The organism is Neorhizobium sp. T6_25 (assembly GCF_002968555.1).
Lineage (GTDB): Bacteria > Pseudomonadota > Alphaproteobacteria > Rhizobiales > Rhizobiaceae > Neorhizobium.
Genome location: NZ_PVBL01000008.1, coordinates 228,361 through 277,696, shown reverse-complemented (window position 1 = coordinate 277,696; position 49,336 = coordinate 228,361). Strand labels below are relative to the sequence as shown.

General features: G+C 61.3%; 51 protein-coding genes and 1 pseudogene (1 of these 52 cut by a window edge). 24 read left to right on the top strand and 28 right to left on the bottom strand.

Annotation, left to right across the window (positions count from 1 at the left end; all coding sequences use genetic code 11):
• Nucleotides 1-589 (bottom strand): DUF1236 domain-containing protein (locus C5L10_RS13990; RefSeq protein WP_105430148.1); only part of this gene is annotated, 589 nt, incomplete at its 3' end.
• Nucleotides 590-757: 168 nt separating this feature from the next.
• Between C5L10_RS13990 and C5L10_RS13985 the strand changes: the two genes are divergently transcribed.
• Together C5L10_RS13985 and C5L10_RS13980 are read left to right on the top strand one after the other, a co-directional pair.
• Complete coding sequence (locus tag C5L10_RS13985; protein WP_105430147.1) at nucleotides 758-964, top strand: hypothetical protein; 207 nt, start codon at nucleotides 758-760, stop codon at nucleotides 962-964.
• 70 nt (nucleotides 965-1,034) lie between these two features.
• Nucleotides 1,035-1,712: an MBL fold metallo-hydrolase gene (locus C5L10_RS13980; RefSeq protein ID WP_105430146.1), complete on the top strand. Its 678-nt coding sequence runs from the start codon at nucleotides 1,035-1,037 to the stop codon at nucleotides 1,710-1,712.
• A gap of 55 nt (nucleotides 1,713-1,767) precedes the next feature.
• Here the strand turns inward: C5L10_RS13980 and C5L10_RS13975 are convergent, their stop codons facing one another.
• Nucleotides 1,768-1,983, bottom strand: a complete 216-nt coding sequence (locus C5L10_RS13975) for a cold-shock protein (RefSeq protein ID WP_046633016.1) — start codon at nucleotides 1,981-1,983, stop codon at nucleotides 1,768-1,770.
• A 532-nt stretch (nucleotides 1,984-2,515) separates the two neighbouring features.
• Entirely contained in the window at nucleotides 2,516-3,466 is a 951-nt protein-coding gene (locus C5L10_RS13970) for an EAL domain-containing protein (RefSeq protein WP_105430145.1), read from the bottom strand.
• A gap of 217 nt (nucleotides 3,467-3,683) precedes the next feature.
• On the opposite strand from C5L10_RS13970, the gene C5L10_RS13965 reads away from it, so the two are divergent.
• The 3 genes and pseudogenes from C5L10_RS13965 to C5L10_RS13955 all read left to right on the top strand — a co-directional run.
• Nucleotides 3,684-4,886, top strand: coding sequence for a pyridoxal phosphate-dependent aminotransferase (locus tag C5L10_RS13965; protein WP_046631068.1), 1,203 nt, complete (start codon nucleotides 3,684-3,686; stop codon nucleotides 4,884-4,886).
• A gap of 99 nt (nucleotides 4,887-4,985) precedes the next feature.
• The gene (locus C5L10_RS13960; protein WP_105430173.1) at nucleotides 4,986-5,273 is read left to right on the top strand and encodes a type II toxin-antitoxin system Phd/YefM family antitoxin; all 288 of its coding nucleotides are present in this window, start codon (nucleotides 4,986-4,988) and stop codon (nucleotides 5,271-5,273) included.
• Between the two features lie 35 nt (nucleotides 5,274-5,308).
• A pseudogene (locus C5L10_RS13955) lies at nucleotides 5,309-5,649 on the top strand (type II toxin-antitoxin system VapC family toxin); the annotation flags it as partial.
• 47 nt (nucleotides 5,650-5,696) lie between these two features.
• Here the strand turns inward: C5L10_RS13955 and C5L10_RS13950 are convergent.
• From C5L10_RS13950 to C5L10_RS13940, 3 genes are all read right to left on the bottom strand, one after another.
• Nucleotides 5,697-6,923 (bottom strand): PQQ-dependent sugar dehydrogenase, encoded by a 1,227-nt coding sequence (locus C5L10_RS13950; protein WP_105430172.1) that lies wholly within the window; start codon nucleotides 6,921-6,923, stop codon nucleotides 5,697-5,699.
• A gap of 209 nt (nucleotides 6,924-7,132) precedes the next feature.
• Nucleotides 7,133-7,555 carry a DUF3597 domain-containing protein gene (locus tag C5L10_RS13945; RefSeq protein ID WP_105430144.1) on the bottom strand — a complete coding sequence of 141 codons (423 nt, stop codon included), beginning with the start codon at nucleotides 7,553-7,555 and terminating at the stop codon, nucleotides 7,133-7,135.
• A 106-nt stretch (nucleotides 7,556-7,661) separates the two neighbouring features.
• Entirely contained in the window at nucleotides 7,662-8,780 is a 1,119-nt protein-coding gene (locus C5L10_RS13940) for a 5-methyltetrahydropteroyltriglutamate--homocysteine S-methyltransferase (protein WP_105430143.1), read from the bottom strand.
• Between the two features lie 14 nt (nucleotides 8,781-8,794).
• Here C5L10_RS13940 and C5L10_RS33640 point away from each other — a divergent pair, with 14 nt between their 5' ends.
• Nucleotides 8,795-8,932 (top strand): hypothetical protein, encoded by a 138-nt coding sequence (locus C5L10_RS33640; protein ID WP_172717025.1) that lies wholly within the window; start codon nucleotides 8,795-8,797, stop codon nucleotides 8,930-8,932.
• A 17-nt stretch (nucleotides 8,933-8,949) separates the two neighbouring features.
• On the opposite strand, the gene C5L10_RS13935 is transcribed toward C5L10_RS33640, so the two are convergent.
• A complete protein-coding gene (locus tag C5L10_RS13935; protein WP_105430142.1) occupies nucleotides 8,950-10,053 on the bottom strand; it encodes a calcium:proton antiporter in 1,104 nt (367 codons plus the stop codon).
• Between the two features lie 233 nt (nucleotides 10,054-10,286).
• Here C5L10_RS13935 and C5L10_RS13930 point away from each other — a divergent pair, with 233 nt between their 5' ends.
• Nucleotides 10,287-10,550, top strand: coding sequence for a DUF2188 domain-containing protein (locus C5L10_RS13930; RefSeq protein WP_046633029.1), 264 nt, complete (start codon nucleotides 10,287-10,289; stop codon nucleotides 10,548-10,550).
• Between the two features lie 5 nt (nucleotides 10,551-10,555).
• On the opposite strand, the gene C5L10_RS13925 is transcribed toward C5L10_RS13930, so the two are convergent.
• Nucleotides 10,556-11,464: a LysR family transcriptional regulator gene (locus C5L10_RS13925; RefSeq protein ID WP_046668727.1), complete on the bottom strand. Its 909-nt coding sequence runs from the start codon at nucleotides 11,462-11,464 to the stop codon at nucleotides 10,556-10,558.
• A gap of 99 nt (nucleotides 11,465-11,563) precedes the next feature.
• On the opposite strand from C5L10_RS13925, the gene C5L10_RS13920 reads away from it, so the two are divergent.
• Nucleotides 11,564-12,586 (top strand): NAD-dependent epimerase/dehydratase family protein, encoded by a 1,023-nt coding sequence (locus tag C5L10_RS13920; RefSeq protein WP_105430141.1) that lies wholly within the window; start codon nucleotides 11,564-11,566, stop codon nucleotides 12,584-12,586.
• A 52-nt stretch (nucleotides 12,587-12,638) separates the two neighbouring features.
• Here the strand turns inward: C5L10_RS13920 and C5L10_RS13915 are convergent, their stop codons facing one another.
• The 4 genes from C5L10_RS13915 to trxB form a co-directional block, all read right to left on the bottom strand.
• Nucleotides 12,639-13,760, bottom strand: coding sequence for an alkene reductase (locus tag C5L10_RS13915; protein WP_105430140.1), 1,122 nt, complete (start codon nucleotides 13,758-13,760; stop codon nucleotides 12,639-12,641).
• A 40-nt stretch (nucleotides 13,761-13,800) separates the two neighbouring features.
• Entirely contained in the window at nucleotides 13,801-14,097 is a 297-nt protein-coding gene (locus tag C5L10_RS13910) for a helix-turn-helix transcriptional regulator (protein ID WP_046633033.1), read from the bottom strand.
• A 630-nt stretch (nucleotides 14,098-14,727) separates the two neighbouring features.
• On the bottom strand, nucleotides 14,728-15,624 hold the full coding sequence (locus C5L10_RS13905) for a LysR family transcriptional regulator VtlR (RefSeq protein WP_046633779.1): 897 nt from the start codon (nucleotides 15,622-15,624) through the stop codon (nucleotides 14,728-14,730).
• A 15-nt stretch (nucleotides 15,625-15,639) separates the two neighbouring features.
• The gene (gene trxB / locus C5L10_RS13900) at nucleotides 15,640-16,614 is read right to left on the bottom strand and encodes a thioredoxin-disulfide reductase (protein ID WP_105430139.1); all 975 of its coding nucleotides are present in this window, start codon (nucleotides 16,612-16,614) and stop codon (nucleotides 15,640-15,642) included.
• A 236-nt stretch (nucleotides 16,615-16,850) separates the two neighbouring features.
• On the opposite strand from trxB, the gene C5L10_RS13895 reads away from it, so the two are divergent.
• Nucleotides 16,851-17,318 (top strand): Lrp/AsnC family transcriptional regulator, encoded by a 468-nt coding sequence (locus C5L10_RS13895; protein ID WP_046633781.1) that lies wholly within the window; start codon nucleotides 16,851-16,853, stop codon nucleotides 17,316-17,318.
• A gap of 9 nt (nucleotides 17,319-17,327) precedes the next feature.
• Here the strand turns inward: C5L10_RS13895 and C5L10_RS13890 are convergent, their stop codons facing one another.
• Entirely contained in the window at nucleotides 17,328-18,152 is an 825-nt protein-coding gene (locus C5L10_RS13890) for a glycosyltransferase family 25 protein (RefSeq protein ID WP_172717024.1), read from the bottom strand.
• A 299-nt stretch (nucleotides 18,153-18,451) separates the two neighbouring features.
• Between C5L10_RS13890 and C5L10_RS13885 the strand changes: the two genes are divergently transcribed.
• A complete protein-coding gene (locus C5L10_RS13885; RefSeq protein ID WP_046633039.1) occupies nucleotides 18,452-19,477 on the top strand; it encodes a glycosyltransferase in 1,026 nt (341 codons plus the stop codon).
• Here C5L10_RS13885 and C5L10_RS13880 read toward each other — a convergent pair.
• Nucleotides 19,461-20,519: a glycosyltransferase family 4 protein gene (locus C5L10_RS13880; RefSeq protein ID WP_105430171.1), complete on the bottom strand. Its 1,059-nt coding sequence runs from the start codon at nucleotides 20,517-20,519 to the stop codon at nucleotides 19,461-19,463. The two genes, C5L10_RS13885 and C5L10_RS13880, sit on opposite strands and share 17 nt — an antisense overlap.
• Before the next feature lie 30 nt (nucleotides 20,520-20,549).
• A complete protein-coding gene (gene greA, locus C5L10_RS13875; protein WP_046633785.1) occupies nucleotides 20,550-21,026 on the bottom strand; it encodes a transcription elongation factor GreA in 477 nt (158 codons plus the stop codon).
• Between the two features lie 239 nt (nucleotides 21,027-21,265).
• Between greA and C5L10_RS13870 the strand changes: the two genes are divergently transcribed.
• Both C5L10_RS13870 and C5L10_RS13865 read left to right on the top strand, forming a co-directional pair.
• Nucleotides 21,266-22,498 carry a putative DNA modification/repair radical SAM protein gene (locus tag C5L10_RS13870; protein WP_046668732.1) on the top strand — a complete coding sequence of 411 codons (1,233 nt, stop codon included), beginning with the start codon at nucleotides 21,266-21,268 and terminating at the stop codon, nucleotides 22,496-22,498.
• Complete coding sequence (locus C5L10_RS13865; RefSeq protein ID WP_105430137.1) at nucleotides 22,495-23,964, top strand: UdgX family uracil-DNA binding protein; 1,470 nt, start codon at nucleotides 22,495-22,497, stop codon at nucleotides 23,962-23,964. The genes C5L10_RS13870 and C5L10_RS13865 overlap by 4 nt, the downstream gene beginning before the upstream one ends.
• A 23-nt stretch (nucleotides 23,965-23,987) precedes the next feature.
• On the opposite strand, the gene C5L10_RS13860 is transcribed toward C5L10_RS13865, so the two are convergent.
• Both C5L10_RS13860 and carB read right to left on the bottom strand, forming a co-directional pair.
• Nucleotides 23,988-25,175 carry a DUF2235 domain-containing protein gene (locus C5L10_RS13860; RefSeq protein WP_105430136.1) on the bottom strand — a complete coding sequence of 396 codons (1,188 nt, stop codon included), beginning with the start codon at nucleotides 25,173-25,175 and terminating at the stop codon, nucleotides 23,988-23,990.
• 101 nt (nucleotides 25,176-25,276) lie between these two features.
• The gene (gene carB, locus C5L10_RS13855; protein ID WP_105430135.1) at nucleotides 25,277-28,762 is read right to left on the bottom strand and encodes a carbamoyl-phosphate synthase large subunit; all 3,486 of its coding nucleotides are present in this window, start codon (nucleotides 28,760-28,762) and stop codon (nucleotides 25,277-25,279) included.
• 161 nt (nucleotides 28,763-28,923) lie between these two features.
• Here carB and C5L10_RS13850 point away from each other — a divergent pair, with 161 nt between their 5' ends.
• On the top strand, nucleotides 28,924-29,943 hold the full coding sequence (locus tag C5L10_RS13850) for a phosphatase PAP2 family protein (RefSeq protein ID WP_105430134.1): 1,020 nt from the start codon (nucleotides 28,924-28,926) through the stop codon (nucleotides 29,941-29,943).
• On the opposite strand, the gene C5L10_RS13845 is transcribed toward C5L10_RS13850, so the two are convergent.
• Nucleotides 29,940-30,767 (bottom strand): LytTR family DNA-binding domain-containing protein, encoded by an 828-nt coding sequence (locus C5L10_RS13845; RefSeq protein WP_105430133.1) that lies wholly within the window; start codon nucleotides 30,765-30,767, stop codon nucleotides 29,940-29,942. The two genes, C5L10_RS13850 and C5L10_RS13845, sit on opposite strands and share 4 nt — an antisense overlap.
• Nucleotides 30,768-30,870: 103 nt before the next feature.
• Here C5L10_RS13845 and C5L10_RS13840 point away from each other — a divergent pair, with 103 nt between their 5' ends.
• From C5L10_RS13840 to C5L10_RS13830, 3 genes are all read left to right on the top strand, one after another.
• Complete coding sequence (locus tag C5L10_RS13840) at nucleotides 30,871-31,350, top strand: DUF2306 domain-containing protein (RefSeq protein WP_105430132.1); 480 nt, start codon at nucleotides 30,871-30,873, stop codon at nucleotides 31,348-31,350.
• 145 nt (nucleotides 31,351-31,495) lie between these two features.
• A complete protein-coding gene (locus C5L10_RS13835) occupies nucleotides 31,496-32,707 on the top strand; it encodes an MFS transporter (protein ID WP_105430131.1) in 1,212 nt (403 codons plus the stop codon).
• Nucleotides 32,708-32,808: 101 nt separating this feature from the next.
• The gene (locus C5L10_RS13830; protein WP_046633057.1) at nucleotides 32,809-33,717 is read left to right on the top strand and encodes a neutral zinc metallopeptidase; all 909 of its coding nucleotides are present in this window, start codon (nucleotides 32,809-32,811) and stop codon (nucleotides 33,715-33,717) included.
• Between the two features lie 105 nt (nucleotides 33,718-33,822).
• On the opposite strand, the gene C5L10_RS13825 is transcribed toward C5L10_RS13830, so the two are convergent.
• The gene (locus tag C5L10_RS13825; RefSeq protein WP_105430130.1) at nucleotides 33,823-34,305 is read right to left on the bottom strand and encodes an SRPBCC family protein; all 483 of its coding nucleotides are present in this window, start codon (nucleotides 34,303-34,305) and stop codon (nucleotides 33,823-33,825) included.
• 47 nt (nucleotides 34,306-34,352) lie between these two features.
• Here C5L10_RS13825 and C5L10_RS13820 point away from each other — a divergent pair, with 47 nt between their 5' ends.
• Nucleotides 34,353-34,676, top strand: coding sequence for a helix-turn-helix transcriptional regulator (locus tag C5L10_RS13820; protein WP_105430129.1), 324 nt, complete (start codon nucleotides 34,353-34,355; stop codon nucleotides 34,674-34,676).
• Here C5L10_RS13820 and C5L10_RS13815 read toward each other — a convergent pair.
• Nucleotides 34,673-35,152, bottom strand: coding sequence for a DUF2938 domain-containing protein (locus C5L10_RS13815; protein ID WP_105430128.1), 480 nt, complete (start codon nucleotides 35,150-35,152; stop codon nucleotides 34,673-34,675). The two genes, C5L10_RS13820 and C5L10_RS13815, sit on opposite strands and share 4 nt — an antisense overlap.
• Before the next feature lie 279 nt (nucleotides 35,153-35,431).
• Here C5L10_RS13815 and C5L10_RS13810 point away from each other — a divergent pair, with 279 nt between their 5' ends.
• Nucleotides 35,432-36,691 (top strand): TCR/Tet family MFS transporter, encoded by a 1,260-nt coding sequence (locus tag C5L10_RS13810; protein ID WP_105427801.1) that lies wholly within the window; start codon nucleotides 35,432-35,434, stop codon nucleotides 36,689-36,691.
• A 128-nt stretch (nucleotides 36,692-36,819) separates the two neighbouring features.
• Nucleotides 36,820-38,217, top strand: a complete 1,398-nt coding sequence (locus tag C5L10_RS13805) for an MATE family efflux transporter (protein WP_105430127.1) — start codon at nucleotides 36,820-36,822, stop codon at nucleotides 38,215-38,217.
• Nucleotides 38,218-38,242: 25 nt separating this feature from the next.
• Here the strand turns inward: C5L10_RS13805 and C5L10_RS13800 are convergent, their stop codons facing one another.
• Nucleotides 38,243-38,593: an antibiotic biosynthesis monooxygenase gene (locus tag C5L10_RS13800; protein WP_105430126.1), complete on the bottom strand. Its 351-nt coding sequence runs from the start codon at nucleotides 38,591-38,593 to the stop codon at nucleotides 38,243-38,245.
• A gap of 97 nt (nucleotides 38,594-38,690) precedes the next feature.
• Nucleotides 38,691-39,896 carry a glutamine-hydrolyzing carbamoyl-phosphate synthase small subunit gene (gene carA / locus C5L10_RS13795; protein WP_105430170.1) on the bottom strand — a complete coding sequence of 402 codons (1,206 nt, stop codon included), beginning with the start codon at nucleotides 39,894-39,896 and terminating at the stop codon, nucleotides 38,691-38,693.
• 326 nt (nucleotides 39,897-40,222) lie between these two features.
• On the opposite strand from carA, the gene C5L10_RS13790 reads away from it, so the two are divergent.
• On the top strand, nucleotides 40,223-40,675 hold the full coding sequence (locus tag C5L10_RS13790; RefSeq protein ID WP_046633072.1) for a GatB/YqeY domain-containing protein: 453 nt from the start codon (nucleotides 40,223-40,225) through the stop codon (nucleotides 40,673-40,675).
• 121 nt (nucleotides 40,676-40,796) lie between these two features.
• On the opposite strand, the gene C5L10_RS13785 is transcribed toward C5L10_RS13790, so the two are convergent.
• A complete protein-coding gene (locus tag C5L10_RS13785; RefSeq protein WP_105430125.1) occupies nucleotides 40,797-41,126 on the bottom strand; it encodes a BrnA antitoxin family protein in 330 nt (109 codons plus the stop codon).
• Nucleotides 41,092-41,382 (bottom strand): BrnT family toxin, encoded by a 291-nt coding sequence (locus C5L10_RS13780; RefSeq protein ID WP_105430124.1) that lies wholly within the window; start codon nucleotides 41,380-41,382, stop codon nucleotides 41,092-41,094. Before C5L10_RS13780 ends, C5L10_RS13785 begins: the two co-directional genes overlap by 35 nt.
• Nucleotides 41,383-41,578: 196 nt before the next feature.
• Here C5L10_RS13780 and dnaG point away from each other — a divergent pair, with 196 nt between their 5' ends.
• The 3 genes from dnaG (at nucleotide 41,579) to rpoD (ending at nucleotide 46,498) form a co-directional block, all read left to right on the top strand.
• Entirely contained in the window at nucleotides 41,579-43,582 is a 2,004-nt protein-coding gene (gene dnaG, locus C5L10_RS13775; RefSeq protein ID WP_105430123.1) for a DNA primase, read from the top strand.
• A gap of 88 nt (nucleotides 43,583-43,670) precedes the next feature.
• Nucleotides 43,671-44,018: a GFA family protein gene (locus tag C5L10_RS13770; RefSeq protein WP_105430122.1), complete on the top strand. Its 348-nt coding sequence runs from the start codon at nucleotides 43,671-43,673 to the stop codon at nucleotides 44,016-44,018.
• 416 nt (nucleotides 44,019-44,434) lie between these two features.
• Entirely contained in the window at nucleotides 44,435-46,498 is a 2,064-nt protein-coding gene (rpoD, locus tag C5L10_RS13765) for an RNA polymerase sigma factor RpoD (protein WP_037076197.1), read from the top strand.
• A 62-nt stretch (nucleotides 46,499-46,560) separates the two neighbouring features.
• Here the strand turns inward: rpoD and C5L10_RS13760 are convergent, their stop codons facing one another.
• The 4 genes from C5L10_RS13760 to C5L10_RS13745 are packed head-to-tail and all read right to left on the bottom strand — an operon-like array spanning nucleotide 46,561 to nucleotide 48,153.
• Nucleotides 46,561-46,983 carry a type II toxin-antitoxin system VapC family toxin gene (locus tag C5L10_RS13760; RefSeq protein ID WP_105430121.1) on the bottom strand — a complete coding sequence of 141 codons (423 nt, stop codon included), beginning with the start codon at nucleotides 46,981-46,983 and terminating at the stop codon, nucleotides 46,561-46,563.
• Nucleotides 46,983-47,225 carry a type II toxin-antitoxin system Phd/YefM family antitoxin gene (locus C5L10_RS13755; protein ID WP_105430120.1) on the bottom strand — a complete coding sequence of 81 codons (243 nt, stop codon included), beginning with the start codon at nucleotides 47,223-47,225 and terminating at the stop codon, nucleotides 46,983-46,985. Before C5L10_RS13755 ends, C5L10_RS13760 begins: the two co-directional genes overlap by 1 nt.
• 54 nt (nucleotides 47,226-47,279) lie before the next feature.
• On the bottom strand, nucleotides 47,280-47,612 hold the full coding sequence (locus tag C5L10_RS13750; RefSeq protein ID WP_371411940.1) for a multidrug efflux SMR transporter: 333 nt from the start codon (nucleotides 47,610-47,612) through the stop codon (nucleotides 47,280-47,282).
• Nucleotides 47,613-47,628: 16 nt separating this feature from the next.
• On the bottom strand, nucleotides 47,629-48,153 hold the full coding sequence (locus C5L10_RS13745; RefSeq protein WP_245447997.1) for a TetR/AcrR family transcriptional regulator: 525 nt from the start codon (nucleotides 48,151-48,153) through the stop codon (nucleotides 47,629-47,631).
• 202 nt (nucleotides 48,154-48,355) lie between these two features.
• Between C5L10_RS13745 and C5L10_RS13740 the strand changes: the two genes are divergently transcribed.
• A protein-coding gene (locus tag C5L10_RS13740) for a DUF930 domain-containing protein (RefSeq protein ID WP_105430117.1) crosses the window boundary here: on the top strand, nucleotides 48,356-49,336 show its 5' portion. It continues 150 nt past the right edge of the window; 981 of the gene's 1,131 nt are visible here — the first part of the coding sequence; it begins with the start codon at nucleotides 48,356-48,358; its stop codon lies beyond the right edge, outside the window.

The window sequence follows — 49,336 nt, the reverse complement described above, 5'->3', positions numbered from 1 at the left end:
GAACCGGGCGGTCGTTGACGACGACGTAATCATAATTGTAGTCCGGCACCTGCTGGACGACGACCTCCGGCGGCAGCGTCGCGCCGATCGCCACTTCGTTGCGGACGTAGACCGGCCGGACCGGGTGCTCTTCGATGTAGCTGATGACGGTTTCCGGCGGTTCGACGGCCTCGACCGCACCGACCGGGCCAAGCAGTATATCGCCCGGACCCGGAACGGCAGCCGGCGGGGTGACGCTTGCGGTCGTCTCATAGGTGACGGACGGTACTTCGTACCGGGTGCGGTATTCCTCCACTGCCACCGCCGAGCCGTTGTGGCGGATGGTGAGGTATTCCGCATAGACCCAGCCGCGCATGCCGTTGACGTCGATGCGGCACCATTTGCTGCCCTGGAGGCAGCCGTCCATCATGGCCGGGCTGCCGCGGGTGGCCATCCCGATTTCCGGATAGTTCTGGCCGGGACCGGAGCGGACGATGATGTCCGAGGCGGTGGTGGTGGTCATCTGCGCCTGGGCGGGCAGGGCGAGCGCCGAAAGGACGGCACCGAGGCCAAGCCACTTCAATTCCGGGCATTTCAACCAAGTCGTCATGGATTCTCTCCTCATGTTGACTGGCGGGGTAACACCCGCATGTCCCGGTGGTTCCGCCGAATGCCGGTGGATTCTGCAATCTGTGGCGGGGGTGCCACAGCTAGAATGAGGAACGGAACCTTTATGCCGCCAGTCCATTGATCCCGCCAGAAGCATCGGAGAGACCTCATGACCACCCAGACGATGACAGCCCAGACCTTTGCCGACCTGCCGCCGATCAGGATGGAAACAACCACCGCGGCCAATCCGCTCAAAAGCGTGCTGGTGACCGTTTTCGTGCTGAAGATCGCGATTGCCGCCTTCCTGATCGCCACCGTATCGCTCGCACCGCCGGTTTCCGCCAACGCCCATTCCACGACCCTTGCCTCGAACTGATCTTTTCGGCTGAAATGCCCTGCGTTTATCGGTATATCCCGGCAAGCATCATCGTTCAGGCCGAGGCATCATGGGCAAGTTACAGGCCGGTATCATTCCGGTTACGCCATTCCAGCAGAACTGCACCATCCTCTTCGACGAGGAGACCAAGCAGGGCGTTGTCGTCGATCCGGGCGGCGACGTGCCGACGATCCTTCAGGTCATCAAGGAAAATGGCGTCACCCTCAAGGAAATCTGGCTGACGCACGGGCACATCGACCACGCGGGCGGCGCCGACGAATTGCGCGAGGCGCTGAGCATCCCGGTGATCGGTCCCCACGAGGCGGACCTGCCGCTGCTGCAGCGCCTGGAGACGCAGGCGGAAAAATTCGGGGTCAAGATGGAGGTGCGCAACGTTTTGCCGGACCGCTGGCTCAACGAAGGAGACAAGGTTTCGTTCGGCGAGCATGTCTTCGAGATCTTCCATTGCCCCGGACATGCGCCGGGACACGTGATCTACTACAACCGTGCCCAGGGTTTCGCGCATCTCGGCGACGTGCTGTTCAACGGCTCGATCGGGCGCACGGATCTGCCGGGCGGAGATCACGATACGCTGCTCGCTTCGATCCGCGACAAGGTTCTGCCGCTCGGCGACGAGGTCGGGTTCATCTGCGGCCACGGGCCGGGCAGCCGGATCGGCGACGAACGGCGCACAAATCCATTCCTGCGCGGCCTCGGCGGACCGAAGCCGCAACATACCCCGGTTTAAAAAAAACCCGGCATCTCTGCCGGGCTTCAACTCGAAATGGCAAGCCTCTGGAGGCTTAGCCGGAGATCTGCAGATTGACGGCCTTGGGGCCTTTGCCGCGACGATCCGGTTCCGTGTCGAAGCTTACTTTCTGGTTTTCAGACAGTCCGGACAGGCCGGAAGCCTGTACGGCAGAGATATGGACAAAGATATCGGCGCCACCATTGTCAGGCTTGATAAAGCCGAAGCCCTTGTCGGTATTGAAGAATTTTACAGTGCCAGTCTCGGCCATGCAGCAGGTCCTTTTCTCTCTGTCCGTGTTCAGCGGCGGACAGCATCACAGTGTAGCCCCGAAGGGCGGCGGCAGGCAGCTTTAAGAAAGGGTCCCTGTCTTTACCGCGATGACCGGCAGGAATTGCTTTGAAATCTCCGCCCCCGGCCTACCGCCCGAAGTCTTAGCGCCTTCGGAGCGCGTCATTATAGGTCTTCCCATGCTCGTAAATTGCCCGAACTTGCACAGAGTGCTGTGTTTATTGAAAATTGGCAAGAAAAAGTTTTTTGAATTGTCGCCACAATGGCAAATTGCAAATCGCGGGAACCCCCGGAAAATGCGGGCTTTGAGCCTTCCCTGATGGTGCGGCAAGACGATTCCATCGCCCGCAATGCTTTCCTAACCTTCATCTGTGCCGTTTTGGGGCAAATGGCGCGAAAAGAAAAATTTTTGCCGCTCATGTCTCTGAACGGAGGGTCGGAGCGGGTTCCGGGCCGATATTGCGGTCGATAGCGGTCACGCATTCCCAGCGCAAAATCTGCGGTTTCTGGTACTACTCGCCGCTGGATTGCCGGCGGCCAAAAGCGCGGGCAGGCCTTGCGAATACCGGTTTGGCCAGGGTCGGAGGAGGTATGGTTGCGGCGGCCCGGTTGACGCCGAGCGTGATTTCGTTGCCGGTCGTCTGGAGCGGCGCGAAGTCGGCCAGGCTTTCCGGGAAGCTTTCGTTGAATGTCGTCGGGGCGAGTTCGGGCCGCGCCAGGGCATAACCCTGCATCAGCGGCACGCCGAGTTCTTCGCAAAGATCCACCTGCCAAAGCTCCTCGAGCCCTTCGAAGATCGGTTCGATGCCATCGTCGAGCATCTGCCGGACGATGACGCGCAGCAGCGCGTACCCGGCGGAATTATCCAGGAAGTCGCGCACCCAGGCGGCTTCGAATTTCACGTAGTCCGGCTTGATGCGCTTCAGACGGTCGAGATCGGAATCGCGGGCGCCGTAGTCGTCGATCGCAATGCGGAAGCCGACCGCCTGCATGTGCTCGGTGAAGGCGACGACAATGTCGTCGGACGCGCCGGATCTTTCGGAGATTTCGCAGACGATCCGATCGGGCGCCAGGCCGGCCTCGTGGCTGGCGACCTTGATGCGATCGACTTCCTGGCGCATTTCCTGGGACGTGCGGAAGAGGCCGGGATGGAACTTGACGAAGATCCCGGCGCGGGACCGGTTCAGCCGGCCGGTGTTCAAGATGTGAATGGTGCGCAGGATGCTGTCGACATCGGCCATATCGACCGGGGACACGAGCGGAAAGAACTCGGCCGGCGACACCGGTTCGCCATCGCGGGAGGCGCGCAGGAGGCCCTCGAAAGCTTCGATTTCAAGGCCGGTTTCCGGGCCTGAGCGAAGGATCGGCTGCAGCGCGGATTGCAGCAGGAAAGGACCGTAGACGGTGGAGAACGACCCATTGTCGCTGCGAACCAGATTGGCGAAGATGCTTCTCGGCGTCATGCCCGTGCCCGTCGATTTCCGTTATCCCATCCCTCCTGGTTGTAGCAGCCAAGGGTTACGCGGTTGTAAACAAGGTTTCGAAGGTTTTAATCAGCTTCTTTCATCGCTCACATTCAAGCTTTGTGCTTGAAACGGCGTCATAGTTTAGACATAGAGCGTACGGGCGGTTTTCGGCGCGCGATGCCGCCGTGTTCAACAGCTCTTCAGGACGAAGATTATGGCCTTTCTTGCCGACGCACTTTCCCGCGTAAAGCCCTCTGCCACCATCGCCGTTTCCCAGAAAGCCCGCGACCTGAAAGCAAAGGGCCGCGACGTGATCGGGCTCGGTGCAGGCGAGCCGGACTTCGATACGCCGGAAAACATCAAGAAAGCCGCCATCGACGCGATCAATCGCGGCGAGACCAAATATCCGCCGGTCTCCGGCATTCCGCAGCTTCGCGAGGCGATCGCCAAGAAGTTCAAGCGCGAGAACAATCTCGACTACACGCCGGCCCAGACGATCGTCGGCACCGGCGGAAAGCAGATTCTTTTCAACGCCTTCATGGCGACCTTGAATCCCGGCGATGAAGTCATCATCACCGCGCCCTACTGGGTTTCCTATCCGGAGATGGTCGCCATCTGCGGCGGCACCTCGGTGATCATCAAGGCGAGCCAGGAAAACAACTTCAAGGTGACCGCCGCCGATCTCGAAAAGGCGATCACGCCGAAGACCAAGTGGTTCCTGTTCAACTCGCCGTCCAACCCGTCGGGCGCCGCCTATACCCATGACGAGTTGAAGGCGCTGACCGACGTGCTCGTCAAGCATGAGCATGTCTGGGTGCTGACCGACGACATGTACGAGCACCTGACCTATGGCGACTTCAAGTTCGTCTCGCCGGCGGAAGTGGAGCCGAAGCTCTACAACCGGACGCTGACGATGAACGGCGTTTCCAAGGCCTATGCGATGACCGGCTGGCGTATCGGCTATGCGGCCGGCCCGCTCGAACTGATCAAGGCGATGGACATGATCCAGGGCCAGCAGACGTCAGGTGCCTGCACGATCGCCCAATGGGCTTCGGTCGAGGCGCTCAACGGTCCGCAGGATTTCATTCCGCAGAACAAGAAGATCTTCGAAGGCCGCCGCGACCTGGTCGTGTCAATGCTGAACCAGGCGAAGGGCATCGTCTGCCCGTCTCCGGAGGGTGCCTTCTACGTCTACCCGTCCTGCGCCGGCCTGATCGGCAAGACCGCGCCGTCGGGCAAGGTCATGGAGACCGACGAGGATTTCGTCACCGAGCTTCTGGAAACCGAAGGCGTGGCCGTCGTCCACGGTTCGGCCTTCGGTCTCGGCCCGAACTTCCGCATTTCCTATGCGGCTTCGGAAGAACAGCTCGAAGAAGCCTGCAAGCGGATCCAGCGCTTCTGCGCAAACTGCAAGTAAGCCTTGGCTATTTTCTGCACGAAGCCCGCCGGTGACGGCGGGCTTTTCTGTTTTCAGGCATCCGTTGACCATGACAGCGGCCGGACATACATTTCGGTTATGAAAACCGTTTCTCTCCGCGAAGCTCAGGACCGTCTTGACGAACTTGCCCAGGATGTGGAGCAGGGCGAGACCGTGACCGTGACGCGGGACGGCAAGCCGGTGTTCGATATCGTGCCGCATACGGAGGTGGCGGAACCGGCTGAGAAGAAGGGCGGCATCGACTGGGAAGCAGGTCAGGCCTATCTGCGGTCGAAGGGCATTTTCAACCCGGTGCCGTATATCGCTGAGGATTTCGACGATCCTTTGCCGGAAGATTTCCTGATCACCCCTCTGCCTAAATCGTGAAACTTCTGCTCGATACTCATATCGTGCTGGCATTCCTGCGACGGGAATTCGACAGCCAGTTTCCGGCATTTCATAAATTCTTTTCCGGTGAGACGATATTGGGGTTTGTCAACGTGGCGAGCCTCTGGGAAATCGCCATCAAGTCGAGACTGGGCAAGCTCGATCCGGGCATGCCTTTGGATCAGATGCCGGTGATGTTGCAGGCTTCCGATCTCAAAAACTCCCTATAGACATAGCGCATGTCATCACTGCTGCGGAACCGGAGCCCGAGACACGTGATCCCTTTGACCGACTTCTGTTGGCTCAGTGCCAGGCGGAAGGGCTATTGCTGGTGACGGTCGATCGGGCGCTCGTGCACCATCCACTGGCCCTGAAATTCTTGGCAAGCGGGCGTCTTAGAGCGCCGCTTGCCCGAAATCACCATCAGCCCTTGGTCAGCTTCACGATCGTCGATTCCCCGCCGCCGCGTTGTTCGGTGACGGCATAGACAGCGCCGTCGGGGCCGACCTTGACATCGCGGATGCGGGCGCCGAGCGGCACGCGCTCTTCATAGGCGACCTTGTCGCCGTCCATGTGGACGACCACGATACCCTGGGCGACGAGGCCGCCGATCAGGAAGGAATTCTTCCATTCCGGGATGGCGTCGCCGTCGTAATAGGCCATGCCGGACGGGGCGATGACCGGGTCCCAGAAATAGACCGGCTGTTCCGTCTCCTTCATGGCAGTGATGCCCTTGCCGACTGGTTTGCCGCTGTATTCGATGCCGTAGGTGACTTCCGGCCAGCCGTAATTCTTGCCGGCTTCCGGGCGGTTCAGTTCGTCGCCGCCGCGCGGTCCGTGCTCGACGGTCCAGAGACGGCCCTGGCCGTCGAGAGTGGCGGACTGCAGGTTGCGGTGGCCGAGCGACCAGATTTCCGGCCGGGCGCCCTGCCGATTGACGAACGGATTGTCGGGCAGGGCCTTGCCGTTCACGTCGATGCGAAAGATCTTGCCGAGGCCGCTCGCGATATCCTGGGCCTGGACGCGCGGCTGCGGGTCGGAGCGTTCGCCGACCGTCACGTAGAGCTCGTTGCTCGGGCCGAAGACGAGGCGCGAGCCGAAATGATTGTTGCCGTCATAGCTCGGCATCTGGCGGAAGATCACCTTGACGTTCTCGAGCTTGCCACCGCCGCGGTTGTCCCGGACGAGTTTTGCGGAGGCGACCGATGTGCCGTTTCCGTCTTGGCGTTGTTCGGAGAAGGAAAAGAAGATCATTCCGGATGAGGCGAAATCCGGGGCGAGCGCGACGTCGAGCAAGCCGCCCTGACCTCTGGAAAGCACTGTCGGAACACCTTCGATCTTCGGTCCAGCTTCGCCTTCCTCGGAGATGATGTGCATGGCACCCTGCTTGGCCGTCACCAGCATCCGGCCGTCGGGCAGAAACTCCATGGCCCAGAGATGCGGCAGGCCGTCTGCGACCACCTCCTGCGCGATCTTGGGCATCCGGGCAGGCTGCGGAGCACGCGTCTGGTTGGCGAAGGCTGGTTTCTGGTCGCGGGCGTTCGGCGCTTTGGTCTCCGCGGGCTGGCCGGCGTTCTGAGCAGGAACGGGGCCGGCCAACAGGGCAAGCGAGAGGGCCGAACCGGTCACGAGAAGACTGAGGCGTTTCATCATGGACTCCCTTCAATAGGGCGGCATCGACCGCCAAGGCCTGCAACGACACTCCGGCACGCGGCGAAGGAGTATCTGGCAATAGCCTTCATCTAGGGCGTTCATCGGCAAGCGCCGTACACAGTTCGTTCAAGATTATTTTATTGCCGGGTCGCGAACAAAAGCCCGCCGGTGAGAGCGGGCTTCGCGCGTTCGGACGAGGTTGGGGATCAGTCGGCGAGGTCGGCCGGAACCTTGCCGCCGTTTTCGGCGAGCTTCTTCATCAGCGCCTTGTGGAGCCAGACGTTCATTGTCGCGGAGTCGTTGGTATCGCCGGTATAGTGCAGCTCGGCGGCCAGTTCCTTGCGGGCGGTGAGGCTCGAGTCGAGATCGAGCGCCTTCATCAGGTCGACGATCGACTTGCGCCAATCGAGCTTCTGGCCGCTCTTCTTGACCGCGGCGTCGAGTATCGGGGTGATGTCGACGGGACCCGACGAGGAAGGGGCCGACGACGTTGCCGAAGGGATGGGCGTCGGATTGGTCGCCGGGGCGGCGGAGGCGGAAACCGGAGCGGCCGGTTTCAGAGGTTCGGCGGCCGGTGCTGTTTCATCCGCGCCCCAAATCGCATTCTTTATCTTGTCGAATATACCCATTGTTGCAATCTCCCTCGGGTTAAATCCGAATAGGAACCTAAGCTAGAACAATGATTTCTCAAGTGGCGGCCGCGGGTTATTCGACCCGCGGCGCACGAATATCAGATCAGGCCGTGCCCCAGATGGCTTCGGCGGTCTTGACGACGAGTTCCAGCTTCCGCCTCTGGTCGTCCTCGGTGATCGAATTGCCTTCCTCGGTCGAGGCGAAACCGCATTGCGGGGCAATGCCGAGCTGGTCGATATCGACGAACTTGGAGGCTTCGTCGAAGTGTCGGCGCAGCGAATCGAGCGTCTCCAGTTCACCGGTCTTGGTGGTGATGAAGCCCGGATAGACGCGCTGCTTCGAACCCTTCTGGAGAAGGCTCAGCGGCTGCAGACCGCCGGCACGCTCGGTGTCGTATTCCATGAAGAACATGTCGACACCGGTCTTGTTGAAGATCGCGTCGGCCGCCGCATCGTAACCGCCTTCGGCAGCCCAGGTGGAGCGGAAGTTGCCACGGCACATATGCATGCCGATCAGCATGTCCTTCGGGCGGTCCTTGATCGCTTCATGCATGGTCAATGCGTATTTCTCGATCAGCCAGTCCGGATCGTAGCCTTCCTCGCGCTTCATGGCGCGCTGCTTCTCGTCGCCGAGATAGGCAAAGTAGATGTCGTCCATCTGCAGATAACGGCAGCCGGCTTCGTAGAACTTCTGCACGGCCTTGGCATAGGTGCGGGCGAGAGCTGCGAAGAGCGCTTCCTGGTCCTGGTATTCCGGATAGGTCACGTCGGCGCGGGCGGTGCGGTAATGGGCGACGCTCGGGCCGGGGATGGAAATCTTCGGTGTTACCTTGGTGTTGGCGGCGAGAAACTTGAAGTGCTCCAGATGCGGATGATCGCCCGGAAAGTCGAGCTTGCCGTTGATGGTCGGGAAGGTCGGCGGCAGTTTGACGCCGTGGAAGGTGACGCCCTTATGGGCCTCGCGGGTGACGAATTCCATGCCGTCGAGCAGGCCGAGGAAGTCGTAGTGCCAGAAGTGGCGACGGGCTTCGCCGTCGGTCACGACCTTCAGGCCGACGCTTTCCTGCAGCTTGACGAGTTCCCGGATGCCTTCGTCTTCGACGGCCTTCAACTCGTCTGCGGAAATGCTCTTGTCTTCATAGAACTTCTTGCGGGCTTCCTTGACGGAAGCGGGACGCAGCAGCGAACCGACATGGTCGGCTCTGTAGGGAGGTGTAGACATTTGAAATCTCCTTCATGCGCAACACGGTGATCGCGCCCATTGCTGGACGACCGGCTGGCAAACCGGCCTTCGCCGCGGCGGACACGACCATATTTCAGACATTGATTCAACCTCTTCCCGATCCGATTCCGTTCCTGCGCGCAAGCCTTTGATGCGGAATCTCTTTTGCCTAGAGGCCCAGCGCCGTCAGCATCACGAAGGTGGCGAAAAGAACGAAATGGGTCATGCCTTCGATGGCGTTGGTCTGCCCGTCGTTGAGGTTGATCGCGGCGGCGATCAGGGTGACGGCGACCATGACGGTCTGAACCGGCGTCATCGCCATGACAAAGGGCTGGCCGCTGTAGAGCGCGATGCTCTCCATCACCGGCACGGTGAGGATGACGGTCGAGAGCGAGGCGCCCATGGCGATGTTGACGACGGACTGCATGCGGTTGCGCAGTGCCGCGCGCAGGGCGGTCAGGATTTCGGGCGCTGCGGAGATCGCCGCAACCACGACAGCCATCAGTGTCAGCGGAGCGCCGCTGCCCTCCAGCCCGGCATTCATGAAGGTGGACATGAATTCGGCGAGGAAGCCGATGATCAAGACGCCGACAAGGATGAGGCTGATCGAGATCGCCGAGGATTCGTGTTCGGCCTCCTCTTTCGGCGTCTGGCCGCCGGTTGCCACCTTGGCGCGCGGATAGGTGTAGCTGAAGAAATAGCTGTGCGGACCGACCTGCATCTTCAGGAAGACCGCATAGAGCGCGACCATCGCGCAGATCGTGAAGGCGGAATAATAGTGCCAACGGTCGCCGGGAATGAACTCCGGGACGATCATGGAAATGCCCATGGCCGTCAGGATCATGACGCTGTAGGTGCGGCTGGAATCGTCGTTATAGGGCTGCTCGCCATGGCGAAGGCCGCCGAGCAGGGCGGCGAGGCCAAGGATGCCGTTGATGTCCAGCATCACCGCCGCATAGATCGTGTCGCGCACCAGGGTGGGCGAGTTGGTATTGCCCATCATGATGGCGAGGATCAGCACCTCGACCGCCACTGCCGACAGCGTCAGGATCATCGTCCCGTAGGGATCGCCGACCTTGTGGGCGAGCAGTTCGGCATGGTGGGCGACGCGGGTCGAGGCGAGAATGATGATGCCGATCAGGACGACGGCGGCGATCAGCGAAGCCGTTTTCCCGGCATCGAGCAGGGAATGTTCGACGGAATAGGCAACGAAGCCTGCGGCCAGCGCGACGATGAGAAATCTTTCCTGCTTCAGCAGGGACAACAAACCCACATTCCACTCCTGACCTTGACCGATGACAATCTAAGGCGGCAACCTGCGGCATCAAGCAAGGTTCCGCTTTCGCGTCGAGGATTTGCGGTCGGCGGCCTTTGATGCCATAATTTATGACGTGATTTGCGATGTGGCTTGGAACTTCGCGGTACCCTTCTCAATTTCTCACCCCGGTGCCGCGAAAGGACAAGGATCCGAATGGATCGAGGCAGCCGTAAAAGACAGGAGGGAGTATGACCAAGGTTACCTATAAAGTCGTTCCGCATGACGGCGGCTGGGCCTATCGCCAGGGCGACGTTTATTCGGAAACTTTTCCCAGCCATTCCGACGCCTTGCAGGCGGCTCGCATCGTTGCGGCCGAGCAGCAGGTGGGCGGGGACCCGGAGGAGATCAGCTGGCAGGATGAAAAGGGCATCTGGCACACCGAATACAGCGAGGGTGGCGACCGGCCCGAGGCCGAGGTCATGGATGGCGACGAGGGGTCGACCACCCACTGAAAACGTCAGCCGCGGACATAGTCCAGCAGACCTTTGACGAGTGCGTCGAAGGTGACGCGCCAGCGCGGGGACGATTTCAGGTTTTCATGCATCGCAACCCAGGTGTCGAGCGGCAGTTCGAAAACATCGGGCAGCACCCGGACCAGATCCGGATCGCGACGGGCAATGCCGATCTGGCAGATGCCGATGCCGACAGCGCCGCGGATCGCGGCCAGTTGGGCGAGATTGTTGTCCGCCTTGTAGCTCCAGCGGATATTTTCGATATCGGGAAAGGCCGGGGAGGTGGCCCGTATACGGTCCGCAGCGGCGCGAACGAAGGCGGTGCGACGGTCGAAGCCGATCAGCCGATGGGCGGCGAGATCGTCCGGGCTTTGCGGAACTCCATGCCGGTCCAGATAACGTCGATGGGCAAAAAGCCCGAGCGGGATGTCGCCGATATGACGGGTGACGAGCGCATCCTGGACGGGACTGGTCATGCGCACCGCAATATCCGACTCGCGCCTTAAAAGATCCTCCAGCGAATCCGACAGTGACAGTTCCAGTTCCAGCCCCGGGTGCTGGTCCTGGAGGCTGGCGAGGATCGGCGGCAGGATTTCGACGCCGATCACCTCGCTGGCGCTGATCCTCACCGTTCCCTTGACCGCGCCGATCTCGCCCGAGGCCAGCCGCAGCATGGCGGCGGTCGTGATGGCGAGGTTCTCCGCATAGGGTTTCATCGCGAGCGCCGGCTCGGTCGGCAGCAAGCCTTGTTGCGAGCGGGTGAAGAGCTGGTAGCCCAAGGCCTGCTCGAGAGCGTCGATATGACGACCGACGGTCGGCTGCGTCAGGCCGAGATCGCGCGCCGCAGCCGACAACGAGCCGAGCCGCAGGACGGCAAGGAAGGTTCGGTAGAAGTCCCAGCTGATGTCATTCATTTTTGTATGGACGCCAAAAATATTCTGTCAATTCCGTATAGGAACGAATGGCGCGATAGTCCAGCCAACTAAACGCCTGCAGCTGGAAGGATTATCGCCATGTCTGGACTATCGAACTCCAACCCCGGTCTAAAGCCCATCGCCCTTGTTCTCGGCGCCACCGGCGGGATAGGCGGCCATGTGGCGCGGGGCCTTGCCGCACGTGGCTGGACCGTCCGCGCCCTCAACCGCAAGGCGGGGGAAGCGGCAACGCGGGAACCTCGCTTTCACTGGCTCCAGGGCGACGCGATGAATGCAGCCGATGTCCGCCGTGCCGCCCAGGATGCCAGGCTGATCGTCCATGCGGTCAATCCGCCGGGCTATAAGGACTGGGAAAAGCTGGTCCTGCCGATGCTCGACAACACGATCGCGGCGGCCCGCGCCGTCGGCGCCCGCATCCTCCTGCCGGGCACGGTCTATAATTACGGGCCGGATGCCTTTCCCGAGATCACCGAGGAAAGCCCGCAGAACCCAGTGACACGCAAGGGCGCGATCCGGGTCGAGCTGGAACGACGGCTGGAGGCCGCGTCGAGCGAGGGCGTGCCGGTACTGATCGTGCGGGCCGGCGATTATTTCGGTCCCGGCGCGGCGAACAGCTGGTTCGCCCAAGGCCTGGTGAAGCCCGGCAAGCCGGTTCGGTCGGTCAGCCGACCCAGTGCCGCGGGCGTCGGCCACCAATGGGCCTATCTGCCGGACGTGGCCGAGACCATGTTGCGACTGATCGACCGCGAGGGTGAACTGCCGCGTTTCGCCCGCTTCCAGATGCGCGGCTTCTGGGACCGGGACGGAAGCGAGATGATCGCGGCGATCGGCCGGGTCGTCGGGCAAAAACCGAAGGTTAAGGCGTTTCCGTGGTGGCTGCTGAAGCTTGGATCGCCCTTCGTGCCGATATTCCGGGAGCTGGGTGAGATACGCTACCTCTGGAACGTGCCGGTGCGGATGAGCAATGACAAACTGCGGGCCTTCCTGGGCGAGGAGCCTTCGACGCCGACCGACGAAGCAATTCGGGCGGCGCTTGCCGATCTCCACTGTATCGAGCCGAAGCCAGCCAAGGCTGCAAAGCAGGTGGCGCTTCTGACCTGAGTGGTATTCTCAAAAGAAAAGGGCCGCGTTGGGCGGCCCCTTCCGAAATGCATCAGGCGACCGCTTCGAGCACCGGGTAGTCGGTATAGCCCTTGGCACCGCCGCCGTAGAAGGTGGACTTGTCGGCCTCGTTGAGCGGGGCATTGTCCTTGAGGCGCTGGACGAGATCCGGGTTGGCGAGGAAGAGCTTGCCGAAGGCGACCGCGTCGGCATAACCGTTTTCAACGGCCTTGGAGGCGCTTTGGCCGTCATAACCGTTGTTGACGAGCCAGCCGCCCTTGCCGCCGGCCTTGCGGTAGATATCCTTGAGTTCCTGGTAATCGAAGGGCTTGTCGCCCTGGAAGAAGGCGCGGTCGCCGCCGGTGGCACCTTCGATCAGGTGGATGAAGGAGAGGCCGCGGGGTCCGAGCTGCTCGACCACATGGTTGAAGACGGCCTGCGGATCGGGATCGCTGACGCCATTGGCCGGTGTCACCGGCGACAGGCGGATGCCGACGCGGCCGGCGCCGATTTCCTTGGTCACCGCATCGACGACTTCCACCAGGAACCGTGCGCGGTTCTCGATCGAGCCGCCGTATTCGTCCGTGCGCTGGTTGGCGCCCGACTTCAGGAACTGGTCGATCAGGTAGCCGTTGGCGCCGTGGATTTCGATGCCGTCGAAACCGGCGTCGATCGCGGCGCGGGCTCCCTTGGCGAAATCAGCAACGATGCCGGCGATTTCCGAATGTTCCAGCGCGCGGGGAGCGGACGTATCGACGAACGCGCCGCTGCCATCCGGATTGGTGATATAAGTCTTGCCGCCCGCCGGAATGGCCGAGGGTGCAACGGGAGCGCCGCCGTTCGGCTGCAGGGAGGTGTGCGAGACGCGGCCGACATGCCAGATCTGGGTGACGATCTTGCCGCCCTTGCGGTGGACGGCATCCGTCACCTTCTTCCAGCCCTCGATCGCCTGCGGCAGATAAAGGCCCGGCACGTCCGCATAACCCTGGCCCTGGTGGCTGACCGGCGTGCCCTCGGTGACGATCAGCCCGGCGGTGGCGCGCTGTTCGTAATAGGTGACGTTGAGGTTGTTGGGGATCGCTTTCGGCGAGCGGTTGCGCGTCAGGGGAGCCATGACGACGCGGTTAGCGAGTTCGATATCGCCGAACGTGGTCGGATCAAAAATGCTGGCCATTGGAAAATTCCTTATGCTGTTGGGAGGAGAGGCGGGGGGATCAGAGGGTCGATCTGAGATCGTCGAGGAAGGCCGCGATGGTTTTTTCGTCGCGGTGGTAGAATGCCCATTGGCCGACCCGGTCGATTTTCACCAGGCGGGCCTTCTCGAGCGTCGAAAGATGCGCCGAGACCGTGGATTGGGAGAGGCCGCAGCGTTTTTCGAACTGGCTGGCGCAGATGCCCATTTCGAGCGGATGCGCCTGATCGCAAAAGTGACGTTCCGGCTCCTTCATCCATTCCAGGAATTCGACCCGGATCGGATGCGCCAGCGCCTTCAGAATTTCCGTCTTGTCCATGATCAGGATCCAACATCGGAGTTTCCCGATATATAGATCGCCGGAAGACGATTTAAAGGGAGCGGTTTGCGGAGAAGCGGGGGATTGTAAAAAAAATGGGCCGCCGGATCGCTCCGAGGCCCAATAATTGTGAAGGTCAAAACCTCCAGAGGGGAACAGCCGGCACAGACGACAGGGACGTCGCCGAAGCGCGCCAGCTGAACTGAATATGGGGAGCCGGGTTTCGCTCGACAAGGGTCTGGATGGGATATTGAACGGAAGTTTTGACGCGGATTATGACGGGTGAAAACTAGCCGAATGAGCCAATGCCGGTTCGGGCAGATCCGGGGCAAAAAAAGAGGGCCACTGGATCGCTCCAGGGCCCTATAAGTGTGAAGGTCAAAAAAACCTCCAGAGGGGAACAGCTGCTGCGGCGGAACTGGGAGGAAAAGCCGCCATGTGCATCAGCTGTGAGCGATATGGTGGTTTTTTGTGCAGTGAACAATACTCTTTTGTGCAGGACAGCCATGCGTGAGGTGCAACGCTTTCGTTTAATGCGCTCAGTGGTTACATATCAGGCCGCCGCAGAAGTCGCGAAATCCCCAGCGTTCTAGGGTTTTCGGGGGCATATCCGGTCCGGACCGGCGCCGGTCAGAAGCTCCAGTTGCGGGCCTTGCCGACCACGAAATCGCGGAAGACTTTCAGCTTGGCAGCGTTCTTCATTTCATCCGGATAGCAGAAATAGGTATCGAAGGACGGGATATCGGCATTGATGGCCAGCTGAATCAGCCCCGGATCGCGGCCGACAATATAATCCGGCAGGCAGGCGATGCCGATTCCCAGCAGGCAGGCGCGCTTGATCGAGGTCTGGCTGTTGATCTGCAGATGCGGTGTGCGGGTATTGTCCGACGACCGGCCCGCGTATTCCAGCCAGTTGACGTCGAGCAGGTAGTTCGGCGCCGGCTCCCCGAAGGTGATGATGCGATGTTGGTCGAGATCCTCGACGGATTGCGGCTCGCCGTAACGGTTGATGTAGGAGGGGGCCGCATAGACGTGCATGTGCACGGTGAAGAGCTTGCGCTGGATGAGGTCGGACTGCACCGGCTGACGAAGCCGGATAGCGCAATCCGCATGGCGCATGTTGACGTCCACTTCCTCGTTGTCGAGGATCAACTGGATCGACATTTCCGGATAGAGCTGCAGGAATTCCTGCACCTTGTCGGTGAGCCAGCCCTGGCCGAGGCCGACGGTCGTCGTCACGCGCAGCTTGCCGGACGGCTTTTCCGTCGTCTCGGTGAGCTGCATCTTCACCGTTTCGAGCTTCAGCAGTACGTCGTGGGCGGTGCGATAGAGAAGCTCGCCCTGTTCGGTGAGGATCAGGCCGCGCGCGTGGCGATGGAAGAGTTTTACCCCGACATCCTGCTCCAGCGCGCTGACCTGACGGCTGATCGCCGACTGGGAAAGATGCAGCTTGTCAGCCGCATGGGTGAAGGATCCCGCCTCCGCCGCCGCGTGGAAAATGCGCAGTTTATCCCAGTCGAGCGGCACACCCATCGTTCAACGTCACTCCGCGGCTATGGCAACCGGCTGGATGCCGGAGAGGTAACGTTCGGCCTCGAGCGCTGCCATACAGCCCATGCCGGCGGCGGTGATCGCCTGGCGGAAAGTGTCATCCGTCACGTCGCCGGCGGCAAACACGCCGGGCACGTCGGTGGCGGTCGAATCCGGCGCCGTCCAGAGATATCCATTCGGCTTCATCTTCAATTTACCCTGGAACAGTTCTGTCGCCGGCGCATGGCCGATCGCCACGAAGACGCCATGGATCGGGAAGTCGGTGACCGTGCCGGTCTGGGTGTTGCGCAGCTTGACGCCCTCGACGGACGGCGGCATCGGCGCCTTGGCCGGCTTGCCGGTGATCTCGGCGATTTCGGTATTCCACAGCACGTTGACATTGGGGCGCTGGAAAAGGCGTTCCTGCAGGATCTTTTCGGAACGGAAACTATCGCGGCGATGCACCACGGTGACCGACTTGGCGATATTCGACAGGTAGAGCGCTTCCTCGACCGCGGAATTGCCGCCGCCGACCACGATCACGTCCTTGTTGCGATAGAAGAAGCCGTCGCAGGTGGCGCAGGCGGAGACGCCAAAGCCCTGGAACTGCTGCTCGGTTTCGATGCCGAGCCATTTTGCCTTGGCGCCGGTCGAGATGATGATCGTCTCGGCGGTCCAGACAGCGCCAGAATCGGTGCGCACGGTGAAGGGGCGATGGTGGAGCTCGACCTCGGTGACGAGGTCGTTGACGATCTCGGCGCCCACATGGGTAGCCTGTTTCAGCATCTGCTCCATGAGCCAGGGACCCTGGATCGGATCGCCGAAGCCCGGATAGTTTTCGACATCCGTGGTGATCATCAGCTGGCCGCCCTGTTCCATGCCGGCGATCAAAACCGGTTTCAGCATGGCGCGCGCCGCATAGATGGCGGCCGTATAACCGGCCGGGCCGGAGCCGATGATCAGGACCTCGGTATGACGGGAGGACATGGGTTATTTCCTTTCAAAGACCGGTCGACGTTTCGTTGCCCCTCATATAGGTGGTCGATGTCCGGTCTGCCGCTTTAGAAGCGCCATGTAAGATCGATCCATGCAGCAATGCAAGGGCAGCCTTGCACTAACAACAGATCAGTTGGCATGGAAACCGAAGCCTAAGCGGCCCAAGACATATTCTTGCGTAAAATTCCTCTTGCGATAAAAGCACTGCAGAATTGAAGGGGACCTATGTGCTTCGCGCCGATCTTGATGCCATCGACCTAAAAATCCTGCGGGAATTGCAACGTGACGGGCGCATGACCAATGTCGAGCTCGCAGAACGCGTCGGCATTTCCGCCCCGCCCTGCCTGCGCCGGGTGCGCAAGCTCGAGGAAGCCGGTATCATCGAAGGCTATCACGCGCTTCTCAACGCCCCGAAACTGGGCGTGGATCTCGTCGCCTTCTGCATGGTCGGGCTGAAGCGCCAGTCGGACGCGGACTTGAAGGCCTTCGGGGCGAAGGTCCAGCAATGGCCGATGGTACGGGAGGCCTGGATGGTCAACGGCGACAGCGATTTCCTGCTGCGCTGCGCAGCCCAGAACCTCACCGTCTTCCAGGACTTCGTCATCGAGGTACTGACCGCCGACCAGCATGTTGATACCGTTCGCACCATGCTGACCATCCGCCAGGTGAAGCATCTGGGGCTGGTCGAGATCTGAAACGCCTCGTCACTTGCTTCCGGCAGGGCGGAACCGCTTCTTGTGGATGAAGGCGATCAGCTTGTCTTCCATCAGGCGCCGCTGCTTGGCGAGCGCGTAGAACCATTTCCGCTTGTTGGTCTTTCTGGCGCGGCCGGAGCTTGCCAGGATTTCGCTTGCGGCATCCGTGGTGGTGACGGGCGAGGGCCAGAAGGAGTAGCCGTGGCCGGTGCGGGTCAGCCAGTGGCGGAAATAATTGTCAACCGGGGCAAACATCTTGCGGTGTTCCTCGATGAACAGCCGCGCGCCTTCGCGCGACCAGACGATGGCGCTCGTCGTCATCGGGAAGTAATGGGCCGCCACCAGTTCGCAGTCGTGTCCGCCGATGCCGTAACGGGCGAGCGGCGTGGCGATCTTCAGCTTGTTGTTGCCTATGTTGATCAGCCGCCACACGGGATCGACCTTTTCGAGATCCGGCAGGGCCGCTTCGAGCAGTTCGACCGGGTTGCAGAGCGGCAGCGCGTCGTCTTCCAGCACCAGTGCATAACGGGCGTCGGATTTCAGGAAATGTTCGGCGACTTTCAGGTGGCTGCGGTAGCAGCCGATTTCGCCGCCGACGAGGGTGCGGCCCATATAGCTCTGGGCGCGCTCGGCATCGTAGTCCGGGATCGTCGCGAGATCGAACTTGCGGCCATCGACGGCGGAGATCCGCTCGAAGGCGATGCCGAAGGCTGAAAGACGGTCGCTGATGGTCTGCAGGCGGTCATTGCTGCCATCCAGATTGATGACATAGGTCTCAAGCGATTGCATTTTACCCTTTTCGGCGAGGAGGCGCAGCGGCTTTTCGTCCGCCATGGCCGCTTCCGTTGCCGGTAGACTTGTGATGGTGCGTCGACGTGGTCGAAGCCGTTTGAGCTTTGCTATATCGTGGCCGGGCCCTTTTGGGAACAAGCGGGGCTTTCTTCCCGATAACATCGGCCGAACCGGTGCGGAAGGGTCACTGCAGCCGCATCCTGCCCAGCCCCAACATTTCAGCGACAACCATTCCCATACCCCTTGCGCAGGTTTTTCAACCGTAACATATAGGCGGCGCCGCCTACAGATGCTGGTTTCCGGTATAAAGCGGCGGAAAACAGACAGGCGAGGCGACATCGATGCGGGTTCACCAGTATATTTTCGGCAAGGATGGCGGGGCGGAGAAGTTCTTCGTGCATCTGGTCGGCGCGCTTGCCCGCCGTGGGGTCGATCAGACGGTCGTGATGCGCTGGAACCGCCGCTGGAAACCGGATGTCGAGGCCCATGCCAAGGTGATCGAGAGCAATTTCCGCAACCTGTCGATCGACCGTATCCTTTTGCCGATGAAGGTGCTGTCCATGGCAAAGCGCGACAAGGCCGACGCGATCATTTCCTGGTCCACCCGCGGCGCCCGGCTGATGCCGGACTATAAGGGCGGTATCAAACTCTCCCGTCTCGGCGACTACCCCACCCATCTCGGCTATTTCAAGAATTCCGACATTCTCGTCTGCAATACGCCGGGCATTGCCGACCACGTGCGCAACAATCTCGGCTGGACCCGCGGCGTCGAAGTGATCTCGAATTTCACGGACACGTCGGTCGTGGCGCCGATCTCAAGGTCGGTTGCAGATACGCCGGACGGCGTGCCGCTGATCATGACGATGGGCCGTTTCGTCAAGCGCAAGCGTTTCCACCTGCTGATCGAGGCGATGGCGGCGGTGCCGGACGCGTATCTGTGGATCGCCGGCGACGGCGAGGAGCGGGAAGCGCTGGAAGCTGTCATGCGCGAGCACAAGATGGAGAACCGGGTGCGGTTCCTCGGCTGGCACAAGGATACGCGGCCATATCTTGCCGCCGCCGACATCTTCATCATGCCATCCAGCCACGAGCCGCTCGGCAACGTCATTTTCGAGGCATGGGCGCAGAGCAAGCCGGTGATTTCCTCACGCTCGGAGGGTCCGTCCTGGTTCATGCGCGACGGCGAAAACGGCCTGCTCGTCGATATCGACGACGTCCCGGGCTATTCGCGCGCCATCAACCAGTTGATCGCAGATCCTCAACTGGCTGCGAGCCTTGGCGAAAAGGGCAGGGCGACGCTGGTCGGACAGTTTTCGGAAGAGGCGGTGGCGAACGCCTATATCGAGCTTTTCAAGCGGAAGCCGTGATCCGGTAGATATTGCCGAGCAGTTTGGCCTCGCCCTCGATGCTGAAATTTTCGAGCGCGTGGGTGCGGGAGCGGGCCGAGGCCGCCTTGCGGCGGGCTTCGTTGTCCATGAAGGCGGCTGCGGCCCCGGCCATGGCATGGACGCTGTCGCGGGCGATGATCACGCCGGTCTCTTCGTCGCCCGTCACCAGAAGTTCGGGGAAGGCGCCGACATCGGTGGCGATTACCGGCACCGCGGTCGCCATGGCTTCCAGCGGCGTCAGCCCGAAACCTTCCCAGCGCTGCGGCGCGATGAAGAGGTCGAGGGCGCGATACCATTCGTTGATATCGGTATGCTCGCCAACGAACAGGATGCGGTCGGCAAGGCCGGCGGCGGCGACCTTGTTCTTCAACCCGTCCTCGAAATCCACATGCGGCCCCGTGGCGCGGCCGGCCACGATCGCCGACCAGTCCTTGCGCTCGGAAAGCACCCGGATCATCGAATCCACGAAGAGATCGGTGCCCTTCTGGCGCCGCACGCGGCCGAAGCAGCCGACGACCTTCTGTGCCGGATCGAGGCCGCGGGCGCGCTTGGCCTCAGCCTTGTCCGATGGCGGCGAGAAGCGGACGGTATCGATGCCGTGCAGCACCACGGTGTTCTTGACCGCCAGGTAATCGGCCGTCTTGCCGCTGGTGGCGATCACGCCATCCATCTTCGAGACCAGCCATTTCGTCCAGCCGGTATGGTGCCGTTGCGAGGCGGAGGTGAAGACGATCTTCAGCGACATGCGCAGCACGTCGCGCATGAAAATTGCCGGCAGCATCTCGATATTGCGGCGCGCGTGCCAGATCCGGCACCGTTTGCCGCGCGGCGGCGACCAGAGGCGGAAGATGTCGCGGTAACGGATATGCGGCAGATCGGCAGGCAGGCCGGGGCCAAGCGCTGCGACCTTCTGGCCGAGCGATCTCTGGACTGGCACGAGCTGGATGATCGTTGACGTGACGCCGGAGAGCCGCCGCTTGAAATTCGGCGCAATCACTTCGACGTCACGGATATCGATGATGGCGGGATCGCCGCTTTTACCCACGGGCGGTCAGCCCCAGGAAATGGCGAGGATTTCGTAGGCCTTGGAGCCGCCGGGGGCGACAACTTCGATGGAATCACCCTTTTCCTTGCCGATCATCGCACGCGCGATCGGCGAAGAGATGGAGATACGGCCGGCCTTCACGTCGGCTTCCTGGTCGCCGACGATCTGGTAGACCTTTTCCTCGTCGGTGTCCTCGTCGATGAGTTTGACGGTCGCGCCGAACTTGATCTTCGAGCCGGACATCTTGGAGAGGTCGATGACCTCGGCGCGCGCTGTCAGATCTTCGAGTTCCGTAATGCGGCCTTCGTTATGGCTCTGGGCCTCCTTGGCAGCATGGTACTCGGCGTTTTCCGAAAGGTCGCCATGGGCGCGCGCTTCTGCAATTGCCTCGATGATACGGGGACGCTCCTCCTGCTGGCGCCAGCGCAGCTCTTCCTGCAGTTTGGAAAAACCGCTCTGCGTCATCGGTACCTTTTCAACCATTTCCTTGTCCTTCAGGCGCATGCCCGCGGATGCCGCGGACACAAAAATAAACAGGTTCCGGAGCGAAACTTCGGAACCATCGTAAAATCAGAATGTAGGTCACTATAACAGAATTTCGACAGCGAGTGCTAGGAATTTCGAAACCCTGTCCGTGTGCCCCTCCTTGGGCATGTGGATGCAAGCGGCACCATTTGTCAATGACTTGACGGACCGAAAAAGAACATTTAGTGAACATACTAATGAAGAAGTCGCTGAAAGAACGCCTGGCGATCCTTTCGGATGCCGCCAAATACGATGCTTCCTGTGCCTCCAGCGGAACTGTGAAGCGGGACTCGTCCGCGACAGGCGGGCTCGGCTCGACAGAGGGCTCCGGCATCTGCCACGCCTATGCGCCGGACGGCCGGTGCATATCGCTCCTGAAGATCCTGCTCACCAATTTCTGCATCTACGACTGCGCCTATTGCATCAACCGATCCTCCAGCAATGTGGAGCGGGCGCGTTTTTCGCCTGAAGAGGTGATCTGGCTGACGCTGGAATTCTACCGCCGCAACTATATCGAAGGCCTGTTCCTGTCCTCGGGCATCATCCGCTCCTCCGACCACACGATGGAGGAGATGGTGCGGATCGCCAGGGAACTCAGGACCACCCATGGCTTCCGCGGCTATATTCACCTGAAAAGCATTCCGGAGGCCTCTGCGCATCTGATCGAGGAGGCCGGGCTTTATGCCGACCGGCTGTCGATCAATATCGAACTGCCGACCGACAGCGGCATCGGCAAGTTCGCGCCGGAAAAGCGGCCGGACAACATCCGCCGCTCGATGGGCAAGCTCAGGCTGAAGATCGAGGAAATGGCCGATCCGACGCTGCAGACGAAGCGCAGGAAGACATTCGCGCCGGCCGGACAGAGCACCCAGATGATCGTCGGTGCCGACGGCGCCAGCGACGCGACCATTCTCGGGACCAGCGCTCGGCTTTACGGCAGTTACGGCCTGAAGCGCGTCTATTACTCCGCCTTCAGCCCGATACCGGATTCGTCGAAGAACCTGCCGCTGATCAAGCCGCCGCTGATGCGCGAGCATCGGCTTTACCAGGCGGACTGGCTCTACCGGTTTTACGGTTTCGAGATCGGCGAGATCACCGCGACCCAGGTCGACGGCATGCTCGACCTCGATCTCGACCCGAAGCTCGCCTGGGCGCTCGGCCACCGCGAACGGTTCCCGGTGGACGTCAACCGGGCGGAGAAGGAGATGCTGCTGCGGGTACCGGGTTTCGGCACCAAGACGGTGAAAGGCATTCTCTCGGCGCGGCGATTCGGGCGTCTGCGGCTCGACGATCTGAAGCGGCTCGGCGTATCGCTCAGGAAGGTGCAGCCGTTCATCATGGCGGAAGGCTGGACGCCGCACCGGCTGGTCGACCGGACGGATCTGCGGGCAATGTTCGAGCCGAAGCCCGAGCAGTTGTCGCTGTTATGAGGTACCGTTTTTCGCTGCGGGGCAGGGGCGACCTGACGGAATGGCGCGATGCCGCCCGCGCCTTTCTGATGGCCGGCATTGTGCCCGACATCATCGAATGGCGGACGATGGACGATGCCGAGGGGCTGTTCGGGTTCGACGAGAACCATCTGCCGCCACCGCATCCGGGCTGCGAGCCGCTGTCGGTGTCGCCCGCCTTCATCAAGCTGGCGCAGGCGGTGCTCTGTCATTCCGACCCGACGCGGTTTGCCCTGCTTTACCGCATGCTGTTCCGGATGATCCATGGCGGGGTGGTCCATGGCCGGCACCTGCTGCAGATGGCGACCGATCCGGACGTCGTCGCGGCGAGCCGCCTGGCGAAGTCTGTCGGCCGCGACTATCACAAGATGACGGCCTTCGTGCGCTTCAAGGAACTGCCGCTGACGGAAGGTTTCGCCGGGCGGCGGCGCTTCATCTCCTGGTTCGAGCCGGATCACTTCATCATCGCCCGCGTAGCGCCGTTCTTCCAGCGGCGCTTCACCGACATGGACTGGGTGATCGCCACGCCGAAGGGCTCGGCCTCCTGGGACGGCGAGACGCTGCGCACGACGGACGAGCCGGCGGAGAAGCCCGACCTGCGCGACGAGACGGAGGAGCTGTGGCGCACCTATTACGCCTCGATCTTCAACCCGGCGCGGCTGAAGGTGAAGATGATGACCACGGAGATGCCGAAGAAATACTGGAAGAACCTGCCGGAGGCGGAGCTCATTCCGGGCCTGATCGCCAATGCCGAGGCCAGTGTCATCGACATGGCGCGCAAGGCGGCGAGCGAGCCCTTGCCCTTCCATCACCGGATCCAGGAAGCGGCCGCCAAGGCCCCGGCGGAGCCGATGCCCACTGCAGGCACGCTTGCGGCGCTGAGGCAGGAGGCGCGGCACTGCACGCGCTGCGACATTCATTGCCTCGCGACCCAGACGGTGTTCGGCGACGGACCGCCGGATGCAAGGGTAATGTTCGTCGGCGAACAGCCGGGCGACCAGGAGGATCTGGCGGGCAAACCCTTCGTCGGGCCGGCGGGAAAACTGTTCAACGACGTGATCGGCGAGGTCGGCCTCGACCGGCGGTCGCTCTATATCACCAATGCGGTAAAACACTTCAAATACGAGCCGCGCGGCAAGCGGCGCATCCACCAGAAACCGAACATCGGCGAGGTGCGGCAATGCCGCTGGTGGCTGACCCAGGAACTGGAGCTGGTGAGGCCGAAACTGGTGGTGGCGATGGGCGCGACGGCGCTGTTCGCGCTGACCGACATGCGGCAGAAGCTGGAGGATGTCAGGGGAGAGCCGATCGCCATGGAGGACGGGCGCACGCTCTTCGTGACGGTGCATCCGTCCTACCTGCTGCGCATTCCCGACGAGGGTCGGAAGGCGGAGGAGCTTGCCCGATTCAGGCAGGACATGAACCGGATCAAGCGCTTGGCGGCGTGAGCGGAGAGACTGATTCAGGCAGCTTAAGGGACGTAGGTCGGTGTTTTCGGCAGGTTGGGCGGATCATAGTCGCCGGTGCTCTTACGGGAGCCAACCGACTCATGGATGAGGGCCTCTTGGGGGATCAAGCGCGGATCGACGCAGGGGATGTAGTAGCCCGATGCTGCATGACGTTTCCGCCATGAGGTTTTCGGAACCTTGCGCGGGATGCACTCCAGGAAACGCCATGCCCAGTTCATCGAATCGTGCAGGGGCGCGCGATGATCGAGTTCGACGTAGTCGTGCTTCTCCCCTTCACCGAGAACGATCTTGTCGATGACATCGTCCTTATAGAGGAGGCCTGTCGGCCGGGTCTCCCGGATCATCCAGTCCAGCGGGATCTTGATCTGCCCACTTTCCTTTTCAGGGAAGCCCCCGCCGACGTCGCAGTGAAAACCCGCAAACCACACTTCCTTGGCGTTCTGGGGACCCTTTGGTGCCGCGAAGGGATTGCCGCGATAGAGCTGGCCGGGTGTCCACAGTTCAGGTCTGAACATGGTGCGCCGCTCGTCGATCGCGAGGGCATGGCGTACCCATTCGACGCTGGCATTGCTATGCGTGAACGGGTGGGTCTTAAACTGCAGCCGACCGCGGCCGGTCTCGATCATCGAGGCTACCGTATCGAACAGCCCGAGCAGCTTTATCGGCGGCCGGTCGTTGTCGAGCATCCGCTCGTAGAGACGCATGCCGGCAAACGGCGAGGCCTCGCCTTCGCCTGCCGCCGAGGACTGCGGTATGTCCTTGTAGGTTCTGTAGGCGTAGTCGAGGAGATTGAGATAAAGCGGGGAGATCAGCCCGAAGGCGTGGATGAAGCCCGCCAGCACCCTGGCGGTGTAGGCGCCACGGCTGAAGCCGAACAGATAGATGCGGTCGCGGTCCGGGTGGCGGCCGTTTTCGACCGGGCCGCAGTCATAGTTGTCAACGAGAAAGCGATAGGCTTCCTTGACGTTGTGGTCGAGGCCCCAGCCGGTCGCAAGGCCCAGCACTTCGCTGGCATTCCGGGCGAGCGAAGACCAGTGTTCGTCGGCACCGAATGTTCCGACGCCGGGATCGTAATACACGATCTGACGTTCCGATCGCTCCAGCGTTCCGAACAGCCGAAGGATATTGGTGCGGCTGGCCTTGATTTCGTTGGACGTACCGTCCAGCAAAATGACGATATTCTTGCTCATGGATCATTCCCCCGAGTGCTCCGTATGTACGGTAGCATTCGAGGGAATGAATTTCAACCTATGGTCGATTGCGATGGACGAAGCCGTCGTGGTCCGTCTGATCAGAAATAGCTCTGCAGCGGGCGGACTTCGAGATTGCCGGCTTTCAGCGCCTTGATCGCGAGTGCCGCGGCTTCGGCGCCGGCCATGGTGGTGTAATAGGGCACCTTCTGCATCAGCGTCGCGCGGCGCAGCGATTTGGAATCCGAGATAGCCTTGTTGCCGTCCGTCGTGTTGATGACGAGCTGGACCTGGCGGTTGCGGATCGCGTCCTCGATATGCGGGCGGCCTTCCAGCACCTTGTTGATGCGGGTGGAGGCAATGCCCTGTTCGGCAAGGAAGCGGGCGGTGCCGCCGGTTGCAAGCACCTTGAAGCCGATGTCGGTCAGGATGCGGATCGCCGGCAGCACGCGGGCCTTGTCCTCGTCGCGCACGGAGACGAACACCGTGCCGTCGCGCGGCAGTTCGACGCTGGCGCCGAGCTGCGACTTTGCAAAGGCCAGCGCGAAATCCGTGTCGAGGCCGATGACCTCGCCGGTCGAGCGCATTTCCGGGCCGAGCAGGATGTCGACGCCGGGGAAGCGGGCGAACGGGAAGACGGCTTCCTTGACGGCGATGTGCTTCAGCGCGCGCGGATCCGGCTTGGTGCCGTAGGCCGCAAACGTCGCGTCGAGCTTTTCGCCGGCCATGACGCGGGCGGCGATCTTGGCGATCGGCGCGCCGATGGTCTTGGCGACGAAAGGCACGGTGCGCGAGGCGCGCGGGTTGACTTCCAGCACATAGACCGTGCCGTCCTTGATGGCGAACTGCACGTTCATCAGGCCGACGACATGCAGGGCCTTGGCCATGGCCTTCGCCTGGCGCTCCAGCTCGTCGATCATCTCGCTCGACAGGGTGCGGGGCGGCAACGAGCAGGCGCTGTCACCCGAATGGATGCCGGCTTCCTCGATATGCTCCATGATGCCGGCGACATAAACGTCGGTGCCGTCGCAGACACAATCGACGTCGACTTCGATGGCGTTGCTCAGGTAGCTGTCGAACAGAAGCGGGTTCTTGCCGAGCAGGGTGTTGATCTGGCCGGTCTTGTCGTTCGGGTAACGCTGCTTGATGTCTTCCGGCACCAGGCCCGGCACGGTGTCGAGCAGGTAGGTCTGCAGCATCGATTCCGAGTGGATGATCTGCATGGCGCGGCCGCCGAGCACGTAGGACGGGCGAACGACCAGCGGGAAGCCGATTTCGGCGGCGACGAGGCGGGCCTGTTCGACGGAATAGGCGATGCCATTATTCGGCTGGTTGAGGTCGAGCTTCATCAGAAGCTTCTGGAAACGGTCGCGGTCTTCGGCAAGGTCGATCATGTCGGGCGCGGTGCCGAGGATCGGGATGCCGTTCTTTTCGAGCGCCTCGGCAAGCTTCAGCGGCGTCTGGCCGCCGAACTGGACGATGACGCCGACCACTTCGCCCTTTTCCTGCTCGGCGCGCAGGATTTCGATGACGTCTTCAGCTGTCAGCGGCTCGAAATAGAGGCGGTCCGACGTGTCGTAGTCGGTCGACACGGTTTCCGGGTTGCAGTTGATCATGATCGCTTCATAGCCGGCATCCTTCAGCGCGAAGGCGGCGTGGCAGCAGCAATAGTCGAACTCGATGCCCTGGCCGATGCGGTTCGGACCGCCGCCGAGGATGACGACCTTCTTGGCGGTCGATACTTCGGCTTCGGAGCGCAGCTCGCCGACGAACGGCGTTTCGTAGGTCGAGTACATATAGGCGGTCGGCGAGGCGAATTCGGCGGCGCAGGTGTCGATGCGCTTGAAGACGGGGCGGACGTTCAGGCTGTTGCGGAGCTCGGCGACTTCCTTCGGGCGCTTTTTGGTAAGGCTTGCGAGGCGAGCATCGGAGAAGCCCATGGCTTTCAGCATGCGCAGGTTTTCGGCATCGCCCGGCAGGCCGTGTTCGCGGATGCGGGCTTCCATGTCGGTGATCGCCTTCAGCTGGGCGATGAACCACGGGTCGATCTTGCAGGCTTCGTGCACCTCGCCTTCGGTGAGGCCGAGGCGCAGCGCCTGGGCGACCATGCGCAGCCGGTCCGGGGTCGGTGTGCCGATCGCGGCGCGGATGGCGTTCTTGGAATTCTCGCCTTCCTCGAAGCCGGGGATTTCGATCTCGTCGAGGCCGGTCAGGCCGGTTTCGAGGCCGCGCAACGCCTTCTGCAGCGATTCCGCGAATGTGCGGCCGATCGCCATGACTTCGCCGACCGACTTCATCGCAGTGGTTAGGACCGGTGAGGCGCCCGGGAATTTCTCGAAGGCGAAACGCGGGATCTTGGTGACCACGTAGTCGATCGACGGTTCGAACGAGGCGGGCGTGGCGCCCCCGGTGATGTCGTTGTCGAGTTCGTCGAGCGTGTAGCCAACCGCGAGCTTGGCGGCCACCTTGGCGATCGGAAAGCCGGTGGCCTTGGAGGCGAGCGCCGACGAGCGCGAGACACGCGGGTTCATTTCGATGACGACGAGGCGGCCGTCCTTGGGGTTGACGGCGAACTGTACGTTCGAACCGCCGGTCTCGACGCCGATCTCGCGCAAGACCGCGATCGAGGCGTTGCGCATCATCTGGTATTCCTTGTCGGTCAACGTCAGCGCCGGCGCGACGGTGATCGAATCGCCCGTGTGGACGCCCATCGGGTCGATGTTCTCGATCGAGCAGATGATGATGCAGTTGTCCGCCTTGTCGCGGATCACCTCCATCTCGTATTCCTTCCAGCCGAGCACCGACTCTTCGATCAGCACTTCGGTGGTCGGCGAAGCGTCGAGGCCGCCGCCGACGATCTCGAAGAATTCCGAGCGGTTATAGGCGATGCCGCCGCCGGTGCCGCCCATGGTGAAGGAGGGACGGATGATGGCAGGCAGGCCGACCACGTCGATCGCCTGGGCGGCGATCGCCATGGCGTGGCTGATGTAACGCTGCTTGCGGTCGGTCTCGCCGAGGTTCCACTGGTTTTCGAGCGCGTCGAGCGCCTTGTCGAGTTCGGCACCCGTCAGGCTTTCCTTTACCCGGTTGCGCTCGATCTCATGGGTCTTGCGGTCGGCATCCTTGATGTCGGTGGCGTTGGCCAGCATCGACTTCGGGGTTTCAAGCCCGATGCGGGACATCGCCTCGCGGAAGAGGGCGCGGTCCTCGGCCATGTCGATGGCGGCCGGCTTGGCGCCGATCATCTCGACATTGTAGCGGTCGAGCACGCCCATCCGCTTCAGGGAGAGCGCGGTATTCAGCGCGGTTTGGCCGCCCATGGTCGGCAGCAGCGCATCCGGCCGTTCCTTGGCGATGATCTTGGCGACGACTTCGGGCGTGATCGGCTCGACATAGGTCGCGTCGGCAAGGCCTGGATCGGTCATGATCGTCGCCGGGTTGGAGTTGACCAGGATGACCCGGTAACCTTCTTCCTTCAGCGCCTTACAGGCCTGGGTGCCGGAATAATCGAACTCGCATGCCTGGCCGATAACGATCGGACCCGCGCCGATGATGAGGATCGATTTCAAATCTTGGCGCTTGGGCATGGTGTATCTTTCCGCTTTCTTCCTGCGCGGAAAACCGGCGCGGTGTGGAATACCACCGGTCGGGTCGCGCGCGCATGTCTTTTCAGGCTAGACGCGGCTTATAGGCAAATGTTCTCCCGAACGGAACCCCATAAATCGCCAAATCGACAGGAAAACGGAGGATGACAGGAAATCCTCAAATCGACATTTTCGCTTTCGCAAACATTAAGGTTTTTCCTGGCAACATTCGCCGAACGAGGGTTTTGACGATGCAGGATGATGTCCAAAAACAGCGCCTGGCACTTTTTGCCACGACTACGGCGGCCTATGCGCTGATATGGGCGATCGTCGTGCTGACTGGTTTCCGGCTGGATTACGGGTCTCTTGGGCGGTTTATGCTTGTCCCCTTGTCCATACTGGCGGTCTTTTCTCCTTATTGCTCATGGCGGCGCATGTTTGCCCTCAGGAACAGCGTCGAGACTCTTTGCTGCGGGCTGCTTCTAATCATTCCTTCCGTGATATCGACTTATCTGGCGATTGGGGTCGGAATGCCAATGGCGGACGATCAGCTGGTCGCTATGGACGCCAAGCTGCCCATCGACTGGCGTTCCTTCATCGCCATTGTCGATGCACATGGCTGGATTGCCCACGGGCTCGGCTACGCATATCAATCCTTCGCGTTGCAGCTTCTTGGCTTGCCTATCCTGCTTTGCGTGTCCGGAAAGCCCGAGCGAGGCTACAGGATGGTGATGGCGTATGCTGCGATCTGTTTCCTATCCAGCTTTATTTCGATCTGGTATCCCGCGCTCGGAACCTACAGGATGTATGGTGTTGCCGCCGACAGCCTTCACAATATCAACGCCCATTTCGGGTATTTCTTTCTGGAGCAGTTCCATGCCGTCAGGGAGAATAGCGATTTCATTTTTTCGCTTGATCATGCCGCCGGTATTTTGACCTTTCCGTCCGTCCATGCCGCCGTTGCAGCGCTTTGTGCTTGGGCGGCATGGGAAATTCGCCTGCTGCGCTATCCCATGCTCGTCCTCAATGTCGGCATGGCGATTTCGGCTGTCTCGCACGCAAACCACTATTTCGTCGATATCATCGCCGGTATCGTGCTTGCGGTGGCCTGTATCGCAGTCGTGGGCGTGGCCACACGGAGTCCGCGCCTGGCCACCATCTCCCGAATGGCAGTCACCGCTTAACGGGAGAGGTCGCCGAACCGCGTCCGCACCGTCTCTGCATAGGTGCGGCTCACGGGAATCTCCGCGCCGTCCTTCATGATCAGCAAAAGCTTGCCGCCGTCGCGTTTCAGTGTTTCGACATGGGCATCGGCCACCCAGTGGGAACGATGCACCTGCAGGCCGGGCGTGAGCCCGAGTTCCTTCAGGGCGTCGGCGAAACGCAGCAGGATCAGTTCGCGGCCACGGCTGGTGACCACCTCGGTATAGTGGTCCTGCACCGAAAGCCGCAGGAGTGCGCCGCGGTTATGGGGTTTCAGGCGGGCGAGAATTTCGGGTTCGGATGAGGGGGAAGCCGGAGGCTTCGGGGCAGAAGAAGGCGATGCGGGCGGGGCCGGGGCTGACACCTCGGCAATCTGTCGGTGCATGGCCATGTAGGTGAGCAGGCAGAAGAGGGCACAGAGCGGCAGCGCGACCAGCGCCCGTCTAAAGCCGTCGCCGATCTCGATCCAGTGGCCGAAAAACGCGAAATCGATTGCGCCGAGGGCAAAGCCGATCGGCAGGGCGGCGGTGAGCGAGCCAATCATCATGCGGCCAAGCGTATGCTCGAGGTGTTGCCGCAACAGGATTTCGGCCATGACCGAAAGACAGATGGCGATCGACCAGGTGACGGCGTGAACGATCAGCCAGTAACCCAGCCGGATACCGAGCGTCATGCGCTCGAAAGTGCCGTAGGGTCCGCTGACGACGAAGATCAGGATGACGAGCGCAAAGGTCGTCCAGAAGCGCCAGGAGCGGGTGAAGAGCTGCAATTCACGAAGCGTGGAGCTCAAAAACGGGTGATTCACGAAGTTAATCCGTTGTCTGCGCCATTCCGGTTGAGGGTGAGTCAGTCATGGCGGAAACAGGCGATCAATTCAATCGCTTGGTGATTTCGAACAGGTATTCCCCATGAACTTACAACCGCTTCTCGATGCCCCGCTTGCCGTCCAGATCCATGTCGCGGCCGTCCTGCCGGCCACCGTGCTCGGTGCCTACATCCTGATGAACGCTAAGGGCACGCCGATACACCGCCTGCTCGGCAAGATCTGGATGGCGCTGATGGTCATCACCTCGCTCTCCAGTTTCTTCATCCACGAGATCAACCTCGTCTACGGCTTCAGCCCGATCCATCTCCTGTCGGTCTTCGTGCTCGTGGCGGTGTGGCGGGCAATCAGCGCTGCGCGTGCCAAAAATATCCGGGCACACAAGGCGGCGGTCATCGGCATGTATTTCGGCGGCATCGGGATCGCCGGCCTGTTCACGCTGATCCCGGGGCGGATCATGAATGCGGTGGTTTTCTCCGGCGGCCCGAGCTGGATATTGCTTCTGACGCTCGCCGGTATCGCTGGAACACTTCTCCTTCAGCAGAGGCTGGCGCGGCGAACTTAAGAGCCGGTATCAAGAATTTCCTCGAAGCGTACCGTTCGGCGCTTTGCTGTCATGGACAGGGCCGGCTTACGGGACTAGATGTGCGTCCAAGACACTTGCAGCAACGGCCATCCGCGATGACGACCGCTTGCGCGGAGGAAATTCCATGGCCGATGCAACATCCAAACCCGTTTCCGCAACTGCCGCCGAAGTGACGGTGCTGCCGATCATCCTGGCGGTCAGCTTCTGCCATATGCTGAACGACATCATGCAGTCGATGATCGCGGCGATCTATCCGATGCTGAAGACGGATTATGCCCTCGATTTCTGGCAGATCGGCATCCTGACGCTCGCATTCCAGTGCACGGCCTCGCTGTTGCAGCCAGTGATCGGCATCATCACCGACAAGAAACCTTTTCCCTATTCGCTGCCGGTTGGCATGGGCTCGACCTTCATCGGCCTCTTCATGCTGGCGGCTGCCCAGTCGTATGTGATGCTGGTCGTCGCGGCATCGCTGATCGGCATCGGATCGGCGGTCTTTCACCCGGAATCGTCGCGGGTCGCGCGGCTGGCGTCCGGCGGCCGCTACGGCTTTGCGCAGTCGGTCTTCCAGGTCGGCGGCAATTTCGGCCAGTCGATCGGGCCGCTGCTCGCCGCCTTCATCATCGTGCCGAACGGGCAGGGGAGCGTCGCCTGGTTCTCGGGCATCGCGCTGCTCGGCATCGTCATCCTGTCGTGGGTGGCACGCTGGTACAAGGCGCATATGCTTGCCAACAAGGGCCGCAAGCGCGTGCTGAACGCGCACAACCTCTCCAGGCGCACGGTCACCATCGCCCTCATCGTGCTGGCGCTTCTGACCTTTTCCAAGAATGCCTACATGGCGTCGATCGGCAGCTATTATACGTTCTTCGTCATCGAGCGTTTCCAGGTGACGGTGCAGCAGTCGCAGATCATGCTCTTCATCTTCCTCGGCGCCGTGGCACTAGGCACCGTCATCGGCGGACCGATCGGCGACCGGTTCGGCTCGAAGGTAGTGATCTGGTTCTCGATCCTTGGCGTGCTACCGTTCACGCTTGCCATGCCGTTTGCCAACCTGCCGGTAACGATCGCGCTTTCGGGCATTATTGGCTTCATCATGGCATCGTCCTTCCCGGCGATCGTCGTCATGGCGCAGGAACTGGTGCCGGGCAGGGTCGGCATGATCGCCGGCATCTTCTTCGGGATCGCCTTCGGTATCGGGGGTATCGCCGCGGCGGTACTCGGCGTCTTCGCCGACCGGTACGGCATCGGCTTCGTCTACAATGTCTGCGCCTTCCTGCCGGCCCTCGGGTTGCTCACGGTTTTCCTGCCGGGCAAGAAGGCTCTGCGGGTCGCCTGAGAACGAATCTTCGGCTATGTGATGCTGGACGGATCGCTTTTGCGGCCGCCAGCGTTATATCGCCCGACAGGCGTGATGTCGCCGAAGAGGAGTGAGCGAAAATGGAATGGAAAGGCCGTCGGCAATCGGACAACGTCGAGGACCAGCGTGGCGCTTCCATGGGCGGCAGTCCGCTCGGTCGCGGCGGCTTGCGCATTCCGATCGGTGGCGGTGGCCGCCGCGGGGGCGGGCTCGGCATCGGCGGGATCATCGTCATCCTGATCATCTGCTGGATCACCGGCATCAATCCGCTTTCGCTGCTGTCAGGCGAACTGGGCATGGACGGTTCGGGATTCGAGCAGCAGCAGACGACCGGCGACCGCACGCCGGCCACCGACGAGACGACGGCGTTCGTGCGCACGGTGCTTGCCGAGACGGAAGATACCTGGAACGGCATATTCCAGGCCAACGGTCAGCAATATCAGGAGCCGGTGCTGGTGCTGTTTTCCGGCCAGGTGAACTCGGCTTGCGGATTTGCGTCTTCCGCGACCGGGCCGTTCTATTGCCCCGGCGACCACAAGCTTTACCTCGACACCAATTTCTTCAAGGAACTCGAACAGCGCTTCGAGGCGGCCGGCGATTTTGCCGAGGCCTATGTGATCGCCCACGAGGTCGGCCACCACGTGCAGAACCTGCTCGGTATCCTGCCGAAGTTCAACCAGGCCCGCCAGCGGATGAGCGAAGCGGACGCCAACCGCATGTCGGTGCGCGTCGAGTTGCAGGCTGACTGCTTTGCCGGCGTGTGGGGCAAGTTCACTCAGCAGAAGGGTATTCTCGACACAGGCGATCTAGAAGAGGCCCTCAACGCCGCCCAGCAGATCGGCGACGATACGCTGCAGAAGCGCAGCCAGGGTTATGTCGTGCCGGAAAGCTTCAACCACGGCACTTCGGCGCAGCGCGCGCGCTGGTTCAAGCGCGGGTTCGATACCGGCGACATGAAGGCCTGCGATACGTTCTCGGGGAATGTCTGAGGATTTGGCCCGAATGTGCGACAGAGGGGGCATCGCTAGGTGCCCTCTCTGTCCCCTCAATAATTCCCAGTTGGGGACACAGCGTAACTCGCCACTGCGTGCGGCCTACTTGTACATCCCCTCGCGCAGATTGATCCCGTATTCCGCATAGGCCTTCAGGGCACACAGCATCTGCGACCAGCCCTGGCAGTTGCCGTAGGAGGCTTCGAGCCCGCCCTTCGTCTCGCGCCAGCCTTCTTCGGCGATGGTCACCAGTGTACGACCATCCTCCAGCGGTTCGAAGGTCATGGTGACGGTCGTCTTGTAATCGGCCGGCGCGACATTTTCCGGCCCCTGCTCGGCGGCATTGCCTTCGGTCGCATCCCAGCGCAGCACGATCTTCCTGTTCTTCTCCACCTCGACGACCTCCACCGGAAAGGCGCCGGGAAAATCGGCGAAATCCCACGTGACGACGGTGCCGGTCTCCAGCCGGCCATTGGCGCCACCCGTCGTAAAATAACCCGACAGTTTTTTCGGATCGGCGACGGCCTCGAACACTTCCTCGACCGGTTTTGAAATCCGGCCGGATACCTTGAATTTCAGTTCCATGATCCTTCTCCCTTGTTTCTCTCCCTATCATGTTATAAAAACATAACATGTCAAGCGGTGAAAAAAACGACCTTATTTTCAAGGCCCTGGCGGCTCCGGTTCGCAGGGAGATTCTCGACGAGCTGAAGGATCGGCCGCTGACGACGGGCGATCTCTGCGCCCGGTTTCCAAGGCTCGACCGCTGCACGGTGATGCAGCATCTGAAGGTTCTGGAAGCGGCCGAGCTCGTGCTGGTGAAGCGCGAGGGCAGGGAGCGCTGGAACCACCTCAATCCGCTGCCGATCAAGGCGATCCACGACCGCTGGATCGGCGCCTATGCGGCGCGTGCGGTCGACATGCTCGACCGGATGAAACGGGATCTGGAAGACTAGCGGATCAGGAGAGCGGTGCCATAAAGCCCGAGGGCGAAAACGGTATGGGCGGCGAAATTGAGGAGGCGCACTTTGTTCGGCCTCGGCGTTTTCGAGGCGGCCCAGCCGAGACCGAGGCCCGGCTGCATCAGGAACCATCCGGCGCCGATGGTGACGATGCCGAAGATCCAGGCGGGAATGAAGGCCGGGGCGGCGAACCAGTTCGGCCCCATGATCAGGGCGAGGATGACCCCGTAGAGAAGACCGACGGCATAATGGCCGGCCCAGCCGAGCGCCAGTTCATGTTCGTAGGGTTCAGCCGCCGCGATGCTGTCGTGAAAGGCTTTTCCCCGCCCCAGGTGCCAGAACCAACGACCGGCCGGCGCCCAGTTGGCCTTGGGCTGGCCAAAAACCTTGTTGAGGACGATCGCCCAGAGATCCATCAGGATGGTTGCGCCAAGGCCGATGAGGATGCCGCGCCAGAGAAGTTCGATCATGAGAGAAGTCTGCCGGAGAGAGGGAGGTCACCTTCAATCTCTATGGGCTCCGGTTTGGGCTGTCGAGACCTTCCGGCCTTCCGGGCGGGGAAACATCCTATCGGCAGGTGCGCCCGACACCGAGATCGCCTAGCCGGCGGAATGATGCGCGACGGTTGTGCCTTTCATCAAAAACTTTGAAATGTTCACGTATTGTTTCGATTTTCTTTTGCCGTTATGTAAGCACCCGGCGAGTTGATCGTCTTTCCAGAAAACACCATTACTAGAGAGACATTTTTAATGCTCGACCCGAAATTTGTGCGCCGCGGCCTTTTCCTCGTCTTCATGATCCTTTTCCTCGATGTCATCGGGATCGCGATCATCATGCCTGTGCTGCCGGCCTTCCTGCGCGAACTGACCGGCGACGACCTGAGTGCGGCGGCGGTCGATGGTGGCTGGCTGCTGCTCATCTATTCCGCCATGCAGTTCCTGTTTGCGCCGTTGCTTGGCAACCTCAGCGACCGTTTCGGCCGGCGGCCGATCCTGCTCGCTTCGGTCCTCACCTTCGCGCTCGACAACCTGATCTGCGCGGCAGCCACCAGTTTCTGGATGCTGTTCGTCGGTCGCGTCCTCGCCGGCATTTCCGGCGGCAGTTTTGCCACCTGCTCGGCTTACATTGCCGACATCAGCAACGACGAGAACCGCGCCAAGAATTTTGGCCTGATCGGCATCGCTTTCGGCGTCGGTTTCACGGTCGGGCCGGTGATCGGCGGGCTGCTCGGCGAGCTCGGACCGCGCGTGCCGTTCCTCGGCGCGGGTCTGTTGTCGCTTGCCAACTTCGCGGCCTCGTGGTTCCTGCTGCCGGAAACTCTGGACAAGGCGAACCGACGCAAGTTCGAGCTGAAGCGCGCCAATCCGCTGGGCGCTCTCCGCCAGATGCGCCACTATCCGGGCATCGGCTGGGTCATGCTGGTGATGTTCCTCTATTGGCTGGCGCATGCGGTCTATCCGTCGGTCTGGTCCTTCGTGTCGGCCTATCGCTACGGCTGGAGCGAGGGGCAGATCGGCCTGTCGCTCGGGCTGTTCGGCATCTGCGCCGCCTTTGTCATGGGGTTCATCCTGCCGAAACTGGTGCCGGTGCTCGGGGAATGGAGGACCGCGGTGCTCGGGCTTTGTTTCTCCTGCCTCGGCCTCACCGGTTATGCCTTCGCGTGGCAGGGGTGGGTCGTTTACGCCGTCATCCTCGTCACGACGATCGAGAACGTCGCCGACCCGGCGCTCCGCAGCATTGCCTCGGCCAAGGTGCCGCCGTCGGCGCAAGGGGAGCTGCAGGGCGCGATGACAAGCCTCACCAGCCTGACGACGATCGTCGGCCCGGCGATCTTCACGCTGCTGTTCAGCGCGTTTACCGGAGAGAATGCAACAATGGAGTTCGCAGGGGCGCCATACATGATGGCGGCGATTTTCATGGCTTGTGCCATTCTGGTGTTTTTGACCCGGATTTCACGAAAGACGGCCGCGGGGCCGCTTGAAGCCGAGCTTACGCATCAGATTTCTTGAAGAGACGTCCAAAACTTCTGCAGAATCGCCTGTAAGTGTTGCCGCACGGATGATGCTCCTCTATAGGCTGCATCATCCGCCGCTCGCCAGTTTCTGGAAGCGGCTTTTTTCGTCCGCGGAGGAGTGTCATGTCGAGCCTTTCCACCACCATGGCTGTGACGACGACGGACAATTCCTGGTCCGCGCACATGCGCGCGACATTTGCGCTTGGCGTTCCCTTCGTCGGTGCACAGCTTGCCCAGATGGCGATCAACACGACCGACGTCATCATGGTCGGCTGGCTCGGCACGACCGAACTTGCGGCCGTGGTTCTCGGAAGCCAGATGTTCTTCATCGTCTTCATCTTCGGTTCGGGATTTGCCGGCGCTGTCGTGCCGATGGTCGCCCAGGCGCTCGGCCGAGGTGACGAGGCCTCGGTGCGCCGCTCCGTGCGTATGGGGATGTGGGTGGTGATCGCCTACGGTGTCCTTACCGCTCCGCTTCTATGGTTCTCGCAACCGATCCTGATCGGGCTTGGCCAGGATCCGGAGATCGCCGGGATGGCGCAGGGTTATCTGCGCGTCATCCAATGGGGTATTTTTCCGAATCTGATCCTCATGGCGATGCGGGCGTTCCTGAGCGGTCTTGAGCGCGGCGGCATCATCCTCTACGTGACACTTGGCATGTTCGTCACCAATGCGGTGATGAACTACGCCTTCATCTTTGGCAATTTCGGCGCTCCCGCCTGGGGGCTCGAAGGGGCCGCGTTCGCCTCGATGTTTTCCGCAACCTTCGGTTGCCTTTTGTCGATCGTCTATGTCGAGGCCAGGGCCGAGACGCGCGCCTACGAGCTTTTCGTTCGCTTCTGGCGAGCGGACTGGGTTGCGTTCCGGGAGGTCATCGGCCTCGGGCTGCCGATCAGCTTTACGATCCTTGCCGAAACCAGCCTGTTTGCCGCGGCCTCGCTGCTGATGGGAATGATCGGCAAGGTGGAGCTCGCCGCGCACGGCATAGCGTTGCAGCTTGCCGCGATCGCCTTCATGATCCCCCTCGGCCTCTCCCAGGTCGCTACCGTGCGCGTCGGGCTTGCCTATGGGCGAGGGGACCATCTCGGGGTCCGACGGGCGGCCGTGTCGATCCTGCTGATCAGTATCTGCTTCACATTGACGGGCAGCGTGCTCTTCGCGCTCTTCCCGCATGAACTCGGTTCGCTCTTCGTGGATATCCGCAAGCCCGATGCGCAGATGCTGCTCGGCCTTGCCGCACCGCTTGTGATCATCGGCGGGGCGTTCCAGGTGGTCGACGGGCTGCAGGCGGTCGGAGCCGGCCTGTTGCGCGGGCTCAAGGATACCAGAGTGCCGATGGTGCTGGCGCTGATCGCCTATTGGCCGATCGGTTTCTCCTGCGCCTGGGTTTTCGCATTCCCGCTCGGCTTTCGCGGCGAGGGCGTCTGGTTCGGCTTCGTCACCGGCCTCGCAGCGGCCGCAGTTCTGCTTTGCGGTCGCTTCTGGCTGCTGGTGAGACGCCAGGCCAGGACGACCCGCTGAAGAGCCAGCGGGCTGTCTTTGTTGGTCAGGCCGGTTCGAGCTCTTGTAAAACCGCCCTGTGGTAGAAGCCGACATTGGTCTCCACGCCGAGGCGTCGGCTCAACGCCTGCCGATCGATGCCTGCCGCCTCATCGGATTTCGCGACTGCAGCAATGACCGGCTGAAGAGCGTGCTCGCCCTCGAACTGGAGGATGGTGATGACGTTGAACAGTCCGGCAATGGAAGCCTGTTCCAGGATCAGGTCGTCGACGAAGCCCGGTTGGGCGCGGATAACCTCATGCGTCCTGTGAACCAGTGCCATGAATTCTTCGCGCCCTTCGACCGGGACCGCAAACCTGTTGACGCGAAAAATGCGTCGATTCTGTATTTCGCTCATAAGAAAAACCCCTGCTCGATCTTGAACAGGGGTGTTTATGGGACCTCAACCAAAGTTGAGGTCAATAGGGTCGCTGGTTTTTTTCAAGGCGCCGAAATCAGCGTTCCGCCAGGGCAGGTTCGCCCTTCTTTTCGCGCACCATGTTGATGAAGCGACGGAAGAGGTAGTGGCTGTCCTGCGGGCCGGGCGAGGCTTCCGGGTGATGCTGGACCGAAAAGACCTGCTTGCCGGTGACGCGCAGGCCGCAATTGCTGCCGTCGAAGAGCGAAATGTGAGTCTCCTCAACGCCTTGCGGCAGAGACTTCGAATCGACCGCAAAGCCGTGGTTCATCGAGACGATCTCCACCTTGCCGGTCGTGTGATCCTTGACCGGATGGTTGGCGCCGTGATGGCCCTGGTGCATCTTCTCGGTCTTGGCGCCGAGCGCCAGGCCGAGCATCTGGTGGCCGAGGCAGATGCCGAAGGTCGGAATATCCGTCTCGATGACGTCCCTGATGACCGGTACGGCATATTCGCCGGTCGCGGCCGGGTCGCCCGGGCCGTTCGACAGGAAGATGCCATCCGGCTTCAGCGCCATGATGTCTTCGGCCGAAGTCTGGGCGGGGACTACCGTCACCTTGCAGTCGAGGCCGGCAAAAAGGCGCAGGATGTTGCGCTTCACGCCGTAATCGACGCAGACGATATGGTATTTCGCGTCTTCGGGCTGCAGTTCGCCGTAGCCTTCGTTCCAGACCCAGGGTTTCTGGCTCCACGGCGAGGATTGGCCGGATGTCGCCTCCTTAGCGAGGTCGAGGCCTTCGAGGCCGCTCCAGGCCCGAGCTTCGGCCTTCAGGGCCTCGATGTCGAAGACGCCGTTCGGGTCGTGGGCGATGACGGCATTCGGGGCGCCGTTCTGGCGGATCCAGGCGGTCAGCGCGCGGGTGTCGATGCCGGAGAGGCCGATGATGCCGCGGGCCTTCAGCCAACCGTCGAGATCCTTGCCGGCGCGATAGTTGGAGGGCTCGGTGATGTCGGCCTTGAAGATCGTGCCGACCGCGCCGCGCCTTGCTGCCGGCGTCAGGTCCTCGACGTCTTCCTCGTTTGTGCCGATGTTGCCGATATGCGGGAAGGTGAAGGTGACGATCTGGCCGAGATAGGAGGGGTCGGTCAGGATTTCCTGGTAGCCGGTCAGCGCGGTGTTGAACACCACTTCGGCTGGCACCTTGCCGGTCGCGCCGATGCCGGTTCCTTCGATTACGGTGCCGTCGGCCAGAACGAGCAATGCGGTGGGTTTCTTGATTGTCCAGGGGGCGGTCGCGGTCATATCCATCCTTCTGCCTCACCGGTCCCGTCCCTTGAAGAGACAGGCTGCGAGGGCCATCTATGGTCGTGAGAGACGGGCGCGCGGAAATCCCGGCGCAAGCCCAAACCTCTAAATCTCGTGCAGGTGCCGGAAAATAGACAAAGCGGACGAGGTGGTCAATCTCGCCGCTCAAGAATTCCACGAGGATTATAGCCTATGGGATTCAACGGTTTGGGTGATTTGATTTGATCGGCCCGGACCTGTCGTCTATGACAACGGTGTGAATGCCAAGGAAAAGCCACAATTCACCATGCCTGCGGCCGGCTTTTTCCCAAGGAGAAAAAACGATGATGCGCGACAAGCTTTCCGATGCGCTCAAGGAATCCATGAAGGCCAAGGACACCCGCCGGCTTTCGACCGTGCGGCTGATCCAGACCGCGATCAAGGATCGCGACATCGCCAATCGCGGTCTCGGCAAGGATCCGGTCAGCGATGACGACATCCTGCAGATCCTGCAGAAGATGGTGAAGCAGCGCGAGGAATCGGCAAAGATCTACCAGGATGCCGGACGCGCCGAACTTGCGACGCAGGAGCGCGAGGAAATCGACGTCATCAAGGGGTTCATGCCGGAGCAGCTTTCCGAAGAGAAAGTCCGCGAATTCTGCCAGGCCGCGATCAGCGAGACCAGCGCGCAGGGCCTGCGTGACATGGGCAAGGTCATGGGCGTGCTGAAGGAAAAGCATCCGGGCCAGATGGACTTCGCCAAGGCTTCAGGCCTGGTGAAAGAGCTTTTGAAATAAGCGGCCTTTTTTGAGGCCGGTCAACGAAAGGCGGGAATCCGGTGACCGGGTTCCCGCCTTTTTGCTCTTCTGGATGCCGCCGACCGACTGCGGACTTGCCGCCGGCGAGACGGTACGATTCCTATTTGTTACGGCGCTTCTGTTCGCGCATATAGTGTCTGAGCACCGCGTTGATGCGGGTCTGGTATCCTTTGCCTGTCGACTTGAAGAAATCGATGACGTCCTCATCGACACGGAGGGAGATGGACTTCTTGGGCTTCGGCACGACAAGCGTCGCCTTGGACCAGTCGATATCCTTGAACTCCGCCCAATCGGGATCGTCCGCGATCGCGCGGTCGATATCCTCGTCGGTCATGGCGTCGACGCGCGCCCAGTCGGTCTTGCTTTCGCCTCTCGCGATTATTGCGTCGATGTCTTCAGCCGAATATCTGACGATACGCTCTTTGCTCATGTTTGCTCGCAGTTCTGGCGGAAATGATCCTGCAGACCTCGCCGCGCATCGTGTAGACTACGGCGATCATGCGTTGCTGCTCGGGACATATGGCCAATGTCCGGATTTCTCCGTTTCGTTGGGCCTCAATCTCTATATGGGGCCACTTCAACGCTTTTGCCGCGTCCGGAAAGTCTATCCCATGTTTCTGAAAGTTGGTCTGCCTTTTGGCTTCATCCCACTCAAAGAATGGGAATGGTCTTTCCGCCTTGATCATGGTGACCCGTTTCTGAGATGTCGCAAGGGGAAATAACCATGGGGCGGCCTCCTGATCTGGTGTGGCACAGCGTAACTACGATTTGTATATACACGAACGTTGCCAGTCAAGCCTGTGAATAGCGGGCAGCGTTTGTCTTGATGGTAGCGTTCCTTCCCACCCGTGCTTATATGGGAGAGCCAAGGCAGAGGTAGAAATGCGCTTTTCCAACAATTTTCTCGACGAGATCCGCGACCGCGTGCCGATATCGGCCGTCGTCGGCCGTCGGGTGACGTGGGATCGCAAGAAGACCAACGTGTCGCGCGGCGACTATTGGGCATGCTGCCCTTTCCATGGCGAGAAGAGCCCGAGCTTTCATTGCGAGGACCGCAAGGGCAGGTACCACTGCTTCGGCTGCGGTGTTTCGGGCGACCATTTCCGGTTCCTGACCGATCTCGAAGGGCAGAGTTTTCCGGAAGCCGTGCAGACGGTCGCCGATATGGCCGGCATCGCCATGCCGCAACCGGACCCTCAGGCCGTGAAGCGCGAGAAGGAACGCACGACGCTGCTCGACGTCATGGAGCTGGCGACGCAGTTCTTCCAGGACCAGCTCCAGAGCGCCGTCGGGGCAAAGGCGCGCGCCTATTTGCGCGACCGCGGGCTGACCGGCCGCACCATCGAGACCTTCCGTCTCGGTTACGCACCGGAAAGCCGCAATGCGCTGAAGGAACATCTCGCGGGCAAAGGGGTGCCCAAGGACCAGATCGAGGCTTGCGGCCTGGTGGTGCACGGGGAGGGGATCGCGGTCTCCTACGACCGCTTTCGCGACCGCATCATGTTTCCAATCCTGTCGTCGCGGGAAAAGGTGATCGCGTTCGGCGGCCGCGCCATGGCGCCGGATGCCCCGGCGAAATACCTGAACTCCAACGAGACCGAGCTCTTCCACAAGGGCCAGGTGCTCTACAATTTTTCGCGCGCCAGGCGGGCTCAGGGTGTCGGCAAGCCGGGGCAGGGCGAGGGCACGATCATCGCCGTCGAAGGTTACATGGACGTCATCGCGCTGCATCAGGCGGGCGTCGAGAATGCCGTGGCACCACTCGGGACCGCGCTCACCGAAAACCAACTCGAGCTTCTCTGGCGGATGACCTCGCAGCCGGTGCTCTGTTTCGACGGCGACGGTGCGGGCCTCAGGGCCGCGAGCCGTGCCGCCGATCTGGCGCTTCCGTTCCTGAAGCCCGGAAGATCGGTGCGTTTCGCGCTTTTGCCCGACGGCAAGGATCCGGACGATCTCGTCCGCCATGAGGGCCGCGCGCCGTTCGACAAGGTGCTCAACGAAGCGAAGCCGCTGGTGGAGATGATCTGGCAGCGCGAGGCGTCGTCGGCAAGTTTCGATACGCCGGAAAAACGCGCCGAACTGGAGGCGCGGCTGAAGCAGATCGTTTCCGTCATCGCCGACGAAAACGTGCGCCGCCATTACCAGCAGGCTATCCGCGATCGGCTGAACAGTTTTTTCGCGCCGGCTCCGCGCGGCGGCGGCGACCGGCGCCAGAATTTTCAGCGCGGTTCGGGCGGTGGCAGGCCAGGCCAGGGCGGCCCGCCGCAGGGACCGCGTGCCGCAGGACGGGCTGCCGGCGTTTCGGACAGGCTCGCGCGCTCCGGCCTTGTGCGCGGTTACCGCGACCTGCCGGCGCTTCGCGAAAGCGTGCTGGCGCTCACCATCGTCAATCATCCCCAGCTTCTGCTGGAGGAATATGACGAGATCGCCGCGATCGATTTCGAGAACCGCGACCTGCAGCGCTTCTGGTCGGCGATGCTGCCGGCAGCTGCGACAGCGGGCGCCAGCCTTTCGCGCGAATACCTGATGCAGAGGCTTGCCGGCGAGGGGTTCGACATGATGCTGAAGTCCCTGGACCAGCAGGTGCGTAACGCGCGGCTCTGGACTGCGACCGAGATCGCCGCGCTGGAAGATGCGCGTGAGGGCTATCGGCAGGCGCTGTCGCTGCATAAGCGCACCAAGGCGCTCAGGCTCCAGAAAATCGAACTGGAGCGGGAAATCGCCGAAACGACCGAAGCGGGCGATGCGGGTGAGATCGAGCCGCTGCTGCGGGCGCTGTCCGAAGTCCAGCTCGAAATTCTCCGGATGGAAAACCAGGAAGCGATCATCGACGGGTTCGGGGTGCTTTCCGGTCGGGTGAAAGGGGCCGCCGTCAGCCATGGCTGAGGGGCATGCCGCTTGGAAGTCCCGCCCCTTGCCGAATGATGGCGTGGCCCTATTGTATCGGCGTTGAGTCGGCTGAGTGGGGAGCTTGATGCAGATTTCGGGAAGTTGTCATTGCGGCAAGATAGCCTTCGAGGCGGAGGGCGAGTTCGGCACCGCGATGGAATGCAACTGTTCCTTCTGCCGGCGGAAGGGCGTGCTGCTGGCTTTCGTCCCACGCAGCCAGTTCCAGCTCGCGACACCGCGGGAGAACCTTTCCTCCTACCAGTTCAACAAGCATGTGATCACACACTACTTCTGCGCCAGTTGCGGTGTCGCGCCGTTCAGCGAGGCGACGATGCCGAATGGTACGGAGATGGCGGCGATTAATCTGAGATGCGTGCCGGAAATCGACATTGCCACGCTGACGGTAACCCAGTATGACGGTGCTTCCCGCTAGGGAATATGCCGGACGAAAAGCATAAGCCTTTATGTCTACGCAAACCCTTGTCTTTCAGGGCCTACCGCCTACATATCGGTTAAATCTGGTGAGCGTACCCCTATTAGACCCCCTTAAAGGGCGTATTTTTGACATTTCCTGGGTATGACCTACGGAAATGCTTGACGGGGCGTTAATTTGTGGGAATCACCATTTCAAGGCAAAATAGGCGGAGTGGGTCAATAGCACCGAACATGACCGGTGATCCTCTGGTAGGACGGTCCTGAGTCAAAAACGGCCGCCGAATGGTAATCGGGAATTAAAGGTCATTCCGTTACGTGTTGGACAGTGATTCGCGACTAAGGCGGTCAACCCCGTCTTCAGCCGGTGGCCACGAAGCGCGGCGAAAGTAGCGTTCAGGGAAAGCGACGAAATACATGGCAACAAAAGTCAAAGAAAACGAAGAAGCAGAGAACGAACGCGAAGGCTCGCACGACGGTCCGCTTCTCGACCTTTCTGACGACGCCGTCAAGAAGATGATCAAAGCCGCAAAGAAGCGCGGCTATGTCACCATGGACGAGTTGAACTCGGTGCTGCCGTCGGAGGAAGTCACCTCCGAGCAGATCGAAGACACGATGGCGATGCTGTCGGACATGGGCATCAACGTCGTCGAAGACGAAGAGGCGGAAGAAACCACCGCCAGCGACGACGATGCTGACGGCGACAGCGACGACAATGAGAGCGAAGGCGGCGAAATCGCCACCACCTCCAGCACTGCGCTCGCGACTGCGAAGAAGAAAGAGCCGACCGACCGTACCGACGACCCGGTGCGCATGTATCTGCGCGAAATGGGCTCCGTCGAGCTTCTTTCGCGCGAAGGCGAAATTGCGATCGCCAAGCGCATCGAAGCCGGCCGCGAAACGATGATCGCCGGGCTCTGTGAGAGCCCGCTGACCTTCCAGGCGCTGATCATCTGGCGTGACGAACTGAACGAAGGTACCACCCTGCTTCGCGAGATCATCGATCTCGAAACGACCTATTCCGGTCCCGAAGCCAAGGCTGCGCCGCAGTTCCAGAGCCCGGAAAAGATCGAGGCCGACCGCAAGGCCGCCGAGGAGAAGGAAAAGACCCGCAAGGCTCGTTTCTCCGCTGCCAACGACGACGACATCACCGCTGTCGGCGGCGAAGGCATGAACCTCGAGGAAGAGGAAGAGGACGACGACGAGTCGAGCCTTTCTCTTGCCGCGATGGAAGCCGAGCTGCGTCCGCAGGTCATGGAAACGCTCGATACGATTGCGGACACCTACAAGAAGCTGCGCAAGCTGCAGGACCAGCAGGTCGAGCAGCGTCTGGCAGCAACCGGGACGCTGTCGTCCGCCCAGGAGCGTCGCTACAAGGAGCTCAAGGACGAGCTGATCACCGCGGTGAAGTCGCTGTCGCTCAACCAGAATCGCGTCGATTCTCTGGTCGAGCAGCTCTACGACATCTCCAAGCGCCTGATGCAGAACGAGGGCCGCCTGTTGCGCCTCGCCGAATCCTACGGCGTCAAGCGTGACTCGTTCCTCGAACAGTACCAGGGGGCCGAGCTCGATCCGAACTGGATGAAGTCGATCGCCAATCTGGCCGCCCGCGGCTGGAAGGAGTTCGCGCGTGCCGAGAACACCACGATCCGCGACATCCGCCAGGAAATCCAGAACCTTGCGACGGAGACCGGCATCTCGATCGCCGAATTCCGACGGATCGTGTCGATGGTCCAGAAGGGCGAGCGCGAAGCGCGCATCGCCAAGAAGGAAATGGTCGAAGCGAACCTTCGCCTCGTCATCTCGATCGCCAAGAAGTACACGAACCGCGGCCTGCAGTTCCTCGACCTCATTCAGGAAGGCAATATCGGCCTGATGAAGGCGGTCGACAAGTTCGAATACCGCCGCGGTTACAAGTTCTCGACCTATGCCACATGGTGGATCCGGCAGGCGATCACCCGTTCGATCGCCGACCAGGCCCGCACGATCCGCATTCCGGTGCACATGATCGAGACGATCAACAAGATCGTCCGCACATCGCGCCAGATGCTGCACGAGATCGGCCGCGAGCCGACCCCGGAAGAACTGGCCGAAAAGCTCGCCATGCCGCTCGAAAAGGTCCGCAAGGTCCTGAAGATCGCCAAGGAGCCGATCTCGCTCGAAACCCCGGTGGGCGACGAAGAAGATAGCCACCTCGGCGACTTCATCGAGGACAAGAACGCGCTTCTGCCGATCGATGCGGCCATCCAGGCGAACCTGCGCGAAACGACGACCCGCGTCCTCGCCTCGCTCACGCCGCGTGAAGAACGCGTGTTGCGCATGCGCTTCGGCATCGGCATGAACACCGACCACACGCTCGAAGAAGTCGGCCAGCAGTTCTCGGTTACCCGCGAACGTATCCGCCAGATCGAAGCGAAGGCGCTGCGCAAGCTGAAGCACCCGAGCCGTAGCCGCAAGCTGCGGAGCTTCCTGGACAGCTAGCGGTCTCAGCGGTTGGAAAATCAGAGACCCGGTTTGCGAGAGCAGGCCGGGTTTTTTTGTTGTCAAAGAAGGAGGCTGCTTCCGCTCAACTCTTTTGCTGCGATGGCAAAGCGCTTGTCCAGCGTTACGATCGTGGCGTCGGCTTCCATTGCCACGGCGAGATGCAAAGCGTCACCGGAGCGAAGGCCGAGATCGTGAAGGTCGGTATAATTGGCTGCAGTTTGAAAGTGCGCTCTTGATACGGGAAGGATTTCAAATGAGGTTTCCGCCATGATCCGGAATTCCGAGAGCGCTGCAAGATGCTTAGGCGCAGAGAGGCTGCCCGCTCGCCTTTTCAGGGAGAGAGCGGACGATATTTCCGTGATGGTCCAGTCGCTGATGAGGAAAGGCAGAGCTTTCTGAGCTGCGAACCAGCTGTCGACCCGATCGACCGATGCCTCGTTGGAAAGCAATGCCACGATGGCGGAAGTATCGATGTAGAACATCAATATCTTTCGTCATCTCGCATCCGACGCACGAAGGTACCTGCGTCTTCGTCTTGCGGTGGCATTCCTTCCCTCAGAACTCGAAGCCGTTCAAAATCGATCGGCTGCTTTCTCGGCCATGGAGGCGCAAGCTGCGCGACTGCCAGTCCATCGCGTGTAATCTCAACCGTCTCGCCTTGGGCGACGCGGTCAATCAATTCGCCGAGTTTTTCTTTTGCTTCCGCCAGAGTGATCGCAGTCATCGTGATCTCCTGATCATTCCCTGCAAATATACGTCCGAAGCGTCGTTTCCGCAATCAATGCCCGACCGAGCTTGAAAACACGTTGACTACCACCACGCCGGAGATGATCAGGCCGAGGCCGATCATCGCGGCGGTGTCGAGGGTCTGGCGGAATAGGATCAGGCCGACGGCCGAGATCAGCACGATGCCGAGGCCGCTCCAGATCGCGTAGGCGATGCCGACCGGCAGCGTGCGCAATGCGATCGACAGGAGATAGAAGGCGATACCATAGCACAGCCCCATCAGGATGGTCGGCAGGGCGCGGGTGAACTGCTGGCTCTGCTGCAGGAAAGTCGTGCCGATGACTTCCAGCACGATTGCACCGGCAAGCGAGCCGTAGGTGAGGATCGCGGGGTTCATTTCGTTACTCTTGTTTCGTGAGGTTATGGAGCTTGTAGCGGAGTTCGGAGAGTTCTTCTGCCGGTAGTCCGTCCGATTCCACGAGATTGGCGAGCCAGATGCCGTCCGCGGCGTAACGTGCGAGCTTGAAGGCCGGATGACCGTCAGTCTGCGCATGACGCTGCAGCCGATCGCGCATCCATTCCGACCAGAGCTGCCTGAGCCGCGGATCGGTCATGCAGGAGATCGACAGTGCCGCCCAGGGGCTTTCAGGTCCATCGCGTGTCACCTGGAAGAAGGCGTCGACATAGGCGCGCGTGAACCTGCCCCGATCGGTTTCGTCCTCGCTCATCAGCCGGTCGATTTCCATATCGAGCTTGCCGAGCAGGTCTTCGAAGACGGCTTCGATCAGTGCCTGCTTGCTGCGGAAATGATGCAGCAACCCGCCCTTGGTGACGGAGGCCGCATCGGCCACAGCCTGCAGGGTGAGGCTGGCGAGACCTTCATCAACGGCGCATCGCGCCGCATGATCCAGGAGGGATCGCCGCACGTGGTCTGGCTGTTTCCCGCGTCTGTGAGCTTTCGACATATTGTAAACATACCGTATGGTCGGTTTGTTTGCAACGGTAAACTCCTTACGAGTCCCATGGGAGAGAGGCGGCAGCGCAAATCGCTCCCGAAAGCTGGATTTTGCGCTGTTTTGATCACTCGGGGACTCGATCCGGCCGGCTTTCCATCTTACATCCGCTGCCATGACGGATTTATCTGGAAAGCCGCGCGGCGACATAAGATGGGGTATTCCTGCCTCCATCCTGGTGCATGTCGTTTTTGCGGCGGCCCTTTTCTTCCATCTGCCGGTCGAACAATCCGAGCCGCAGAAGGAGGAGACCGTCCAGGTTGAAATCGTGCCTCCGCCGGAAGAGCCGGAAAAACCGAAACCTGAGGAAAAGAAGGCCGAGGAAAAGAAGCCGGAAGAGGCGAAACCGGAGGAGACGAAACCTCCGGAACCTGCAAAACAGGAAGAGGCCAAGAAGGCGGAGCCACCCCCGCCACCGCCCGAGCCGCCGAAGCAGGAGGAGGCGAAAAAGGCGGAGCCGCCGCCTCCGCCGGCGCCTGAGGAAAAGCCCGCCGAGCCGCCGCCCACCGAGGAGGCCAAGAAGCAGCCTTTGCCGGTTCTGCGCCCCGTCTTCGAATTCGGCGAGAAGGATGCCGGGCCGAAGAAATCTCTGACCGGCAATGCATCGAAGGAAACGACCAACCCGCCCGCCGACAGCAAGGCGAATGCGGAGGCCGTCGAACCGGTGAAACAGGCAAAGGAGGCGCCTGCCGTCGTGGAGGCACCACCGGCCAATCCGGTGCCGGATGATATCCAGCTGCCTGAGGTCGGCATTGCGGCGGCCAACGGATTGCAGAACGGTCCCATTGCCGGCACCTCGCCGGATGCGACCAAGACCGAGATCGTGACGGCGCCGCCGATCGCGTCGCCCAAGAGCGACCCTTCCAAGACGCCGCCCTCCGGCAAGCCGGTCGAGCTGACCGAGGCAAAGACGCTGTTTTCACAGAGTGCGACGGGCGATACGATCGCCACAGTTGCTATCGCCGGAATGCCAAGAGCTTTCCGCGCAGGTGAGCTCTGCTCCACAGAGTTGGAGGCGCAGCTAAGAAATGCCTCATATAATGTGAGAAGTTGGCCACGTCCCCGGTTGCCAAAGGGGACTGTTCTCGATGTCCAG

Bases quoted from the DNA above. Each gene is read 5' to 3' on its own strand.
- C5L10_RS13960 (WP_105430173.1), top strand. From the start codon at position 4,986: ATGAAAACCGTTTCTCTCCGCGAAGCTCAGGACCGTCTTGACGAACTT.
- carA (WP_105430170.1), bottom strand. From the start codon at position 39,896: ATGACCGCGACCGCCCCCTGGACAATCAAGAAACCCACCGCATTGCTC.
- C5L10_RS13805 (WP_105430127.1), top strand. From the start codon at position 36,820: ATGTCGAGCCTTTCCACCACCATGGCTGTGACGACGACGGACAATTCC.
- C5L10_RS13985 (WP_105430147.1), top strand. From the start codon at position 758: ATGACCACCCAGACGATGACAGCCCAGACCTTTGCCGACCTGCCGCCG.
- rpoD (WP_037076197.1), top strand. From the start codon at position 44,435: ATGGCAACAAAAGTCAAAGAAAACGAAGAAGCAGAGAACGAACGCGAA.
- C5L10_RS13890 (WP_172717024.1), bottom strand. From the start codon at position 18,152: ATGGCGGACGAAAAGCCGCTGCGCCTCCTCGCCGAAAAGGGTAAAATG.
- C5L10_RS13970 (WP_105430145.1), bottom strand. From the start codon at position 3,466: ATGACGCCGAGAAGCATCTTCGCCAATCTGGTTCGCAGCGACAATGGG.
- C5L10_RS13810 (WP_105427801.1), top strand. From the start codon at position 35,432: ATGCTCGACCCGAAATTTGTGCGCCGCGGCCTTTTCCTCGTCTTCATG.
- C5L10_RS13925 (WP_046668727.1), bottom strand. From the start codon at position 11,464: ATGAATGACATCAGCTGGGACTTCTACCGAACCTTCCTTGCCGTCCTG.
- C5L10_RS13755 (WP_105430120.1), bottom strand. From the start codon at position 47,225: ATGACTGCGATCACTCTGGCGGAAGCAAAAGAAAAACTCGGCGAATTG.
- C5L10_RS13910 (WP_046633033.1), bottom strand. From the start codon at position 14,097: ATGGACAAGACGGAAATTCTGAAGGCGCTGGCGCATCCGATCCGGGTC.
- C5L10_RS13940 (WP_105430143.1), bottom strand. From the start codon at position 8,780: ATGTCTACACCTCCCTACAGAGCCGACCATGTCGGTTCGCTGCTGCGT.
- C5L10_RS13840 (WP_105430132.1), top strand. From the start codon at position 30,871: ATGAACTTACAACCGCTTCTCGATGCCCCGCTTGCCGTCCAGATCCAT.
- C5L10_RS13830 (WP_046633057.1), top strand. From the start codon at position 32,809: ATGGAATGGAAAGGCCGTCGGCAATCGGACAACGTCGAGGACCAGCGT.
- C5L10_RS13800 (WP_105430126.1), bottom strand. From the start codon at position 38,593: ATGAGCGAAATACAGAATCGACGCATTTTTCGCGTCAACAGGTTTGCG.
- C5L10_RS13915 (WP_105430140.1), bottom strand. From the start codon at position 13,760: ATGGCCAGCATTTTTGATCCGACCACGTTCGGCGATATCGAACTCGCT.
- C5L10_RS13785 (WP_105430125.1), bottom strand. From the start codon at position 41,126: ATGAGCAAAGAGCGTATCGTCAGATATTCGGCTGAAGACATCGACGCA.
- C5L10_RS13950 (WP_105430172.1), bottom strand. From the start codon at position 6,923: ATGAAACGCCTCAGTCTTCTCGTGACCGGTTCGGCCCTCTCGCTTGCC.
- C5L10_RS13975 (WP_046633016.1), bottom strand. From the start codon at position 1,983: ATGGCCGAGACTGGCACTGTAAAATTCTTCAATACCGACAAGGGCTTC.
- C5L10_RS13825 (WP_105430130.1), bottom strand. From the start codon at position 34,305: ATGGAACTGAAATTCAAGGTATCCGGCCGGATTTCAAAACCGGTCGAG.
- dnaG (WP_105430123.1), top strand. From the start codon at position 41,579: ATGCGCTTTTCCAACAATTTTCTCGACGAGATCCGCGACCGCGTGCCG.
- C5L10_RS13885 (WP_046633039.1), top strand. From the start codon at position 18,452: ATGCGGGTTCACCAGTATATTTTCGGCAAGGATGGCGGGGCGGAGAAG.
- C5L10_RS13860 (WP_105430136.1), bottom strand. From the start codon at position 25,175: ATGAGCAAGAATATCGTCATTTTGCTGGACGGTACGTCCAACGAAATC.
- C5L10_RS13820 (WP_105430129.1), top strand. From the start codon at position 34,353: ATGTCAAGCGGTGAAAAAAACGACCTTATTTTCAAGGCCCTGGCGGCT.
- C5L10_RS13945 (WP_105430144.1), bottom strand. From the start codon at position 7,555: ATGGGTATATTCGACAAGATAAAGAATGCGATTTGGGGCGCGGATGAA.
- C5L10_RS13965 (WP_046631068.1), top strand. From the start codon at position 3,684: ATGGCCTTTCTTGCCGACGCACTTTCCCGCGTAAAGCCCTCTGCCACC.
- C5L10_RS13815 (WP_105430128.1), bottom strand. From the start codon at position 35,152: ATGATCGAACTTCTCTGGCGCGGCATCCTCATCGGCCTTGGCGCAACC.
- C5L10_RS13780 (WP_105430124.1), bottom strand. From the start codon at position 41,382: ATGATCAAGGCGGAAAGACCATTCCCATTCTTTGAGTGGGATGAAGCC.
- C5L10_RS13770 (WP_105430122.1), top strand. From the start codon at position 43,671: ATGCAGATTTCGGGAAGTTGTCATTGCGGCAAGATAGCCTTCGAGGCG.
- C5L10_RS13980 (WP_105430146.1), top strand. From the start codon at position 1,035: ATGGGCAAGTTACAGGCCGGTATCATTCCGGTTACGCCATTCCAGCAG.
- C5L10_RS33640 (WP_172717025.1), top strand. From the start codon at position 8,795: ATGCGCAACACGGTGATCGCGCCCATTGCTGGACGACCGGCTGGCAAA.
- C5L10_RS13790 (WP_046633072.1), top strand. From the start codon at position 40,223: ATGATGCGCGACAAGCTTTCCGATGCGCTCAAGGAATCCATGAAGGCC.
- C5L10_RS13920 (WP_105430141.1), top strand. From the start codon at position 11,564: ATGTCTGGACTATCGAACTCCAACCCCGGTCTAAAGCCCATCGCCCTT.
- greA (WP_046633785.1), bottom strand. From the start codon at position 21,026: ATGGTTGAAAAGGTACCGATGACGCAGAGCGGTTTTTCCAAACTGCAG.
- C5L10_RS13850 (WP_105430134.1), top strand. From the start codon at position 28,924: ATGACAGGAAATCCTCAAATCGACATTTTCGCTTTCGCAAACATTAAG.
- C5L10_RS13760 (WP_105430121.1), bottom strand. From the start codon at position 46,983: ATGTTCTACATCGATACTTCCGCCATCGTGGCATTGCTTTCCAACGAG.
- C5L10_RS13870 (WP_046668732.1), top strand. From the start codon at position 21,266: ATGAAGAAGTCGCTGAAAGAACGCCTGGCGATCCTTTCGGATGCCGCC.
- C5L10_RS13930 (WP_046633029.1), top strand. From the start codon at position 10,287: ATGACCAAGGTTACCTATAAAGTCGTTCCGCATGACGGCGGCTGGGCC.
- C5L10_RS13865 (WP_105430137.1), top strand. From the start codon at position 22,495: ATGAGGTACCGTTTTTCGCTGCGGGGCAGGGGCGACCTGACGGAATGG.
- C5L10_RS13835 (WP_105430131.1), top strand. From the start codon at position 31,496: ATGGCCGATGCAACATCCAAACCCGTTTCCGCAACTGCCGCCGAAGTG.
- carB (WP_105430135.1), bottom strand. From the start codon at position 28,762: ATGCCCAAGCGCCAAGATTTGAAATCGATCCTCATCATCGGCGCGGGT.
- trxB (WP_105430139.1), bottom strand. From the start codon at position 16,614: ATGTCCTCCCGTCATACCGAGGTCCTGATCATCGGCTCCGGCCCGGCC.